Origin of the sequence: Paracoccus spongiarum, assembly GCF_030732095.1 — a bacterium.
In the GTDB taxonomy this organism is placed as follows: domain Bacteria; phylum Pseudomonadota; class Alphaproteobacteria; order Rhodobacterales; family Rhodobacteraceae; genus Paracoccus; species Paracoccus spongiarum.
The window spans coordinates 1-55,170 of record NZ_JAVAMQ010000018.1 but is presented as its reverse complement, the minus strand read 5'-3'; the positions used below and the strand labels follow the sequence as shown (position 1 = coordinate 55,170).

The 55,170-nt window shown below is 68.8% G+C and carries 54 protein-coding genes (1 of these 54 only partly in view); 36 read left to right on the top strand and 18 right to left on the bottom strand.

The features are described 5' to 3' along the window. Positions 1–631, bottom strand: partial view of a flagellar basal-body MS-ring/collar protein FliF gene (fliF, locus tag Q5Y72_RS15930; RefSeq protein WP_305964417.1) — the 5' portion only. Its footprint begins 959 nt before the window's first position; only the first 631 of its 1,590 coding nucleotides appear in the window; its start codon is at positions 629–631; the stop codon falls past the left edge of the window. Between the two features lie 116 nt (positions 632–747). On the opposite strand from fliF, the gene Q5Y72_RS15925 reads away from it, so the two are divergent. The 9 genes from Q5Y72_RS15925 to Q5Y72_RS15885 are packed head-to-tail and all read left to right on the top strand — an operon-like array spanning position 748 to position 7,542. Further along, positions 748–1,233, top strand: coding sequence for a flagellar basal body-associated FliL family protein (locus Q5Y72_RS15925; protein WP_305964416.1), 486 nt, complete (start codon positions 748–750; stop codon positions 1,231–1,233). Beyond that, positions 1,230–1,580, top strand: a complete 351-nt coding sequence (locus Q5Y72_RS15920) for a hypothetical protein (RefSeq protein WP_305964415.1) — start codon at positions 1,230–1,232, stop codon at positions 1,578–1,580. Before Q5Y72_RS15925 ends, Q5Y72_RS15920 begins: the two co-directional genes overlap by 4 nt. After that, positions 1,573–2,115, top strand: a complete 543-nt coding sequence (locus tag Q5Y72_RS15915; RefSeq protein ID WP_305964414.1) for a MotE family protein — start codon at positions 1,573–1,575, stop codon at positions 2,113–2,115. The genes Q5Y72_RS15920 and Q5Y72_RS15915 overlap by 8 nt, the downstream gene beginning before the upstream one ends. Before the next feature lie 11 nt (positions 2,116–2,126). Continuing rightward, positions 2,127–2,993 carry a flagellar motor stator protein MotA gene (gene motA / locus Q5Y72_RS15910; RefSeq protein ID WP_305964413.1) on the top strand — a complete coding sequence of 289 codons (867 nt, stop codon included), beginning with the start codon at positions 2,127–2,129 and terminating at the stop codon, positions 2,991–2,993. Further along, complete coding sequence (locus Q5Y72_RS15905) at positions 2,990–3,271, top strand: hypothetical protein (RefSeq protein WP_305964412.1); 282 nt, start codon at positions 2,990–2,992, stop codon at positions 3,269–3,271. The genes motA and Q5Y72_RS15905 overlap by 4 nt, the downstream gene beginning before the upstream one ends. Next, positions 3,268–5,364, top strand: coding sequence for an FHIPEP family type III secretion protein (locus Q5Y72_RS15900; RefSeq protein WP_305964411.1), 2,097 nt, complete (start codon positions 3,268–3,270; stop codon positions 5,362–5,364). Before Q5Y72_RS15905 ends, Q5Y72_RS15900 begins: the two co-directional genes overlap by 4 nt. Continuing rightward, positions 5,364–6,119, top strand: a complete 756-nt coding sequence (locus Q5Y72_RS15895; RefSeq protein WP_305964410.1) for a flagellar biosynthetic protein FliR — start codon at positions 5,364–5,366, stop codon at positions 6,117–6,119. Before Q5Y72_RS15900 ends, Q5Y72_RS15895 begins: the two co-directional genes overlap by 1 nt. Further along, entirely contained in the window at positions 6,116–7,177 is a 1,062-nt protein-coding gene (gene flhB, locus Q5Y72_RS15890) for a flagellar type III secretion system protein FlhB (protein WP_305964409.1), read from the top strand. The genes Q5Y72_RS15895 and flhB overlap by 4 nt, the downstream gene beginning before the upstream one ends. Further along, positions 7,171–7,542, top strand: coding sequence for a hypothetical protein (locus Q5Y72_RS15885; RefSeq protein ID WP_305964408.1), 372 nt, complete (start codon positions 7,171–7,173; stop codon positions 7,540–7,542). The genes flhB and Q5Y72_RS15885 overlap by 7 nt, the downstream gene beginning before the upstream one ends. A gap of 281 nt (positions 7,543–7,823) precedes the next feature. Here Q5Y72_RS15885 and Q5Y72_RS15880 read toward each other — a convergent pair whose 3' ends face one another. Then, complete coding sequence (locus tag Q5Y72_RS15880) at positions 7,824–8,891, bottom strand: endonuclease/exonuclease/phosphatase family protein (RefSeq protein ID WP_305964407.1); 1,068 nt, start codon at positions 8,889–8,891, stop codon at positions 7,824–7,826. Beyond that, positions 8,882–9,487: a 3-isopropylmalate dehydratase small subunit gene (leuD, locus tag Q5Y72_RS15875; RefSeq protein WP_305964406.1), complete on the bottom strand. Its 606-nt coding sequence runs from the start codon at positions 9,485–9,487 to the stop codon at positions 8,882–8,884. Before leuD ends, Q5Y72_RS15880 begins: the two co-directional genes overlap by 10 nt. A gap of 97 nt (positions 9,488–9,584) precedes the next feature. On the opposite strand from leuD, the gene Q5Y72_RS15870 reads away from it, so the two are divergent. Next, positions 9,585–10,130 (top strand): hypothetical protein, encoded by a 546-nt coding sequence (locus Q5Y72_RS15870; protein WP_305964405.1) that lies wholly within the window; start codon positions 9,585–9,587, stop codon positions 10,128–10,130. Positions 10,131–10,182: 52 nt separating this feature from the next. Here the strand turns inward: Q5Y72_RS15870 and leuC are convergent, their stop codons facing one another. After that, the gene (gene leuC, locus Q5Y72_RS15865; RefSeq protein ID WP_305964404.1) at positions 10,183–11,616 is read right to left on the bottom strand and encodes a 3-isopropylmalate dehydratase large subunit; all 1,434 of its coding nucleotides are present in this window, start codon (positions 11,614–11,616) and stop codon (positions 10,183–10,185) included. A gap of 260 nt (positions 11,617–11,876) precedes the next feature. Here leuC and Q5Y72_RS15860 point away from each other — a divergent pair, with 260 nt between their 5' ends. From Q5Y72_RS15860 to Q5Y72_RS15825, 8 genes are all read left to right on the top strand, one after another. Then, positions 11,877–13,244, top strand: a complete 1,368-nt coding sequence (locus Q5Y72_RS15860; protein ID WP_371930848.1) for a mechanosensitive ion channel family protein — start codon at positions 11,877–11,879, stop codon at positions 13,242–13,244. Between the two features lie 133 nt (positions 13,245–13,377). After that, positions 13,378–13,746, top strand: coding sequence for a ribosome silencing factor (gene rsfS / locus Q5Y72_RS15855; protein ID WP_305964403.1), 369 nt, complete (start codon positions 13,378–13,380; stop codon positions 13,744–13,746). A gap of 19 nt (positions 13,747–13,765) precedes the next feature. Then, a complete protein-coding gene (gene rlmH / locus Q5Y72_RS15850) occupies positions 13,766–14,233 on the top strand; it encodes a 23S rRNA (pseudouridine(1915)-N(3))-methyltransferase RlmH (protein WP_305964402.1) in 468 nt (155 codons plus the stop codon). A gap of 82 nt (positions 14,234–14,315) precedes the next feature. Continuing rightward, the gene (gene gpmI, locus Q5Y72_RS15845; RefSeq protein WP_305964401.1) at positions 14,316–15,833 is read left to right on the top strand and encodes a 2,3-bisphosphoglycerate-independent phosphoglycerate mutase; all 1,518 of its coding nucleotides are present in this window, start codon (positions 14,316–14,318) and stop codon (positions 15,831–15,833) included. Continuing rightward, entirely contained in the window at positions 15,830–17,014 is a 1,185-nt protein-coding gene (locus tag Q5Y72_RS15840) for a murein hydrolase activator EnvC family protein (RefSeq protein ID WP_305964400.1), read from the top strand. The genes gpmI and Q5Y72_RS15840 overlap by 4 nt, the downstream gene beginning before the upstream one ends. A 16-nt stretch (positions 17,015–17,030) precedes the next feature. Next, complete coding sequence (locus Q5Y72_RS15835) at positions 17,031–18,473, top strand: S41 family peptidase (protein ID WP_305964399.1); 1,443 nt, start codon at positions 17,031–17,033, stop codon at positions 18,471–18,473. Then, a complete protein-coding gene (locus tag Q5Y72_RS15830; protein ID WP_305964398.1) occupies positions 18,466–18,969 on the top strand; it encodes an RNA pyrophosphohydrolase in 504 nt (167 codons plus the stop codon). Before Q5Y72_RS15835 ends, Q5Y72_RS15830 begins: the two co-directional genes overlap by 8 nt. Before the next feature lie 115 nt (positions 18,970–19,084). After that, positions 19,085–19,840 (top strand): hypothetical protein, encoded by a 756-nt coding sequence (locus Q5Y72_RS15825; protein ID WP_305964397.1) that lies wholly within the window; start codon positions 19,085–19,087, stop codon positions 19,838–19,840. Between the two features lie 79 nt (positions 19,841–19,919). Here the strand turns inward: Q5Y72_RS15825 and Q5Y72_RS15820 are convergent, their stop codons facing one another. Further along, positions 19,920–21,191, bottom strand: a complete 1,272-nt coding sequence (locus Q5Y72_RS15820; protein ID WP_371930850.1) for a lytic murein transglycosylase — start codon at positions 21,189–21,191, stop codon at positions 19,920–19,922. Between the two features lie 97 nt (positions 21,192–21,288). Next, positions 21,289–21,696: a DUF8846 family protein gene (locus tag Q5Y72_RS15815; protein ID WP_305964395.1), complete on the bottom strand. Its 408-nt coding sequence runs from the start codon at positions 21,694–21,696 to the stop codon at positions 21,289–21,291. Positions 21,697–21,827: 131 nt separating this feature from the next. On the opposite strand from Q5Y72_RS15815, the gene Q5Y72_RS15810 reads away from it, so the two are divergent. Together Q5Y72_RS15810 and Q5Y72_RS15805 are read left to right on the top strand one after the other, a co-directional pair. Further along, positions 21,828–23,072 (top strand): NAD(P)/FAD-dependent oxidoreductase, encoded by a 1,245-nt coding sequence (locus tag Q5Y72_RS15810; RefSeq protein WP_305964394.1) that lies wholly within the window; start codon positions 21,828–21,830, stop codon positions 23,070–23,072. 50 nt (positions 23,073–23,122) lie between these two features. Beyond that, positions 23,123–23,593 carry a YbaK/EbsC family protein gene (locus Q5Y72_RS15805; protein WP_305964393.1) on the top strand — a complete coding sequence of 157 codons (471 nt, stop codon included), beginning with the start codon at positions 23,123–23,125 and terminating at the stop codon, positions 23,591–23,593. Between the two features lie 61 nt (positions 23,594–23,654). Here the strand turns inward: Q5Y72_RS15805 and Q5Y72_RS15800 are convergent, their stop codons facing one another. Then, positions 23,655–24,476: a hormone-sensitive lipase gene (locus Q5Y72_RS15800; RefSeq protein WP_305964392.1), complete on the bottom strand. Its 822-nt coding sequence runs from the start codon at positions 24,474–24,476 to the stop codon at positions 23,655–23,657. A gap of 38 nt (positions 24,477–24,514) precedes the next feature. On the opposite strand from Q5Y72_RS15800, the gene kynU reads away from it, so the two are divergent. The 4 genes from kynU (at position 24,515) to Q5Y72_RS15780 (ending at position 31,010) form a co-directional block, all read left to right on the top strand. Continuing rightward, a complete protein-coding gene (kynU, locus tag Q5Y72_RS15795) occupies positions 24,515–25,702 on the top strand; it encodes a kynureninase (RefSeq protein WP_305964391.1) in 1,188 nt (395 codons plus the stop codon). 63 nt (positions 25,703–25,765) lie between these two features. After that, positions 25,766–26,839: an efflux RND transporter periplasmic adaptor subunit gene (locus Q5Y72_RS15790; RefSeq protein ID WP_305964390.1), complete on the top strand. Its 1,074-nt coding sequence runs from the start codon at positions 25,766–25,768 to the stop codon at positions 26,837–26,839. Beyond that, positions 26,836–27,960 carry an efflux RND transporter periplasmic adaptor subunit gene (locus Q5Y72_RS15785; protein WP_305964389.1) on the top strand — a complete coding sequence of 375 codons (1,125 nt, stop codon included), beginning with the start codon at positions 26,836–26,838 and terminating at the stop codon, positions 27,958–27,960. Before Q5Y72_RS15790 ends, Q5Y72_RS15785 begins: the two co-directional genes overlap by 4 nt. Further along, positions 27,957–31,010, top strand: coding sequence for an efflux RND transporter permease subunit (locus Q5Y72_RS15780; protein ID WP_305964388.1), 3,054 nt, complete (start codon positions 27,957–27,959; stop codon positions 31,008–31,010). Before Q5Y72_RS15785 ends, Q5Y72_RS15780 begins: the two co-directional genes overlap by 4 nt. A 251-nt stretch (positions 31,011–31,261) precedes the next feature. Here Q5Y72_RS15780 and Q5Y72_RS15775 read toward each other — a convergent pair whose 3' ends face one another. The 3 genes from Q5Y72_RS15775 to Q5Y72_RS15765 form a co-directional block, all read right to left on the bottom strand. Then, complete coding sequence (locus Q5Y72_RS15775) at positions 31,262–32,185, bottom strand: lytic transglycosylase domain-containing protein (protein ID WP_305964387.1); 924 nt, start codon at positions 32,183–32,185, stop codon at positions 31,262–31,264. Between the two features lie 51 nt (positions 32,186–32,236). Next, positions 32,237–33,055 (bottom strand): hypothetical protein, encoded by an 819-nt coding sequence (locus Q5Y72_RS15770; RefSeq protein WP_305964386.1) that lies wholly within the window; start codon positions 33,053–33,055, stop codon positions 32,237–32,239. Between the two features lie 142 nt (positions 33,056–33,197). Next, positions 33,198–34,007, bottom strand: coding sequence for a L,D-transpeptidase (locus Q5Y72_RS15765; protein ID WP_305964385.1), 810 nt, complete (start codon positions 34,005–34,007; stop codon positions 33,198–33,200). Positions 34,008–34,288: 281 nt separating this feature from the next. On the opposite strand from Q5Y72_RS15765, the gene Q5Y72_RS15760 reads away from it, so the two are divergent. Beyond that, the gene (locus Q5Y72_RS15760; RefSeq protein ID WP_305964384.1) at positions 34,289–34,540 is read left to right on the top strand and encodes a GlsB/YeaQ/YmgE family stress response membrane protein; all 252 of its coding nucleotides are present in this window, start codon (positions 34,289–34,291) and stop codon (positions 34,538–34,540) included. Between the two features lie 103 nt (positions 34,541–34,643). Next, the gene (locus Q5Y72_RS15755) at positions 34,644–36,284 is read left to right on the top strand and encodes an MFS transporter (RefSeq protein ID WP_305964383.1); all 1,641 of its coding nucleotides are present in this window, start codon (positions 34,644–34,646) and stop codon (positions 36,282–36,284) included. A gap of 12 nt (positions 36,285–36,296) precedes the next feature. Here the strand turns inward: Q5Y72_RS15755 and Q5Y72_RS15750 are convergent, their stop codons facing one another. The 3 genes from Q5Y72_RS15750 to Q5Y72_RS15740 are packed head-to-tail and all read right to left on the bottom strand — an operon-like array spanning position 36,297 to position 39,648. After that, on the bottom strand, positions 36,297–37,901 hold the full coding sequence (locus Q5Y72_RS15750) for a dipeptide ABC transporter ATP-binding protein (protein ID WP_305964382.1): 1,605 nt from the start codon (positions 37,899–37,901) through the stop codon (positions 36,297–36,299). Then, the gene (locus Q5Y72_RS15745; protein WP_305964381.1) at positions 37,898–38,710 is read right to left on the bottom strand and encodes an ABC transporter permease; all 813 of its coding nucleotides are present in this window, start codon (positions 38,708–38,710) and stop codon (positions 37,898–37,900) included. Before Q5Y72_RS15745 ends, Q5Y72_RS15750 begins: the two co-directional genes overlap by 4 nt. Further along, positions 38,707–39,648 carry an ABC transporter permease gene (locus Q5Y72_RS15740; RefSeq protein WP_305964380.1) on the bottom strand — a complete coding sequence of 314 codons (942 nt, stop codon included), beginning with the start codon at positions 39,646–39,648 and terminating at the stop codon, positions 38,707–38,709. The genes Q5Y72_RS15745 and Q5Y72_RS15740 overlap by 4 nt, the downstream gene beginning before the upstream one ends. A 93-nt stretch (positions 39,649–39,741) precedes the next feature. On the opposite strand from Q5Y72_RS15740, the gene Q5Y72_RS15735 reads away from it, so the two are divergent. Both Q5Y72_RS15735 and Q5Y72_RS15730 read left to right on the top strand, forming a co-directional pair. Continuing rightward, positions 39,742–40,482: a glucose 1-dehydrogenase gene (locus Q5Y72_RS15735; protein ID WP_305964379.1), complete on the top strand. Its 741-nt coding sequence runs from the start codon at positions 39,742–39,744 to the stop codon at positions 40,480–40,482. A 262-nt stretch (positions 40,483–40,744) separates the two neighbouring features. After that, positions 40,745–42,274 carry a calcium-binding protein gene (locus Q5Y72_RS15730; RefSeq protein ID WP_305964378.1) on the top strand — a complete coding sequence of 510 codons (1,530 nt, stop codon included), beginning with the start codon at positions 40,745–40,747 and terminating at the stop codon, positions 42,272–42,274. Positions 42,275–42,302: 28 nt separating this feature from the next. Here the strand turns inward: Q5Y72_RS15730 and Q5Y72_RS15725 are convergent, their stop codons facing one another. Continuing rightward, entirely contained in the window at positions 42,303–43,961 is a 1,659-nt protein-coding gene (locus tag Q5Y72_RS15725) for an NAD+ synthase (protein WP_305964377.1), read from the bottom strand. A gap of 136 nt (positions 43,962–44,097) precedes the next feature. Between Q5Y72_RS15725 and Q5Y72_RS15720 the strand changes: the two genes are divergently transcribed. Both Q5Y72_RS15720 and Q5Y72_RS15715 read left to right on the top strand, forming a co-directional pair. After that, positions 44,098–45,687: an MORN repeat-containing protein gene (locus Q5Y72_RS15720; RefSeq protein ID WP_371930847.1), complete on the top strand. Its 1,590-nt coding sequence runs from the start codon at positions 44,098–44,100 to the stop codon at positions 45,685–45,687. A 100-nt stretch (positions 45,688–45,787) separates the two neighbouring features. Beyond that, positions 45,788–46,939, top strand: coding sequence for a GAF domain-containing protein (locus Q5Y72_RS15715; protein WP_305964376.1), 1,152 nt, complete (start codon positions 45,788–45,790; stop codon positions 46,937–46,939). Between the two features lie 12 nt (positions 46,940–46,951). Here the strand turns inward: Q5Y72_RS15715 and Q5Y72_RS15710 are convergent, their stop codons facing one another. Together Q5Y72_RS15710 and mutY are read right to left on the bottom strand one after the other, a co-directional pair. Continuing rightward, positions 46,952–48,091: an alkane 1-monooxygenase gene (locus Q5Y72_RS15710; RefSeq protein WP_305964375.1), complete on the bottom strand. Its 1,140-nt coding sequence runs from the start codon at positions 48,089–48,091 to the stop codon at positions 46,952–46,954. 10 nt (positions 48,092–48,101) lie between these two features. After that, the gene (mutY, locus tag Q5Y72_RS15705) at positions 48,102–49,130 is read right to left on the bottom strand and encodes an A/G-specific adenine glycosylase (RefSeq protein WP_305964374.1); all 1,029 of its coding nucleotides are present in this window, start codon (positions 49,128–49,130) and stop codon (positions 48,102–48,104) included. Between the two features lie 85 nt (positions 49,131–49,215). Here mutY and Q5Y72_RS15700 point away from each other — a divergent pair, with 85 nt between their 5' ends. The 3 genes from Q5Y72_RS15700 to mscL all read left to right on the top strand — a co-directional run bounded on the left by Q5Y72_RS15700 (position 49,216) and on the right by mscL (position 50,983). After that, on the top strand, positions 49,216–49,758 hold the full coding sequence (locus Q5Y72_RS15700) for a DUF721 domain-containing protein (RefSeq protein WP_305964373.1): 543 nt from the start codon (positions 49,216–49,218) through the stop codon (positions 49,756–49,758). After that, positions 49,752–50,387: a DsbA family protein gene (locus Q5Y72_RS15695; RefSeq protein ID WP_305964372.1), complete on the top strand. Its 636-nt coding sequence runs from the start codon at positions 49,752–49,754 to the stop codon at positions 50,385–50,387. The genes Q5Y72_RS15700 and Q5Y72_RS15695 overlap by 7 nt, the downstream gene beginning before the upstream one ends. A 161-nt stretch (positions 50,388–50,548) precedes the next feature. Beyond that, the gene (gene mscL, locus Q5Y72_RS15690; RefSeq protein WP_305964371.1) at positions 50,549–50,983 is read left to right on the top strand and encodes a large conductance mechanosensitive channel protein MscL; all 435 of its coding nucleotides are present in this window, start codon (positions 50,549–50,551) and stop codon (positions 50,981–50,983) included. A gap of 61 nt (positions 50,984–51,044) precedes the next feature. Here the strand turns inward: mscL and ald are convergent, their stop codons facing one another. Next, positions 51,045–52,163, bottom strand: a complete 1,119-nt coding sequence (gene ald / locus Q5Y72_RS15685) for an alanine dehydrogenase (RefSeq protein WP_305964370.1) — start codon at positions 52,161–52,163, stop codon at positions 51,045–51,047. A 148-nt stretch (positions 52,164–52,311) separates the two neighbouring features. Between ald and Q5Y72_RS15680 the strand changes: the two genes are divergently transcribed. Then, on the top strand, positions 52,312–52,773 hold the full coding sequence (locus tag Q5Y72_RS15680; RefSeq protein WP_305964369.1) for an Lrp/AsnC family transcriptional regulator: 462 nt from the start codon (positions 52,312–52,314) through the stop codon (positions 52,771–52,773). Positions 52,774–52,846: 73 nt separating this feature from the next. Here the strand turns inward: Q5Y72_RS15680 and rpsU are convergent, their stop codons facing one another. Next, the gene (rpsU, locus tag Q5Y72_RS15675; protein ID WP_022705914.1) at positions 52,847–53,053 is read right to left on the bottom strand and encodes a 30S ribosomal protein S21; all 207 of its coding nucleotides are present in this window, start codon (positions 53,051–53,053) and stop codon (positions 52,847–52,849) included. A gap of 92 nt (positions 53,054–53,145) precedes the next feature. Between rpsU and Q5Y72_RS15670 the strand changes: the two genes are divergently transcribed. Together Q5Y72_RS15670 and Q5Y72_RS15665 are read left to right on the top strand one after the other, a co-directional pair. Continuing rightward, positions 53,146–53,835 carry a COQ9 family protein gene (locus Q5Y72_RS15670; RefSeq protein WP_305964368.1) on the top strand — a complete coding sequence of 230 codons (690 nt, stop codon included), beginning with the start codon at positions 53,146–53,148 and terminating at the stop codon, positions 53,833–53,835. 9 nt (positions 53,836–53,844) lie between these two features. Beyond that, entirely contained in the window at positions 53,845–54,834 is a 990-nt protein-coding gene (locus Q5Y72_RS15665) for an NAD(P)H-quinone oxidoreductase (RefSeq protein ID WP_305964367.1), read from the top strand. The last annotated feature ends 336 nt before the right edge of the window (positions 54,835–55,170 follow it).

Here is a 55,170-nt window from a genome sequence, read left to right as displayed (position 1 = left end):
TGGCCGAGACGATGCCCCGCTGCGTGTCGATGACCGTAACGCTGTCGGGCTTCATCCCCGGCACCCCCGACGACACCAGATGGCGCAGCGCAGCGGCCTGTTCGCGGCTGATCTGCTGGCCGTTCGTGGTCAGCGTCACCGAGGCGCTGCCGGTCATGTCGCGCCGGTAGCCGCGGCCGTTCTCGACCGCCAGGTGGACGCGCGCCGTCTTGACGTTGGGCAGGGCCAGGATCGTGCGCGCCAGCTCGCCCTCCTTCGCGCGCCAATAAGCCGCGTCGAACATCTGCGAGGTGGTGCCAAAGCCCGACATCCCGTCCAGAAGCTCGTATCCCGCGCTGCCGGTGGCGGGCAGGCCCTGCGCCGCCAGATCCATGCGCAGGCGGTCGCGCTGGCGCGAATCCACCCAGATCGCGTCGCCGCGCACTTCGTAGGCGACGCCCGCCCGCTCGATCCCGGCGATCACCTCTCCGGATTGCGCCGGGTCGAGGCCGCCATAGATCATCGACATGCCGGGCCGGCTGGCCAGCCAGGCGAAGCCCGCGACGGCCAGGAAGGTGGCCATGAAGGCCGCCGCGAGAATGATCTTCTGCTGTGAGCTTCGCTCGTTCCAGTAGTCCTGCAGTTTTTGCAAAACCGGCCCTTTCGAATCATCCAAAGATTGTCTTCATCGCCTTGATTGCACGTCTGCTATTAAGATTTGGTTAGTTGCGACCTGCTATTTCCGTCTTGTCACGACGGAGAATCACCATGTCCGCCACCGCAGTCGAAGCGCCTGTCGAGGCGCCTCCTCCCAGAAAGAAGAAGGCGATCGTCATGCTTGCCCTGGCGCTTGCGCTTGGCGGTGGCGGGTTCGCCTCGACCTATCTCGGCCTGTGGTCGCCGGCCGCGCTGATCGGCGGGTCGGCCAAGCCCGATCAGGGTGCCGCCGCCGCCACGGCCGTCGTCTTCGTCGACGTGCCGAAGATCGAGATGAACATTCCCGGGTCGCGCGGCCGCAGCCTCGTGTTGTCCGCCGCGATCGAGACCGACGAGACGCACCGCGCCGAGGTCGAACACCTGATGCCGCGCGTCCTTGATGCGTTCACCAGCTTTCTCTCGGGGATCGATCCGGGCGCCTATGACAAGCGCGGCGTGCTGGAAATCATCCGGTCCGAACTGGTCACGCGCAGCCGCTATGTGGTTGGCGAAGAACCCGTCAAGGACCTCTTGATCACGGAGTTTCTGATCAGATGACCATCGAATTCATCCTGCAGACCGCGCTGGCGACGGCGTCGGTCGGCCTCGCGGGCTTCTGCCTGCTGCTGGCGCGGCGCCTGCGTCGCCTCAACGACCTGGAAACCGGTCTCGGCGGGGCCATCGCGGTCATGGCCGCCGAGGTGGACCGGCTGGAAAAGGCGATCCGGGCCGCCCGCGCCGAGGCAACCGAGGCCAGCGAGACCCTGGCCGATGAAATCACCCGCGCGCGGAACGAACGGGCGCTGTGGGACCTGCGCCAACGCATCGGCGAGGCGGCGCGCGCCGATCCGGCACCCGCCGTCGCGCGCCGCCTGCGCAAACGCGCCGAGGCCGCCCATGCGTAGTTCCGTCCTTCCGGTCCTGGCTCTCGCCTTCACCCTGCCTGCGGGCCTGGCGCTGTGGCAGTCGCAGGATCTGTCGCGTCTGTTCGCCGCCGTCGCGGGGCCCAGTGATCTGCTGCAGGGCTGCGGCGACGTGCCCGAGGCCGTCGCGCTGGCCGAGGAACTGCGCGACCGCGCCTTGCGGATCGAGCGCTACATGGAAAGCATCGACGCCCGCAAGGCCGAGATCGCCGAGGCCGAGGCCACGCTGCGCGCCCGCCTTGCCGAGTTGAAGGCGAGAAAGGGCAGCATCCAGTCGCGCCGCGACGGGGCCACCGACGCCGTGCGCAGTGACATCGAGCGGCTGGTCGCCGTCTATGACCAGATGAAGCCTGCCGAGGCCGCGGCGGTGCTGACGAATCTGCCGGCCGATTTTGCGGCCGAGATCCTGATCCGCGTCCGCCCGGAAACCGGGGCGCGCATCATCGCCTCGGTCGAGCCGCGTCAGGCGGCCTTGCTGACCGCGCAGATGGGCGCGCGCAGCGTCCGCAAGCAGTAGGAGGTGGCGCGATGTTCGGGATTGTAGGGATTTTCGTGACCGTCGTGATGGTCTTCGGCGGCTATCTGCTGGCGGGCGGCAAGATGGGCGTGATCGCCCATGCCCTGCCGTTCGAGATGATGATGATCGCCGGCGCGGCGATCGGATCCTATCTTCTGTCGAATGACGGCCATGTCCTGAAGGCGACGCCGGGTGGCCTGACCCGCGCCTTCAAGGGGCCGAAATGGACCGCGCAGGACCACCAGGACGTGCTGTGCCTCATGTTCCAGCTGCTGAAGATCGCGCGCGAGAATCCCGTGGCGCTTGAACAGCATATCGAGCAACCGCAGGAATCGCCGATCTTCACGGCCTATCCGCGCCTTTCGGCCGATCACAACATCGTCTCGCTGATCGCCGATACGCTGCGCTCGGCGAGCCTGAACTATGACGATCCCTATCAGGTCGAGGAAATGCTGGCCCGGCGCATCGCCATCCTGCGCGAAGAGGAGATGCACGTCCCCCACGCGCTGCAGAGCGTCGCGGACGCGCTGCCCGCCCTTGGGATCGTCGCTGCGGTCCTCGGTGTCATCAAGACCATGAGTGCCATCGACCAGCCGCCCGAAATCCTCGGCAAGATGATCGGCGGCGCGCTTGTCGGCACGTTCCTTGGTGTGTTCCTGGCCTATGGCTTCGTCGCACCGCTGGCCAACCGGCTGGGCGGTGTCATCAAGCAGGACCTTGGCTTTTACGACGTCATCAAGTCGGTGCTGATCGCGGGGCTGCATCAGCACGCCACCAGCCTCTGCGTCGAGGTCGGACGCCAGGCCGTGCCCGAACATGTGCGGCCCAGTTTCGACACGCTCGAGACCGCGCTGCGGGACCTGAAGAAGGCCGCATGATGCTGGTGCCGGCGCTATTTGCCCTGACCTCGTCGCTGGCCCAGGCGGCCCTGCCGATGCCCGCGGAGCTGTCGGATTTCGCCGGAGAGGCCTCGGGCTGGCTTCTGGCGGGTGAGCGTCTGCCGCCCGACTATCGGGTCCGTCTGCTGCAGATGGAACCGGCCGCGCGGCTGCAGGCCATCGTGTATCTGCGCCGGATCGGCCTGCTGACCGATCCGTCCTGGGGTCTCGACGACGTTCTGAAACCCGTTCCACCAGCGCAGGAGATCCGCGAATGAAGCCTGTGGCTGCAGTCGGCCCCAAATCGGGCCGCTATCTCGACGCGCCGCTGCTGGTCACGGGCGGGCTGGTGCTGATCGTGATCTCGCTGGTGATCCCGCTGCCGGCAGGCCTGCTGGATTTCGGCATCGCGATCTCGATCGCCACGGCCACGCTGGTGCTGGTGATGGCGTCGCTGGTCGAGAAGCCCACCGATTTCCAGGCATTTCCCGTTCTGCTGCTGGTCAGCCTGGTGATCCGGCTGTCGCTGAACGTCTCCTCCACGCGGCTGATCCTGACCGAGGGCCATACCGGCCCCGATGCCGCCGGCCAGGTCATCAACGGCTTTGCGGCCTTCGTCGCGGGCGGCTCTCTGCTGGTGGGGCTGACCGTCTTCGCGGTGATCTCGGTGGTCAACTTCATGGTGATCACCAAGGGCTCGGGCCGGATGGCCGAAGTCGCCGCGCGCTTTGCGCTGGATTCGCTGCCGGGCAAGCAGCTGGCGATCGATGGCGACCTGAACGCCGGCGCCATCGACCACCACGAAGCAAAGCGCCGGCGCATCCAGGAACAGCGCGAGATCAGCTTTTTCGGTTCTCTGGACGGCGCCTCGAAATTCGTCAAGGGCGATGCCATTGCGGGGATCGTCATCACTCTCATCAACCTGCTGATCGGCCTGACTGTCGGGATCGTGGTGCATGGCATGGCCTTCGGCGATGCGGTGGCAACCTATTCGCACCTGACGATCGGCGACGGCCTCGTCAGCCAGATCCCCGCGCTGATCACCTCGATGGCCGCGGCGCTGCTGCTGTCACGTGGCGGCGCCACCGACACGACGGCCGACCTGATCTCGCACCAGTTCACGCGTGGCTGGCAGCCCGCTGCGGTGGTCGCCGCCGCGATGCTTCTTATGTCCTTCGTGCCGGGCATGCCCCGGTTGCTGTTCCTTGCGCTTGCGGCCGCGATGGCTGCGTCGGCGGTGATCCTCGCGCGGCGCAGGGCAGCTGCCGTGGGGGACGATGCGGCGCCGCTGCCCGAACCCGCGGCGCGACCGGCCAGCCGGATCGGCGATGTCCTCGACACGGACGAGATCAGCGTCGAGATCGGCGCGGATCTGATCGTCACGGCGCTGGATCAGGCGCGCGGGCTGGGCAGCCGGATCAGCAACCTGCGGATCCACATCGCACGCAGCTATGGGCTGATCCTGCCCGATGTCCGGATCACCGACACCGACGACCTGCCCCCCGGCGACTACCAGATCCGCATTCACGGTGTGGTGCGGGGGCGGGGCAGCCTGCGGCCCGGCGAGGTGCTGGCGCTTGGCCCCGACCGCCTGCTGGACCAGCTGGGCGGTGCCGCCGTGCGCGAGCCGGTCTATGCCAGCCCCGCCCGCTGGATCCCCCGCGACGATCAGGACGACGCGGCCACCCTGGGCGCGACGGTCGTGTCGCCGATGGAGGTGCTGTCCACGCATCTGATGGAGGTGGTCAAGTCGAACCTGTCAGCGCTGCTGACGCTGGGCGCCCTGCAGCGCCAGCTGGAAGAGTTGAAATCGCTGTCCGATCCGGCGCGGGCCGAGCGCAATCGCCGCTATCTCGACAGCATGATCCCGGAAAAGGTCACGCCCGAACTGCTTCTGGCCGTGCTGCGTGCCTTGCTGGAGGAACGGCTGTCGATCCGCAATCTGCCCCTGATCGTCGATGCCATCCACGAGTTCCGGGCCGTCGAAAGCATCGAGACCGTCTACGAGATGGTGCGCAAGCGGCTGCGTGGCCAGATCACACAGCAATATGCGGATGATGCCGGGCGCATTTCGGCGCTGCAGCTGCACCCTGCCTGGGAGGCCGAATTCGTGCGCGCCGATGCCGAGACCGGGCGCAGCGGTGGCGGGGCGATGACGCCGGCGCTGTCGCAACGCCTGCTGGAATCGACGCGGCGGGCGCTGGCGATCTCGCAGCAGGGGCTGCGGACGGTGATCGTCGCGCCCGACCATCGCCGCAGGGTGATCCGGGCGGTGCTGGGCTCGAACGGGGTGGCCGTGCCGGTGCTGGGCCTCGAGGAGGTCGACCCGCAGGCCGACCTGCAGCTGGTCGGCACGATCGAGGCCGCGTGATGTGGGATCAGCTTGCCGCCTGGGTTCCGGGGCTGGATTGGCGGCTGGTGCTGGTCTATGCGCGGGTCCAGGCCTGCATCCTGATCGTTCCCGGCCTTGGCGAACGTGTCCTGCCCGTGCGGGTCCGCGTCGCCGCGGCGATGGCCATCGCCCCGCTGCTGGCCGGGCTGGTCGCGCCGGTGTCGGCGCCCGCCGACAGCCTCGCCATGCTGGGCCAGCTGTCGGGCGCCATGGTCGCGGGGCTGGCTTCGGGCGGGCTGTTGCGGCTGCTGGCGCTGGCGCTGGACATCGCCACCACCGCGATCGCGGCGACCGCCTCGTTGTCGCAGATCATCGGCGTGCAGAACGAGGCCGCACCCCATCCGATCGGCAACCTGCTGCATCTGGGCGGCATGGCGGTGCTGATGGTGATGGGGCTGCCGGTGATGCTGGTCGAACTGATGGCCGACAGCTTCAGCGTCTGGCCCGTCGCGGGCTGGCCCGATGCGGCGATGCTTGCACCGGCGGCGGTCCGCGTCTTGTCGGACGGTTTCGTGCTGGCCATGCTGATCGCCGCGCCCTTCACCCTTGGCGGGTTCCTGTTCCAGGCGCTGTCGGGCGTCATCAACCGGGTGATGCCCGCGCTGCCCGTTGTGTTCATCGGTGCGCCCGCCTCGATCCTGCTGGCGCTGGTCGCGCTTGCCGTGCTGTCGCCCATGCTGATCGGAATCTGGGTCGAGGCCGTCCTGGACTTTACCCTGCCGAGGCCGCAATGACCGAGGAGAATGACGACAAGCCCTTCGAGGCGACCGAACAGAAGCTGCGCAAGGCGCGCGAACGGGGCGATATCCCGCGCTCGACCGAGCTGAACGTGATGGCGATGTATGTCGGCGCCTGGCTGGCCTTTGCCATCGGCGCCGGCTTTGCGGTGCGCGAATGGCTGTCGATGGCCAGTCGCGCGATGGGCGCCGAGGGTTGGCCGGTCCAGGAGGTGTTCGGCCTCGCCGCGATGCTGGGGCAGTATGCGGGCATTGCGCTGATCGTTCTCGCTCTGGTGCCTGCGCTGGCGATCGGCGTGGCGCTGATCGCGCAGCGCGGGCTGGTCCTCACCCCCGACAAGCTGGCGCTCGACTTCAACCGGATCAACCCGGTGAAGACGGCGGGCCAGAAGTTCGGCGTGTCCGGGCTGATGACCTTTGCCATCTCGTTCGGCAAGGCAGCACTGGTCTGCGCCGGCGGCTGGTACCTGTTCGCGGCGCTTCTGGACCGGCTGGCAGGCAGCGCGATGACCGCCGGTCGCTGGATCGGCGATCTGGGCATGCTGCTGGGGCAGGTCTTCATGCTGGCCATCGCCATCTCGGCGCTGTTTGCGGTGCTGGACATGATATGGAAATGGCATGAGCACCGCCGCAAGAACCGCATGAGCCGCAAGGAAATGCAGGACGAATACAAGGACGCCGAGGGCGACCCGCATCTGAAGGCCGCCCGGCGCCAGCGCGCCGTCGACATCGCGATGAAACAGATGCTGGCCGATGTGGCCAAGGCCGATGTGATCATCGTGAACCCCACCCATTACGCGGTGGCGCTGCAATGGGCGCGCGGCAGCGGGCGCGCGCCGGTGTGCCTGGCAAAGGGCACCGACGACGTCGCGGCGCGCATCCGCGACCGGGCGCGCGAGGCGAAGGTGCCGATCTGGTCCGATCCGCCCTGCGCGCGGGCGATCCATGGAAGCGTTGCGGTGGGCGAGGAGATCCGCCGCGACCATTTCGCGGCTGTTGCCGCCGCCATCCGCTTTGCCGAGACGATGCGCGAAAAGGCCCGGGCGGGATGGTGAAAGCGGCCGACAAGCTGGCCGCGCTGGAACGCCTTGCCCGGCTGAAGGCCGAGCGCGAGTTGCAGAAATTCGCGGCCTTCAGCACCCATATGGCTGCGGCGCGTCAGCGTGTCGACGCAATGCAGGCCGCCCTGTCGCAAAGCTATGCCAGCACGGCGCCGCTGTCGTTGTCCGAAGCGCGCATGGCCAATGCCCAGGCCGGGCGCGCGGCCCGCGAACTGCGCCGCGCCGATGCCGAGTTGGCCCGGCTGACGCCCCGTTTCGAGGCCGCACGGCAAGAGGCCGCCCGCGAATTCGGACGGGCCGAGGTGCTGCTGGAACTGGCCCGCCGCGAAAGCGCCCAGGCGGTGAAGATCCGGTACTGAACCGCCGAGATCCGTGTCCGCAGCGATTGGCATGGTGCGGGCCGCGATGGCCGCCACCGCGCTGCCTGCCGGTCGCGTATCACATGGTTGCCGGTCGCCCGCTCATGCGGCGCGTCCGGCGTCGCCGCATGGCAGGCGCAAGGGTCGCCGAACGGGTCCGGTCAGACCGGCGCGGCCCCTGCCGATCCGGCCACTGGCGATGCACCCCCGACCCGGAAAGGCCAGGCCGGTGCGGGCCGGGTGGGCGCACGGGCAGACCGGGACCGGCCCGCACCGGGCCGTCAGCGAAGGGCCGCGCCGGCGAGTGGCGGTGGCGGGTCGGGCATGACCAGATCGACCCAGACCAGCCGGTGGTCCGAGGCGCGCGCCACGGCCTCGGCAAGGGGGTTGTCGGGGGGCGGCGACAGCACGCCGCTGCCCGCGATTCCCAGCGCCCGCGCCGGCAGGATGTAGTCCACGCGCAAATCGCCGGGTCCGGCCTCGTCGAAATCGCCCGTGTCCAGCGCGGGATCTGCGGCATGGGTGGCGTTGGCGCCGGTCTGCGGCGGCTGCCACGCGCCGCGCGGCATCGGGTCGGTGGCGTGATCCAGCAGGCGTTGCAGGGCCTCGGGCCGGCCCTCTCCGTCGGTCGGGTCGAGATTGACATTGCCGATCAGCGCGAAGGGCGCATGGGGCAGGTTATGCAGCCAGAAAGCAGCCTCGTCATGGTTGCGCCGGCCATTGCGGTCCTCGGGTCCGTCGAAGACCGGCGGCGTCGCCGCCCAGGCCAGCAGGCGCAGGGGCCCCCGCGCCGTCATCACGGGCAGATCCCAATGTGCGGTGGAGGACAGCCGCTGGACCTGCGCCACCTCGGGCCCGACCGCGGGCATCAGGTTGCCGGGCAGGTCGCGCCACAGACGGTCGCTGTAGTCGGTCACCGGGCCAAGGGGCAGGCGCGACAGCACGGCCATGCCGTTCTGGCCGGTGAACTGCCCCCAGCCCTGCGCATCGTCGGCCTCGGCCAGGCGGCCGTCGCCGTCAAGGTCCAGCCCGGTGGGCAAGCCGCTGTTCGGCCGCGCGGAGAAGCGATGCGGAAAATCCAGTCCGGCGTCGGCCATCAGCGCCGAAAAGGCGGCAAGCGCCCTGCCGTCGGCGTCCCAGTCGATTCCGGTCAGCAGGATCACGTCGGGGCGTGCCGCGACGATGACCTGCGCTGCCGCCAGCACCTGCGGGTCGCGGGCGCGGATGTCGCGCAGCAGCAGGCCCGGCCCCTGTCGGGTCAGGCCGGGGTCCCAGGTGGCGATGCGGATCGGCTCGGCCCCAAGCGGGCCGGCCAGCAGGCAGGCAAGGGCGGCGGCCCTCAGACCCAAGGGCGGGCCTGGGCCATCTGCGTCTCGTAGCTGTCGATAGAGGGGGCCTTTTCCATCGTCAGCCCGATGTCGTCCAGCCCGTTCAGCAGGCAGTGCTTGCGGAACGGGTCGATGTCGAAATGGAATTCATGCCCATCGGCACTGCTGACCGTCTGGTTTTCGAGATCCACCGTCATGCGCGCATTGGCGCCCTTGCGCGCATCCTCCATCAGCACGTCCACGGCCTCTTGCGGCAGAACGATGGGCAGGATGCCGTTCTTGAAGCAGTTGTTGAAGAAGATGTCGGCAAAGCTTGTCGAGATGACGCAGCGGATGCCGAAATCCAGGAGCGCCCACGGCGCGTGCTCGCGCGACGAGCCGCAGCCGAAATTGTCGCCGGCGACGAGGATCTGGCTGTCACGCCAGGCGGGCTGGTTCAGGATGAAGTCGGGATTTTCGGTCCCGTCGCGATCATAGCGCATCTCGTCGAACAGGTTCACCCCCAGACCCGACCGCTTGATGGTCTTCAGAAACTGCTTGGGGATGATCATGTCGGTGTCGATATTGACCAGCGGCATGGGCGCCGCGATGCCGGTGAGGGTGGTGAACTTGTCCATGTCGGTCCTCGGGTGATTGTATCTGGTCGGCGGTCGGGCGAGGCTGCTAGGCTGCACGCAACTGCGACGATGTGTTGGTTTCGGTATGGATGGGTTGATGGGCTGCGTGGCGGGCGCATGGCGACCGCGGATCGGCGATCCCGATGTGACGGGCTGGCTTACGGTTCTGGCCTATCTGCTGTGCCTCGTGCTGGCGGTGCAGGTCTGGCGATGCCTTCGCGGCCGCGACGGTCGCGCCTTCTGGGGCCTCGTTGCGGGGCTGATGCTGGTTCTGGCGATCAACAAGCAGCTGGACCTGCAAAGCGCGATGACGGCGCTGGGGCGCTGTCTGGCGCAGGCGCAGGGATGGTACGAATATCGCCGCTTCGTGCAGGCCGGCTTCATCGCGATCCTGGGTATCGCTCTGCTGGCGGGGCTGCTGGTCGGCTTGAAGGCCCTGCGCGGCCGGTTGCGCCAGTCGGGCGTGGCGCTGGTCGGGCTGGCCGTGCTGTGCGCCTTCGTGGCGGTCCGGGCGGTGGGCTTTCACCACATGGACGCGCTGATCGGCCAGCGCCAGTTCGGCGTCAGCACGAACTACCTGTTCGAGAATGCCGGGCTGTTGCTGATCGCCCTGAACGCCATCGCGATCCTGCGGCGCGGCTGAGGCCGCGCCGCGGAACGCGGCAACAGGGTGGACGGTCGTGGGCATGGCGGCCCTAGACCGTCTCGGCCATCAGTTCGCGCACATCGGTCAGCCGGCCCGTGACCGCCGCCGCCGCTGCCATCGCGGGCGACATCAGGTGGGTGCGGCCCTTGTAGCCCTGCCGCCCCTCGAAGTTGCGGTTCGAGGTCGCGGCGCAGCGTTCGCCGGGCGCCAGCTGGTCGGGGTTCATCGCAAGACACATCGAACAGCCCGCCAGCCGCCATTCGAAGCCGGCATTCTTGAACACCACGTCGAGACCCTCTTCCTCGGCCTGGGCCCGCACCAGGCCCGAGCCGGGCACCACCATGCCGCGCACGCCCGGGGCCAGACGGCGGCCCTTCAGCACGGCGGCTGCGGCGCGCAGATCCTCGATCCGGCCATTCGTGCAACTGCCGATGAAGACCGCGTCGATGGCGATGTCGGTCAGCGGCGTGCCGGCGGTCAGGCCCATGTAGTCAAGGCTGCGCCGGGCCGCCTCGACCTTGCCGCCGCCGAAGGATTCAGGCGCGGGAACCGAAGCGGTGATCGGCAGCGCGTCCTCGGGGCTGGTGCCCCAGGTCACGGTGGGCACGATGTCCTCGCCGCGCAGGGTCACGACCTTGTCCCATTGCGCGCCCTCGTCGCTGGAAAGGGTCCGCCACCAGGCCAGCGCGGCCTCCCATTGCGCGCCCTTGGGGGCGTGCGGGCGTCCCCGGACATAGGCGAAGGTGGTTTCGTCCGGGGCGATCAGACCGGCGCGGGCGCCGCCCTCGATGGCCATGTTGCAGATCGTCATGCGGCCTTCCATCGACAGGTTGCGGATGACCTCGCCGCAATATTCGATGACATGGCCGGTCCCGCCCGCAGTGCCGGTGTGGGCGATGATGGCCAGCACCACGTCCTTGGCCGTCACGCCCGGCGACAGCCGGCCGGTGATCTCGACCTTCATGTTCTTCGACTTCTTCTGGATCAGCGTCTGGGTGGCCAGCACATGTTCCACTTCGCTGGTGCCGATGCCGTGGGCCAGCGCGCCGAAGGCGCCATGCGTGGCGGTATGGCTGTCGCCGCAGACCACCGTCATGCCCGGCAGCGTCCAGCCCTGCTCCGGCCCGACGATGTGCACGATCCCCTGCCGGACGTCGTCGACCGGATAGTAGTTCACGCCGAATTCGCGGGCGTTGCGGTCCAGCGCCTCGACCTGGATGCGGCTTTCCTCGTTCTCGATGCCCTTTTCCCGGTCCAGCGTGGTCGGCACGTTGTGGTCTGGGACGGCGATGGTGCGTTCGGGCGCGCGGACCTTGCGCCCGCTCATGCGCAGCCCCTCGAAGGCCTGCGGGCTGGTCACCTCGTGGACCAGGTGGCGGTCGATGTAGAGAAGGCAGGTGCCGTCCTCCTGGCGGTCCACCACATGGGCGTCCCAGATCTTGTCATAGAGAGTCCGCGCGGCGGGGGCGGGGTGTTCGGTCATGGCTGCAACTTTCGGCTGTGAGGCATCGGGAAGGTCGGGATCGGGGCGCGCGGGGGCGACCCCGCGCAGCCCTCAGCCTCGCGCCGTCACGCTCAGCGACTCGCCATAGAACCGCGAGGGCAGGCGTGCGCGATCATGGATGTCGAAATAGATGAACCCGGACATGGGTGATCTTTTACGGGCCTTTCGGCGTTGACGCAATATCGCCGGGGCTTGTCGCGGCCCTCGGCACCGGTCCAGACTGGACGGGGAGGTCGCCAGTGGAGCAGTTCAGCCCGGAGGTCATCGACGCAGCCCAGGGCCTGTGGGATCGGGTCTGGATGTTCCTGCGCACGCTACTGATCCCGTCGCGGCTTTACCAGCTGCCGGCCATCGCCGGTCTGGTGCTGCTGGCCTGGCTGGTCGCGCGGCTCATCTCGCCGAGATTGACGGGCTGGCTGCGCAGCCGCGAGAACTGGCCGAAATGGCGCCTGCGGCTGGGGCTGCTGGTGGACCGGCGGCTGACGCTGATCGTGTTCACGCTGCTGGCCTGGGCGGTGGTGCTGGTCATGCGCGAGGTGACGCTGCCCTTCCGCAGCCAGCTGATCGCCCTGGCCGCCACCATCGCGGCGGCATGGGTCGGGATCTTCTTCCTGGCGCGGGTGATCGCCAACCGCTTCCTGCGACGCATCGTCACCTGGGCCGCCTGGGTCTGGGTGACGCTGCACCTTCTGGCCCTGACCGAGCCCGCCGCCGCCGTCCTCGACACCGTCGCGCTGAGCGTCGGCGATTTCCGGCTGTCGCTGCTGACGGTCATCAAGGCGCTGGCGATCACCGGGCTGATGATCGCGGGGGCGCGGGTGATCTCGCGCGCGATCAGCGGCCGGCTGGCGCAGAACGACGACATCTCGCCCACCATGCGGGTGCTGACGGCCAAGCTGCTGCAGGTGGGGCTGTTCAGCCTTGCGGTGATCGTCGGACTGAAGGCCGTGGGCTTCGACCTGACCGGGCTTGCCGTGTTCTCGGGCGCGGTCGGTGTCGGGCTTGGCTTCGGGCTTCAGAAGGTCGTCTCGAACCTCGTGTCGGGGGTCATCATCCTGCTGGACAAGTCGGTCAAGCCCGGCGACGTGATCTCGCTGGGCGAGACCTTCGGATGGATCGAGGAACTGGGCGCGCGCTATGTCAGCGTGGTGACGCGCGACGGCAAGGAATACCTGATCCCAAACGAGGACCTGGTGACCGGGCAGGTGGTCAACTGGTCGCACACCAACAACTTCGTGCGGCTGGACCTGAATTTCGGCACCTCCTATGATGACGATCCCCACGAGGTCAGCCGCATCGCCATTGCCGCCGCCCTGTCAGTCAAGAGGGTGTTGGCGCAGCGCCGGCCGGTCTGCTGGGTCACGGGTTTTGGCGACAGTTCGGTGGATTACGTCCTGCGCTTCTGGATCGGCGATGCCGAGGCGGGGCTGACGAATGTGCGCGGTCAGGTCTTTCTCGCGCTGTGGGATGCCTTCCGCGAGCACGGCGTCTCGATCCCCTTCCCGCAGCGCGAGGTTCGGCTGCTGGACCGCGCAGCCGGCGCGGATGGGGGCGAAACCCCGCGCGCCGTGGCAACAGCCGGTGCCGAAGTCGTGACCGGTGATTGAGATGGGCCGAAAAGATGCTATCTTCGGACTACCCCTGCGCCGGGGGCTATCGGCGCGCTGACCGGAGGATTGAACCCTGTCACAAGACGTCTCGCCGGCCCAAACGCCGGCAGCGAACGCCGCGGCCGATGCATTGAGCAGCGACCAGCATCTGGCCCTCGTGCTGTCATCGCTGGACGACGACAAGGCCGAGGACATCGTGACGATCGACCTGCGCGGACGCTCGGCCATGGCCGATCACATGGTGATCGCTTCGGGGCGCAGCGCAAGGCAGGTGGGCGCCATCGCCGAAAAGCTGGCCGACCGCTTCAAGCAGGCCACCGGACGCAGCCCGCGCATCGAGGGCAAGGAAACCGGCGACTGGGTGCTGATCGACACGGATGACGTGATCGTGCATGTGTTCCGCCCCGAAGTGCGCGAATTCTACCAGCTGGAGAAGATGTGGATGCCTGCCGACGCGCTGAGCCGGGTGCGCGAGGCCGTGTCCCGGCCCGCGCCCTGACCCGGCCCGCCCGCCGGCCATGCGAATCGACATCGTCGCCGTCGGGCGACTGAAGAAAGGCCCGGAATCGGCGCTTGTCGGCGATTATCTGGACCGCTTCGCCCGCACTGGACGCGGGCTGGGCCTGCCACCCGCCACCCTGCACGAGATCGAGGACCGGCGCGGCGGCGGCATGGCCGCCGAGGCCGAGTTGCTGGTGCGGGCGATTCCCGCCGGCGCGGCACTGGTCGTGCTCGATGAACGCGGCGAGCAGCCGACCTCGCCCGAATTCGCCGCGCGGCTTGCCGGCTATCGCGACGCGGCCCGCGACCTGTGCCTGATGATCGGCGGCGCGGACGGGCTGGACCCGGCGCTGCGGGCGCGGGCCGACTGGCAGATCAGCCTCGGCCGGATGGTCTGGCCACACATGCTGGTGCGCGCGATGCTGGCCGAACAGCTTTACCGCGCCGCCACCATCCTGGCCGGCTCGCCCTATCACCGCACCTAGCCATGCGCCGCGCGGCACGGCTTCGGCGGTTGTCGCAGGGCGCGCGGCGGCGTAACAAGGCGCAAATCCAAGCGAGGTCCCGATGACGAAACCCGTGATCCTGTGCATTCTCGACGGCTGGGGCATCTCGGACCGGCCGGACCAAAGCGCCCCGGACCAGGCCGCGACGCCGCATTTCGACCGGCTGATGCGCGACTGCCCGCATGCGACGCTTGTGACCTACGGCCCCGATGTCGGGCTGCCGCGCGGGCAGATGGGCAATTCCGAAGTCGGGCACACCAATATCGGCGCGGGCCGGGTGGTGGCGATGGATCTGGGCCAGATCGACCTTGCGATCGAGGATGGAAGCTTTTTCCAGAATGACGCACTGGCCGATTTCGTGGCGCGGCTGAAAGAGACCGCGGGCACCGCGCACCTGATGGGCGTGGTCTCGGATGGCGGGGTCCACGGGCATCTGAACCACGTCGTCGCCGCCGCCGAGGCGGTGGCCGGGGCAGGGGTGCCGGTGGTCATCCATGCGATCACCGACGGCCGCGACGTGGCCCCGCAATCGGCCGGCGACTTCATCGCCCGATTGCAGGATCGTCTGCCCGAAGGCGCGCGCATCGGCACGGTGATCGGCCGCTATTTCGCCATGGACCGCGACACCCGCTGGGACCGCGTGGAACGCGCCTATCGCGCCATTGTGGCCGGGGCCGGTGAGGCCGCCTCCAGCGCAGCCGAGGCGATCGCGATCGCCCATGCCCGCGGCGAGACCGACGAGTTCATCCAGCCCTTCGTGATCGACGGCTACAACGGCGCGCTGGATGGCGACGGGGTGTTCTGCCTGAACTTCCGCGCCGACCGCGCCCGCGAGATCCTGTCGGCGCTGGCCGATCCCGATTTCGACGCCTTCGGCGTGGATGATCGCCCGGACTGGGCCGCGATGCTGGGCATGGTCGACTACAGCGAGGCGCACAACGCCTTCATGACCTCGGCCTATCCCAAGACCCAGGTGGTTAACACGCTGGGCGCCTGGGTCGCGGCCTGCGGCCTGCGGCAGTTCCGGCTGGCCGAGACCGAGAAATATCCCCATGTCACCTTCTTCCTCAACGGCGGCAGAGAAACGCCCGAGCCGGGCGAGGACCGGCACATGCCAAAAAGCCCCAAGGTGGCCACCTACGACCTCGCGCCCGAGATGGCGGCCGGCGAGGTCAGCGACAAGCTGGTCGAGGTGATCGGCGCGGGCTATGACCTGATCGTGGTGAACTACGCCAATCCCGACATGGTGGGCCATACCGGCAGCCTGCCCGCCGCGATGCGCGCCTGCGAGGCCGTCGACGAGGGGCTGGGCCGGATGATCGAGGCGCTGGACCGGGCCGGGGGCGCGGCGGTCATCATCGCCGATCACGGCAATTGCGAGACGATGCGCGATCCCGACTCGGGCGGGCCGCATACCGCCCACACGACCAATCCGGTGCCGGTGATCGTCTATGGCGGCCCGGCGGGCGCGCATCTGCGCGACGGGCGGCTGGCGGATGTGGCACCGACGGTGCTGGAACTGATGGGCCTCGAGCAGCCGGCCGAGATGACCGGTCGCAGCCTGATCGTGCCGGCATGAGGCGATATCCGATCCGCGCGCTGGCGCTGGCGCTGGCCCTCTGCGCGCTGCCGCTCGGCGCCGCCGGTGCGGCCACGCCCGCCAACGAGGCGGTCGCCGAGGCCGAGGCGGCGGCGGCGCAGTTGCGCGCGGCGGTGGCCAAGCTGGCAGAGGCGGTCAGCGCCGACGACCAGGTGACCGCCTTGACCGAGGTGATCCGCGGCTACGAGCATGGCCTTGCCGCCCTGCGCGAGGGGCTGCGGCAGGCCAGCGCGCGCGAGGCCGATCTTCACGCCCGCTTCGAGGCCCAGCGGGCGCGCCTGGCCCGCGTGCTGGGCGCGATGACCGCGCTTCAGCAATCGCCCGAATCGACACTGCTGCTGCATCCGGCGGGGGCGTTGGCCAATGCCCGGTCGGGGATGATCCTGTCGGATGTCACGCCCGGCCTGCGCGCCGAGGCCGAGCGCCTCAAGGCCGACCTGGACGAGATCGCCACCGTGCGCGCGCTGCAGTCGGCGGCCAGCGAGATGCTGGCCTCGGGGCTTGCCTCGGTGCAGGAGGCGCGGCGGCTCCTGGCCAGCGCGGTCACGGACCGGTCCACCATGCCGGTGCGGTTCGCCGACGCGCCCGAGGAACTGCAGAAGCTGCGCGAGGCCGCGCAGAGCCTGGACGAGTTCGCGCAGGGCGTGGACCGGATGGAAACCGATATCGGCGCGCCGATGGATGATTTCGAGGCCGCGCAGGGCAGCCTTGCCCTGCCGGTGGTCGGCAGCGTGCTGCGTCCCTATGACGAACCCGACGCCGCCGGCGTGCGCCGGCCCGGCTGGGTGATCGCGACGGCGCCCGCCGCGCTGGTCACCACACCCTGGCCCGCCACCATCCGCTATCGCGGCCCGCTGCTGGATTACGGCAATGTGATGATCGTCGAGCCCGCGCGCGACTATCTTCTGATATTCGCAGGGCTGTCGCAGGTCTTCGGTGAGATCGGCGATGTGCTGAAGGCGGGCGATCCGGTCGGCCTGATGGGCGGATCGGAAGGCCCTGCGCAGGAATTCGGGGCGCAATTTGTCGCCGACGCCGCGCGCGGGATGGATGCAGGCCGCACCGAAAGCCTGTATCTGGAACTGCGCAAGGGCACGGAAACGCTGGATCCGGCGGACTGGTTCATCCTGAATCCGGTCGTCGAGCCGCAACAGAACTGAGGCAGGAAAGGCCGCCATGAGACATTATCTGATCGCAGGGCTGGGCGGTGTCGTGGCCGGCGCGCTGGCCACGACGCAGATCGCCGGCCCGTTGGTCGCGCAGGAGGCGGGCAAGAACGTCTCGGTCTACGAACAGCTTGAACTGTTCGGCAACGTGTTCGAGAGGGTGCGCGCCGACTATGTCGAGGCGCCCGACGACAAGAAGCTGATCGAGGCCGCGATCAACGGCATGCTGACCTCGCTTGATCCGCATTCCAGTTTTCTGTCGGCCAGCGACTACGAGGACATGCAGACCCAGACGCGCGGCAGCTTTGGCGGGCTGGGCATCGAGGTCAGCCAGGAGGATGGGCTGGTCAAGGTCGTCTCGCCCATCGACGAGACCCCGGCCGCGCAGGCCGGCGTCAAGTCGGGCGACTTCATCACCCATGTCAACGGCGACTCGCTGATGGGGCTGACGCTGGACGAGGCGGTGGACATGATGCGCGGCCCGGTCGGCAGCGAGATCACCGTCACCATCCTGCGCGAGGGCGAGACCGAGCCCTTCGACCTGACCATGACCCGCGACACGATCAAGCTGACCGTGGTCAAGACCCGCGTCGAGGGCAGTTCGGTCGTGCTGCGCGTCTCGACCTTCAACGACGAGACCTATGACACGCTGAAATCCGAACTCGACAAGGCCGTGAAGGAAGCCGGCGGCATCGAGAAGGTCACCGGCTTCGTTCTGGACCTGCGCAACAATCCCGGCGGGCTTCTGAACCAGGCGATCAGCGTCAGCGATGCCTTCCTCGATGCCGGCGAGATCGTCAGCACCCGCGGCCGCAAGGCGGAGGAAAGTGAACGCTGGAATGCCGAGCCGGGCGATCTGGCGCAGGGCAAGCCGATGGTGGTGCTGATCAATGGCGGCTCGGCCAGCGCCTCGGAAATCGTCACCGGCGCCCTTCAGGACCACCGCCGCGCGATCGTCGTGGGCGAGAAGTCCTTCGGCAAGGGCAGCGTGCAGACGGTGATGCCGGTCACCTCGGACAGCGCCATCCGGCTGACCACGGCGCGCTATTACACACCCTCGGGGCGCTCGATCCAGGCGCTTGGCATCCAGCCCGACATCCTCGTGGCCCAGCCCCGCGTGCCGGTCGCCGAGGAAGGCGAGGACGAGTCTGACGGTCCGCGCAGCGAATCGAATTTCGGCCGGTCAGAGGCCGACCTGCGCGGCGCGCTGAACAACGATTCCGTCAATGACGACGAGAAGAAGCAGATCGAGCAGGAGGCCGCCGAGGTCGAGGCGACTGCCAGGCTGCGCGACGAGGATTACCAGCTGGCCTATGCCGTGGACATCCTCAAGGGGCTGGCCGCCGTCGATTTCCGCGCCGGCCAGGTGCCGGCCGCGGCCAAGCCCGCGCTGACCGGCGAAGGCTCGGGCGACGGTTCGGGCGGCGGCGAGGCGGCCAGCGGCAATGGCTGAGTCGACGGGGCCGGGCGGGCTGCCCTATCGACCCTGCGCGGGCGTCGTGCTGATCAATGCCGAGGGCTTGGTCTTTGCGGGCCAGCGCATCGACATGCCCGGCGCCTGGCAGATGCCGCAGGGGGGCATCGACGCGGGCGAGGCGCCCCGCGAGGCCGCGCTTCGCGAACTGGTCGAGGAAACCGGTGTCGGGGCCGAGAAGGTCGAGGTGCTGGCCGAGACGCCGGGCTGGATCCGCTATGACCTGCCGCCCGAACTGTTGGGCAAGGTCTGGAAGGGCCGCTATGGCGGACAGACGCAGAAATGGGTGTTGATGCGGTTCCTGGGGGACGACGCGGACATTCGGATCGACACCGCGCATCCGGAATTCGATCGCTGGTGCTGGATGCCTGCGGATGCACTGCTGGACAATATCGTGCCCTTCAAGCGCGCGGTCTACGCGGACGTCCTGGGGCAGTTCAGGGAGTGGGTCGCTGGGGAGGCGACGTCCGGTTGAACAACGGCGTCTGGATCGGAACCGACTGTCCCGGGCCGTGAACTGATGCGAACGTGACCGTTGATTCGTCGAGGTCTGTGCTACCCTGCGGCAAGATCCAGGCCGGAGGTCAATGATGGGCGCCATTCCCTTCTCTGCCGCCAGCATTGCGATGCTGGGCCTTGCAACGTCAGGCGTGGCCCAATCGCTTCCCGACACCGTTCTCGGATCATGGGATGTTTCCGCAGAGGAATGCCGGACAGCGGGAACGTCCGTCACGCAGATAGACATCACGCCCGGCACCATCGTCACCTTCGGCGGCGATGCCATCATCGTCGACATTGACCGGTCCGGCCCCGTGACATTCGTTGCGGCCGCATACCTGCAAACCGAAGGAGCGATCGAGGTCGGCGCGCGCGAGCCGGCCTATTTCCGTTTGACGCAGAGTGAAGGCCGGGACCGCTTGAGCCTGGTCTGGAAGGATGTCCAGGCCGTGGATCTTGTCCGCTGCGGCGCTGACGCGCGGGCGGGGATACCGCGTGGACGCGACGCCGACGGATCCCGTGATCGCCGCGACTCCCTGTTGCCGATTCCGACCGGCGTCCGGGTCATCGCCGGGGACGACTGCCAGTCTCCTGCCAACGCCTCCTGGCACATCTTCGACGGGCGCGGTCTTTACGGCGCGCAAAGCCGGCGCTGCACGATCGACACCGTCTTCCCCGAGGGTCCGCGCCTCACCGTCGATCAGACCTGCACTGCCGCGCGTGACGGCCACAGGTCAACGCGCCGCGACCACCTGACCATGGAGGCGCCGAGGCGGTTCAGTCTTGTCGCGGAGGGCGAGGCAGCGGGGCAGGACTTCAATTGCTGCGGCCCGGACCTGAGGCGATGAGCCTCGGGCTGATCGAACCGGTAGATCAGGGCGGCACGGGATCGGCCGCCCCGGTCAGTCAGGAACGGCCTCTCAGGCCTCACCGCCGCAACTGGCCCAGCAGGATCGAGGTCGGATAGCCGTCGGGCGTCGCGCCGATCGACCGTTGGAAGGCTGCGACGGCCTCCATCGTGCCCGATCCGAACAGCCCGTCGATCTCGCCGTCATAGAAGCCCTTGGCGCGCAGGCGCTGCTGGATCTCCTGCCGCTCGGCGGTGGACAGGGGGCGATCCTGGCGCGGCCAGGCACCCTGCACACCGGCGCGTCCGGCGATGCGTTCGCCCAGGAAGGCCACCCCAAGCGCATAGTTGTCGGAATTGTTGTAGCGCAGCAGCGACCGGAAATTGTCGAGGATCAGGAAGGCCGGGCCGCGCGCGCCCGCCGGCATGATGATCGAGCCGCTGCCGCCGGGCAGCGCGCCGCCGCCGATGCGGCGCACGCCCTGCGCCGCCCAGTCCGAACGGCGCGTGCCCTTGCCGACGAGGCCCATGTTGAAATTCGCGGGCAGCTGCACCTCGGCGCCCCAGGGCTGGCCGCGCTGCCAGCCGTTCCGCGCCAGATAGGCCGCCGTCGAGGCCAGCGCGTCGGTCGGGTTCTCGGACCAGATGTCGCGGCGGCCGTCGCCGGTGAAATCGACCGCGTATTCCAGATACGAGGTCGGCATGAACTGCGTGTGGCCCATCGCGCCGGCCCAGCTGCCCAGCATCTGCTCGGGCGCGATGTCGCCGGCCTGCAGGATGCGCAGCGCGGCGATCAGCTGGTTCTGGAACATCTCGCCCCGGCGCCCGTCATAGGCCAGCGTCGCCAGCGAGGGGATGATCTGCATCTTGCCGCGGTTGGCGCCGAAATTCGATTCCATCCCCCAGACGGCCAGCACGATCTCGCGCGGGACGCCATAGCGCGCCTCGATCGCCGACATGATGCCGGAAAGCTGGCCGGCCTTCTCTCGGCCGGTGCCGATCCGGGCATCCGACACGGCGCTGTCCAGATACAGCCAGACCGGGCGCGAGAATTCGGCCTGCTTGCGATCCAGCCGGATCACGTCGGGGTTGTAGCGGGCGATGCTCATGGCCCGGTCATAGGTGCCGGCCGAGACGCCGGCGGCCAGCGCGCGGGGCCGGAAGGACTGCACGAAGCGCTGCAGACCGGCCTCGTCGCCCGGTGCGGCGGCGGGGATCGCGGCCGGCGTGACCGGACCTGCCGGCGCGGCCGCGCCATACGAGCCGGGGGCGCGGTTCATCGAGCCCGCGCAGGATGCCAGCACGCCGATCAGCGCGGTGGAGAGAAGAAATCGGGAAAAGCTCATCTGCATCGCCTGTCTGTGGACTGCCATCGTTCTTGTTGTTGCCGGGCAGTCTAGCAGGCGGGATTCGGCTTGAACAGGGTTGCGCGCGCCCGGCCCGCCGCAATCAGCGGTCGCGGCGCCGGTCGCCGAGATCGTCCCCCTCGTCGCCGCCCCGGCCGTTGCCGCTGGCGTCGTCCGGGGTGTCGAAATAGGGCTGCATCTGGGCGATGATGACGGCGTTCTCGTCATGGGCGCGCTGCATCAGCGCGCGTTCCTCGGCCTCGATCACCTGGCCCTCGGCCTCGCGGTCTCGCAGGCTGCCATAGCCGGTCACGTCCAGCGGCGCCATGTCCGCCTGCTTCAGGATCGTCACCGTCTCGCGCACGGCCTCGGCCTCGGTCTTGCCCGCGGCATAGCAGACCAGACCCGCCCCGGTTGCGCCCTCGGGCAGCCCGTCGCCGGGCTTGCGGCCCAGTTCCACCACCAGCGTATAGACATGCATCGGCCTTCCCTCCTGCGCTTGCTTCGCCATGCCGGCGCGGATCGCCACATCATGCCCCGCCACGGGATGCAAGGGCCGGCAGGTCGGCGCCGCGCGGAACCGGCCGCTCGGGGGCGGGTTGAGGGGCGCGGCGGATCGGCCGTCAGGCAGGAGGGTTTCCGATGGCGCAGGGTGCTGGCACGGCAAGGACGGTCAAGGACGACCTTCGCACGGGAACGCCGTTCTGGCTGAAGACGCCCAACATCGCCGTCGCGCATTGCCGGCTGGACCGGCGGCAGGGCTGGGACGCGATCATCGTCGGCAGCGGCGTCAGTGGCGCGCTGCTGGCCGAGGCGCTGACCCGCCAGGGCCTCGGCGTGCTGATCGTCGATCGCCGCCCGCCTGCCCGCGGGTCGACCCCGGCCTCGACGGCGATGATCCAGCACGAGATCGACATCCCGCTGATCCACCACATCCGCGACATGGGCCGTCCCCGGGCCGAGGCGGTCTGGCGCCGTTCGGTGCGGGCGGTGGGGGATCTGCTGCGGCTGGTGGACGAGACCGGGATCGATTGCCGGATGCAGGCAAAGCGGGCGATCTACCTGTCGGGCAATGTATTGGGTGCCCGTGCGCTGAAGGCCGAGGCCGAGGCCCGCGACCGCGCCGGCATCGCCGCCGAATACCTGAACGCCGCCGCACTGCGCGACCGGTTCGGGATGCAGCGCAGCGCCGCGATCCTGTCCGAGGCCTCGGCCAGCGCCAATCCGGCGCAACTGACTGCGGGGCTGCTGGCGGTGGCGCAGGCGCGCGGCGCGGTGGTCGCCTCGCCGGTCGAGATCACCGATCTGGCGGAATTGCCGGGCGGGGTGGCGCTGGCCACGGACGAAGGCCGGGTGCTGGCCTGCCGGAACGCCATCTTCTGCACCGGCTACGAATTTCTGCCGCAGATGCAAAGCCCGCGGCACCGGATCACCTCGACCTGGGCACTGGCCTCGCGGACCGGCATTGCGCGGCCGGACTGGCTGGACGACATGCTGGTCTGGGAGGCCGCCGAGCCCTATCTGTATTTCCGCACCGATCTTGACGGCCGGATCATCGCGGGCGGCGAGGACGAGGACAACCCGGTCCGCAACGACGATCCCGCCCTGCTGGCGCGCAAGGGCCGCACCATCGTCGCGAAGTTGCAGGATCTGACCGGTATCCGCATCGGCAGGCCCGCCTATGTCTGGTCGGCGCCCTTCGGCAATACGACGGACGGCCTGCCGATCATCGACCTCGTGCCCGGCCATGACCGCGTCCACGCGGTGATGGGGTTCGGGGGCAACGGCATCACCTTTTCGATGATCGCCGCACAGGTTGTGGCCGCAGCGATCGCCGGCAAGCCCGACCCCGATGCGGGTCTTTTCGCCTTCGACCGCGACGGCTAGCATCCCGGCCGGCAGCCATTGGCCGGCAGGGCCGGATCGCGGAGCAGGACATGAGCAAGAGCCTTTCACGGGTCAGGGCAGCGCTTGCGGCCGCCGGCGAGGTGGTCGAGGTGCTGGAGATGGCCGAGGCCACGCGCACGGCCGCCGAGGCCGCCGCGGCCGCGGGCTGCGAGATCGACCAGATCGCCAAGTCGATCATCTTCCGCGGCGAGGCCAGCGGCCATGTGGTGCTGTTCCTGACCGCCGGCGGCAACCGCGTCGATCCGGCCCGCGCGGCCGAGGTCGCGGGCCAGCCGCTTGGCAAGGCCGATGCGGCGCTGGTCCGGGCCGAGACCGGCTTTGCCATCGGAGGGGTCGCGCCCGTCGGGCATCTTCGGCCGGTCACCGGCTTTTTCGATCCGCGGCTTTTGCGGTTCGACCGGGTCTGGGCCGCCGCGGGCACGCCGCGCCACATCTTTGCCATCGCGCCGCAACGGCTGTTGCAGATCACCGGCGCCCGGCTGGCCGAGTTCGCCGGCTGAGTTCCCGGCCCGTGCCGTTTCCGGCGCTCTCGGTGGCGTCAGGTCGTCGGGCGGGGTCGGCTCAGGCGAGGCGGGTCAGCCGCCGCGTCAACGCGCTGTCACGTTGCGCCAGCGCGTCGATCACGTCGAAATGGTGCCGGCCCGGATCGACCACGCAGTCGGTCGGCGCACCCAGCCCCGCCCAGATATCGGCCAGCAGCCGCGACTGGCGCAGGAATTCGGGCCGTTCGGCCCCTCCGACCCAGCAGGTGACCGGGATGCCGGTCCGGGGCCGCAGCAGGGCGGGGCTTTCCGACGCGGCCTCGCCTGCATCGATCCGCAGGGTCGCGTTCATCGCGGTCTGCATCAACGGGCGCAGGTCGCACAGCCCCGAGATCGGCACGCAGGCCGTGATCCGCCCGGCCAGGGCGTCGGGCAGGGTGCCGTCGTCGCAGATCATGCGCGCGGCCAGATGCCCGCCCGCCGAATGGCCGCTGATCGCCAGCGGCCCCTCGACCCGGGCGGCCGCGGTCGCTATGGCGTCGGCTATCCCGGCGGTGATGTCGCCGATCCGGGCCTGCGGGGCGAGGCGATAGCCGGGCATGGCGACCGCCCAGCCACGGGCCAGCGGCCCCGCCGCCAGATGCGACCATACAGAGGGATCGAAGCGCATCCAGTAGCCGCCGTGGATGAAGACGACCAGCCCGCGCGCCGGGCCTTGGGGGCGGAACAGATGCCCGGTGCCGAGGGCCTCGGGCGGATGCGCGGCGCGAAAGGTGGCCGCCGCCTCGGTCCAGCGGTCGGGCCATGCCTCGGCACCCGGAATATGCGCGGCATTGGCATAGGCGTCGTCCCAGTCGGTGACCTGATACAGCATCGCGCGCTCCTCTTTCGCGCAGAACATCGCGCTGCTAGCCTGCGGTCAAGACAGAGGGGCCGATCATGACCGATTTCGCCGCGACACGCCGCGCCTTCCACCTGCCCGAGGGCATCACCTATCTGGACGGAAACTCGCTGGGTCCGATGCCGCTTGCAGCGCGCGACCGTGCCGCCAGCATGATCCGCGACGAATGGGGCGAGATGCTGATCACCGGCTGGAACCGGGCCGGATGGTATGCCCAGCCCCGCCGGGTCGGCGACCGCATCGCCCGGCTGATCGGCGCGGGGCCGGGCGAGGTGGTCATGGGCGACACCCTGTCGATCAAGGTCTTCCAAGCCCTCAGCGCCGCCCGCGCGCTGCGCCCCGACCGCCGGGTGATCCTGTCCGACAGCGGCAATTTCCCCTCGGATCTTTATGTGGCGCAGGGGCTGGCGCGCGCGGTCGATGCCGAATTGCGCGTCGTCGCGCCCGAGGATGTCACCGCCGCCATCGACGGCGACCTGGCCGTGCTGATGCTGACCGAGGTCGATTACCGGACCGGGCGGCGCCACGACATGGCCGCCCTGACCGAACGGGCCCATGCGGCCGGCGCGCTGACGCTGTGGGACCTTGCCCATTCCGCCGGTGCGGTCGATCTGGACCTGACCGGCGCGGACGCCGATTTCGCGGTCGGCTGCACCTACAAGTATCTCAATGGCGGGCCGGGCGCGCCGGCCTTCATCTGGACCCATCCCCGGCATGCCGACGCCGTGCAGCCGATCCTGCAGGGCTGGATGGGCCACCGCGCGCCCTTCGCCTTCGATCAGGACTATGCCGCCGCGCCGGGTATCGAGAGAATGCGGGTCGGCACGCCCCCGGTGATCGCGCTCGCCGTGCTGGACGCCGCGATGGATGTCTGGGAGGGTGTGGCCCCCGCCGATCTTCGCGCCCGCTCGATCGATCTGACCGAGGCGTTCATCGCCGGGGTCGAGGCCGCCTGCCCGGACCTGGTCCTGAACTCGCCGCGCGATTCCGCGCGGCGCGGCTCGCAGGTCGGCTTTCGCCATCCGCAGGGCTATGCGGTGATGCAGGCCCTGATCGCCGAGGGAATCATCGGCGATTTCCGGGCGCCCGACGTGCTGCGCTTCGGCTTTGCGCCGCTTTACAACGATCTCGAGGATGTCGGCCGCGCGGTCGAGGTCCTGGCACGGCTGCTTCGCGATGGCAGCTGGGATCGGGCGAAATTTCATCAACTTGCCGATGTGACGTAGGGACAGGCATCTTCCCAAGCGGGCATTTCTGCATCATGAGTTGTCCATATTGGTGGTGTTGAGATGAGTATCCTGCGCGTGTCCCGCCTGTTGCTTGCCCTGATCGCCGCGCAGGCGACGGCCGCCGCTGCCGCCGATCTGCGCGTCGAGGTCGTGACCGCCGCCGAGCGGCCGGTACCGACCGAGGTGCAGTTGTCAGGCACGCTCGAGGCGGTCGACAGCGTCGTGCTGGGCTTCCGGCAGGGCGGGCGCGTGGTCACGGTGCTGGTCGAGGAAGGCGACGAGGTGCGCGCCGACCAGGCGCTGGCCCGGCTGGACCCGGTGCAGCAGAACGAGGCGCTGAAGGTGGCCGAGGCCAGCCTGTCTGCTGCCGAGGCTGCGCAGGCGCAGGCGCGCCAGGCCAGCGACCGGGCCGCGGCGATGCTCGAGCGGGGCGTGGGCACCCGCGCCGCGCGTGACGCGGCCGCCCAGCAGCTGTCGGAAACCGAGGGCGCGGTCGAACGCGCGCAGAGCGCCGTCGAACAGGCCCGCCGGGCGGTCGAGGACATGGTGCTGCGGGCGGGCGGGCCGGGCATCGTCACCGGCCGCCACATCACGCCGGGTCAGGTCATCGCCGCCGCGCAGCCGGCCCTGACCCTGGCCGATACGGACGGCCTCGAGGCGGTGTTCCGTGCCGCCGATCACCCGGATCTGGACAAGGCGATGGGCCGGACCCTGCGCCTCAGGACCATCGACATCGATCGACCCGAGATGACCGGCGAAGTGATCGAGATCGCGCCGCTGGTCGATCCGCAGACCGGCACGGTCAATCTGCGCGCCCGGGTCGATGCGGTCGAGGGCAGCACCGCCCTGCTGGGCGCGGCGGTGCGCGGCTATCTGGAGATGCCGGGCCCCCGCGGCGTCGCGCTGCCCTGGACGGTGCTGATGCGCGAGGGCGATCATCCCGCGGTCTGGATCGTGGGCGCCGATGACCGGGTCAGCCTGGCCGCGGTCAGCATCAGCCATTTCACCGACGGGCTGGTCTATCTGGACGAGGGTGTGGCGCCGGGCACGCGGGTGGTCGGCGCCGGGTCGCAGCTGCTGTATCCCGGCCGCCGGATCGAGCCTGCGACGGTCGCCCCCGAGGCGGCCCGATGATTCCGGCGCGCCTTTTGCCCGCTGCTGCCGCCCTTGCGATGCTGGTCTCGGCGCTGCCGGCCGCCTGCCTGACATTGCCCGACTGGCTGAGCCTGACCAGCCGCGCCGAGGAAACGCCCGCCCCGCGGCCCGTCGTCACCGAGATCCTCGCCGACCGCGACGCCCTGGCCCGCTGGGTCCCCGGCGTGGTCGCCTCGCGCAAGCAGGTCGCGATGGCGTTCCAGACCCTCGGCCGGATCGAGGCGCGCCACGTCGAACTGGGCGACCGGGTCGAGCAGGGCGACGTGCTGGCCGAACTTGCGACCGAAGACCTCGAGGCCAACACCCGCGCCGCCCGTGCCGCGCTGGGCGCCGCCGAGGTGCAGCTGAGCACCGCGCGCAGCACGCTGGACCGGACCACCGCGCTGGCGGCACGGAACGTCGCGTCGGACGCGCAACTCGAACAGGCACAACGCGCTGCGGCAGCGGCCGAGGCCGAGGCCGCACAGGCGGCGTCCGAACTGGCCCGCGCCGAGGATGCGCGGAACTTCGCCGTCATGTCGGCGCCCTTCGCCGGTGTCGTCAGTGCCATTTTCGAGGCGCCCGGAGCCGTCGTGGACGCCGGGGCGCCGGTGCTGCAACTGTCGGCCGAGAATCGGCGCGAGGCGGTCATCGACCTGCCCGAGGCCGCGCTGGCCAGCCTGCCGAAGGATGCGGCCTTCACCGTCTGGCAGCGCAGCCGGCCCGCATTGCAGGTCCCCGCCCTGCTGGACCGCATCGACCCGCTGGCAGATGCCGCCACGCGCACACGCCGCCTGTATCTGAGCCTGCCCGCCGACGCGCCCTTCCGGCTGGGTGCGCTGGTCCGTGCCCGGCTGGGCCTGCCCGACGCGCCGATGCCGTCCGTTCCCGCCGAGGCGATCTTCCGCCGCGACGGGCAGGCGCTGGTCTGGCGCGTGCTCCGCCGCGGCAGCGGCCCGTCGGCCACAGCGTCGGTCGAGGCAGTAGCCATCGACACCGGCACCGAGCTTCTGGGCCGGGTCGTGGTGACGGGCGGGCTCGATCGGGGCGACGAGATCGTGATCCGGGGCGTGAATTCGCTGGTCGAGGGCCAGGCGGTCGGCAGAAGGGTGGACCCGTGAGCCGCTTCAACCTGTCCGACTGGGCACTGAATCACCGCAGCTTCGTGTGGTTCCTGCTGGTCGTCTCGATGATCGCCGGAACGATCAGCTATCTGAACCTCGGCCGCGAGGAAGACCCGAACTTCACCATCAAGGTCATGGTGATCGGCGCCAGCCTGCCCGGCGCAAGCATCGACGAGACGCTGAAGCAGGTCACCACGCGCATCGAGACCAAGCTTGAGGAACTGGACGAGCTGTATTTCACCCGCTCCGTCACGACGCCCGGGCAGGCGGTCGTCTATGTCGAACTGCTGCCGACCACGCGCGGCCCCGCAGTCCCAGAGATCTGGAAGCGCGTGCGTCAGATGATGTCCGATATCCGCCCCGACTTTCCGCAGGAATTCGCGGGCTTCCAGTTCGACGACGATTTCGGCGATGTCTACGGCAACATCTATGCCTTCACCGCCGACGGCTTCTCGCCGCGCGAGCTGCGCGACCGCGTCGACGCCATCCGGCGGCAGGTCTCGGCGCTGGATGCGGCCGGCAAGGCCGAGTTGCTGGGCGAGCAGCGCGAACAGATCCATCTGGAATTCTCGGCCGCGCGGCTGGCAGCGCTCGGCCTTGACCAGCAGCGCGTCCTTGCGACACTGGCGATGCAGAACGCCATCGCGCCCTCGGGGGTGATCGAAGCCGGGCCCGAACGCGTGCTGGTCCGCATCGGCGGGCAGTTCGACGACGCCTCGGCCATCGCTGCGGTCAACCTGCGGGTGGGCGAACGTTTCTTCAATCTCAGCGACGTCGCCACGATCAGCCGCGGCTACGAGGACCCGCCGCAATCGCTGTTCCGCTATCGCGGCCAGCCGGCCATCGGGCTGCAGGTGGGCATGCGCGAGGGCGAGAACATCCTTGATTTCGGGGTGGAACTGGATGCGTTGATGGCGCGTGTCGAGGCCGATCTGCCCATCGGCATCGAGATGGCCAAGATCGCCGATCAGCCGCAGGTCGTCGAGGATGCGGTGGGCCATTTCGTCACCGCGCTGGCCGAGGCGGTGATCATCGTGCTGGTGGTCAGCTTCATCAGCCTCGGCTTTCGCGCCGGCTTCGTGGTGACGCTGACGATCCCCCTGGTGCTGGCCATCACCTTCGTCATCCTGGACCTATGGGGGATCACCCTGCAGCGCATCTCGCTGGGTGCGCTGATCATTGCGCTGGGGCTGCTGGTCGACGACGCGATGATTGCCATCGAGACGATGATCTCGCGGCTGGAACTGGGAGAGTCGCTGACCTCGGCGGCCAGCTATGCCTGGACCTCGATCGCCTTTCCGATGCTGACCGGCACGCTGGTGACGGTGGCGGGCTTCATCCCGATCGGGCTGAACAGTTCGGCCGCGGGCGAGTTCACCTTCTCGCTGTTCGTGGTGATCGCGGTGTCGCTGCTGATATCCTGGGTGGTGGCGGTGCTGTTCGCGCCGCTTCTGGGGGTGAGCCTTCTCAGCACCTCGATGGCGCGGCACGATGCGCAGCCGGGCTGGCTGCGGCGCCGGTTCCACCGGCTTTTGCGTGCGGCAATGCGGTTCCGCTGGACGACCATCGCGATCACGCTGGCGATCTTTGCCGTCTCGGTCTGGGGGATGCGCTTCGTCGAGCAGCAGTTCTTCCCGACCTCGGACCGGACCGAGGTGCTCGTCGACATCGCCGAGCGCCAGAACGCCTCGATCGCGCGCACCCGCGCGGACATGGACCGGCTTGAGGAGACGCTGGCAGACGATCCCGACGTGCTGTTCTGGTCGTCCTATGTCGGGCGGGGCGCACCGCGCTTCGTGCTGTCGATGGACGTGCCGACGCCGGGCCCGCAGATGGGCCAGATCGTCATCCAGACGCCCGATCTGGCCGCGCGTGACCGTCTGAAGGCGCGGCTGAATGCGCTTGCGGCGCGCGAGTTCGCCGGTGTCGACATTTATGTGAAGAACCTCGAGATCGGGCCGCCGGTCGGCAAGCCCGTGCAGTATCGGGTCACCGCGCCCGATGCCGACGCGGCCCGCGACGCCGCCCGCGGGCTGGCCACCGTGCTGGCCGGGGAGCCGCGGCTGCGCGACATCGCGCTGGACTGGAACGAGCCGGCGCGGGTGATGCGCCTTGAGGTCGACCAGGACCAGATGCGGCAGCTGGGCGTCACCAGCCAGGGCATCGCCGAGTCGCTGTCGGCGCTGTTCACCGGGCGCGTGGTGACACAGCTGCGCGACGACATCTACCTGATCGACGTGCTGGCGCGTGGGGAAGCCGAGGACCGCCAGTCGCTGGAATCGATCCGCAACCTGCAATTGCCGACCGCGACCGGGCCGACGATCCCGCTCTCGGTGCTGGTCGGGCTGGACTACACGACCGAGCAGCCGATGATCATGCAGCGCGACGGCCTGCCGACGGTAACGGTCAAGGCGGCGATCGCCAGTGCCGACCAGCCCGCCACGCTGGTTGCGGCCCTGGCTGCGGACGTGGCCGATTATGCGGCAGGCCTGCCGCCATCGGTGGCCATCGAGGTCGGCGGCAGCGTCGAAAGCTCGCAGGACAGCCAGGCGCCGATCGCGGCGGTCGTTCCTGTGATGCTGCTGGTCATGGCCGTGCTGGTGATGGCACAGATGCAGGGCTTCCGCCTGTCGCTGATCGTCTTTGCGGCTGCACCGCTAGGGTTGATCGGCGTCGTTGCGGTGCTGGTGCCGTTCGGCGTTCCGATGGGCTTCGTGGCGATCCTCGGGATTCTTGCACTGGTCGGCATCCTGATCCGGAACTCGGTGATCCTCGTCCACGAGATCCAGGTGCTGCTGGCCAAGGGAATGGCGGCCTGGGACGCGGTGTTCGAGGCGTCCGACAGCCGGGCACGGCCGATCCTGCTGACCGCGGCGGCGGCGTCGCTGGCGCTGATCCCGATCTCGCGCCAGGTGTTCTGGGGGCCGATGGCTTTCGCGATGATGGGCGGCATCATCGCGGGAACGCTGGTGACGCTGGTCTTCGTGCCCGCCCTTTACTGCGCGGTGTTCCGCGTGAGGCCGCCGGAAGACCACCTCGCGGCATAGCGTGACGCCCTGCGGCGGGGGCTGGTCACCGCCATTCGTCTGCTGCGCCGCCTGACGCCTGGGCCGCCGCCCCTTCCAATCGCCGGCCGCGGCGCCATCGCGGGACGCAATCCTGCGCGCGGCCCTGCAGGGTGATCCCACGGAAACGGCGCCGGGCCTTGCGTCCCGGCGCCGTTGCGCCTTTCGGGTCGCGCCGCCGGTGCGGCGGCGCTTCGTTCCGGCGCGTGCGGCACTCTGTCGGGTGGACAGGATCAGTTCTTCAGGACGATGCAGCGGCCGCCCACGCGTTTCAGCTTGAGGCAGAAGGCGGTCGCCTCGGACTTGCTGTCATAGCCGACCTGCGCGGTATAGACGGCGCGCGGCATCCCGGTCAGCTTCTTGCGGACATATCCGACGCGCTTGCCGCCAAGGACCGGCCGCAGGGTGCGGTTCAGCCGCGCCACCTGCTGGGCCGCAACCGACTGGCTGGGGTGGCTGGCGACGATGACGCCCCAGGGGTAGACGCGCTGCTGGGCGATGAACTCGCGCAGGCTGCGATTGCCTGCCATCTCCTCGCAGGCCGGACGGAATTCAGTGTCCGGCTTCAGAGAGATCCTGAGATCGTCGAGGCCAGGCGGGTTGTCGCGCCAGCGATAGGCGTTGAATCCGGTGATCGCCTCGACATAATCCAGTGTCTCGTAGGGCAGCCCGCCTTGCCCGGCAAGAAAGCGCGCGGCGCGGTTCTCGCCGCCGTTATAGGCGATCGCGGCCATGCCGATATTGCCGAACATGTCGCGCAGATGGGCGAGATACCAGGCCGATTTGTGGATCGCGAGCGCCGGGTTGAACGGGTCGTCCAGATCGTAGAGGTCGGCCGTGCCGGGCATGAATTGCGCGATCCCCTGCGCGCCAGCCGGGCTGATCGCACCCGGCTCGAAGCGGCTTTCCTTCCACAGCAGCCTCGCCACGAAATTCGGGTCAAGCCCGCGCTCGCCGGCATTGCGCTCGATCAGCTTGCAGACATCGGCGACATAGGACCCAAGCCCGATGCAGTCACGCCCGTCATCGGTACAGCGCAGGGCCTCGCTTCGAGCGGGCGGCGGGCGACCCAGATGCGCATCGACGGCGGGGCGCGACATCGCGGGCTGCGCCAGCATTGTCGCGATCAGCGCGGCCATCGCAAGAAGGCGTTGCACATCTGCTCCTTTCGTCACGCTCGATCGGGTGCGGGAAACGGGCCCCGCCGGTCAGGCCTTCTTCGCCTTGGCCTTCGCCTTGCCCTTGGCCTTGCCGGATTTCGCCTTCGTGTCCTTGTCCTTCGCGGGCTTGTCCTTGCCGGCCTTGGCCTTCTTCTTGCCGCCGGCCTCGCCCGCCTTCGCCCCGCTCTTGCGCAGGGCGCGTTCGGCATCCTTCAGCGCCTTGCGGGCCGCCTTGCGCGCGGCCTTCTCGCTGGCGCGCAGGTCCTCCTTGACGGCTTTCCGCGCGGCCTTCCGCGCCTCCTTGTCGGCGGGTGCAGTGTTCGGCGCCTCCTCGGTCCCCGAGAGATGCGGGACAGGCTGGACCGGCGCGGGGGCGACCGCCTCGGGTGCGGCGGAGGTCGACACTGGCGCGGGCTTTCCGGGCGCCTTCTTCACGCGCCGAAGGCCGGTGCGCAGATCGGGCTTGCGCGCCTCGGCGGATTTCCGGTCCGGCGGCGTGCGCCGGCTGGCGGCCGCGACGCGCTTGGCCGGCTTCGTGGAGGTGGTCTTGGCAGCCGCGGTCTTTGCAGGGGCCGGGCTGCCCGGCTTGAACGGCTTTTCCCCGGTCAACGCCGCAGAGGCCGGCAGCTTGCGCTTGCGGCGTTCGGCATGGGCGCGTCGCAGCGCGGCGGCCAGCAGTGCCTGGGGCGACAAGCCGTCCTCGGCCAAGGCGGTCGCGGCCGCCGCATGCGCGGCGTCCAGTTCGGCGATCAGACGCGACAGCCCGGCATCGTCCTGCGCGGCCAGAGCGGGATTGCGGCTTGCGCGGGCCAGCGTCAATTGGGCTTCGGACAGAAGGTCCTGTTCGCGCTTGAGATAGTTCGGCATCCTGCCCTCTTGCTGGTGGCTTGCACCCGATCGCCGCGCAGATTGCGTGAGAAACGGCCGATTTGCAATTGCAAAGCCCCCGATCGACGATCGGGGGCCTGCGGGTGGTCAGGGCTGACGGCAAGCCGGCGGGCAGGCGCCTTCAACGCGAGGGAACGGCGCTTTCGACCGGCGAGACGAAGCCCGGCTCGGCGGCCACAAGCGTGGCGGCCGCAGCCTGGGGCGCCAGCGCGCCCGCCTCGGAGGCCGGCACGACATAGCCTTCCGGGGTCTCGATCATCGGACCTTCCAGCCGCACGCTCTCGGCCTGGCTGCGGACCTTCACGCGGGTGCCAAGCTCGGTCTTGTCGAACAGGTCCATGACGTCCTGGTTGAACAGCCGGATGCAGCCGGCCGACGTGGCCTTGCCGATCGACGAGGGGTCCATCGTGCCATGGATGCGGTAATAGGTGTCGCGGCCATTGCGGTAGAGATACAGGGCGCGCGACCCCAGCGGGTTGTCGACTCCGCCCGACAGCCCGCCGGCGAACTGGCCGTAGAGATCGGGTTCGGTGCGGATCATGTTCTGGGTCGGCGTCCAGCTGGGCCATTGCTTCTTCAGGCTGATGACCGCGTCGCCGCTGAAGCCCTTGCCGGCGCGGCCGACCGCCACGCCAAAGCGCATCGCCTCGCCGTTTTCCATCACGTCGTAAAGCACGCGGGCATAGGGATCGACGACGATGGTGCCCGGGGCCTCGGGGCCGTTATAGGCGACCCGCTGGCGCTGGTTGCGTTCGGTCAGATAGGCGGCGCGGATGGCAGGAATGTTGATCGGGGCTCCGTTCGGGCCGGTATCCGTGCGGGCCTGATAGACGGCGGGAACCGAGGGCGAGGCGAGGTTGACGGTCTGCGGGGCCGGCCCGCAGGCGGCCAGTCCAAGGCCAAGCACAGCAAACAGGGAGACGAGGCGCATCTTGCGTGTTCCTTCGTGGCGGGATGCATCGGCAAGGAGGCATCCGGGGCAGCATTCAAGGTCATAACTCACGCGAGACCGAGGCGCCGCGCATGATTCGAGCAGAGTTTCATCAGCCTGCCACATCCGGCGCTCGTCAACCCCAAGGGTCGGTCCCGACGCATGCAGTCGCGGGGTTGTGGCCCATGTGCGGCACCGCGATCAAGATTTCGCGGTGAGGGAACAACTTGCCGTGTTTTCCGGTTTCGTGGACATCGGATCGCAGCAGAGGAATTGAACCCATGGAACTTGTCGTCGCACTCATCATCGGGGCGATTGCCGGCTGGCTGGCGGGTCTGGTCGTGAAGGGGCACGGGCAGGGCCTTGTGGTCAACATCGTCGTCGGCATCCTCGGCGCGGTGATCGCGTCCTTCCTGTTTCCGGCCATCGGCCTCGGCATCGGCACCGAGGGATCGCTGATCGGCTCGATCGTCTACGCCACCCTCGGCGCGGTCGTGCTGCTGGTCATCCTGCGGCTTGTCAGCCGGGCGTGACCTGCGGGGTCCGGCCGCAAAGGCGGTGCCGCGCGGGCGGGCCGCGATTGCGGTGACCCGCGCCACGCCCTAACATGCCCGCGATGCCAGCAAGGCCCCGGATGTGAAAGCCCCCGCCCCGCACCGCCGCACGGCCTTCGCGCCGTTTCGCCATCGCGATTTCCGCATGTTGTGGAGCGCGACGCTGGTCTCGAATTTCGGGGGACTGGTGCAGGCTGTCGGCGCGGCATGGCTGATGACGCAACTGACCGACAGCGCGACGCTGATCGCGCTGGTGCAGGCCTCGAATACCCTGCCGATCATGCTGCTGGCGATCGCATCGGGGGCGTTGGCCGACATCTTCGATCGCAAGACGCTGTTGCTGGCGGCACTGGCCTTCATGGCGACCGCCTCGGCGGGCCTGGCGCTGGCCGCGTGGCAGGGATGGCTCAGCCCGTGGCTGCTGCTGGCGCTGACCTTCCTGATCGGGGCCGGGCAGGCGCTTTACAACCCGCCCTGGCAGGCCAGTATGGGGGACCTGGTGCCGCGCGAGGACCTGCCCGCGGCGGTCACGATGAATTCGGTCGGCTTCAACCTGATGCGCAGCGTCGGCCCGGCGGCGGGGGGCCTGATCGTCGCGGCCTTCGGGGCCGCCGCGGCCTTCATGGTGAACGCGGTCAGCTATCTGCCGCTGCTGGCGACGCTGCTGCGCTGGCGGCCGCAGATGGCCCCCCGCACCACCTCGCCCGAGGCTTTCCTGCCGGCCATGGGGGCGGGGCTGCGCTATGTCGCCCTGTCGCCCAACCTGATGCGGGTCATCCTGCGCGGGGCGCTGTTCGGCTTTGCGGCGATCTCGGTGCTGTCGCTGCTGCCGCTGGTGGCGAAAAGCCATCCCGAGGGCGGGTCGATGCTGTTCGGGGGGCTGCTGGGCTGCTTCGGCCTTGGTGCGATCATCGGCGCGATCCTGAACCCCCGCATCCGCGCGCGGCATGACAACGAGAATGTGGTGCGGCTGGCCTTCGGAGGCTTCGCCGCCGCGGTCGTGGTGCTGGGGCTGGCCGACAGCGTCTGGGTGCAGGGGCTGGCCATGCTGCCCGCCGGCGCGTCCTGGGTGATGGCGCTGTCACTGTTCAACGTGACGGTGCAACTGTCCACCCCGCGATGGGTCGTGGCCCGGGCGCTGGCGATGTATCAGACCGCGACTTTCGGCGGCATGGCGGCGGGTTCCTGGGCCTGGGGGGCGATGGCGGGCGCGCATGGGCTGCCGGTGGCGCTGGTCTCGGCCGGCGCGGTGCTGGCGCTGGGCGCGGTGGTGGGGGTGTGGTTCAAGGCGCCCGAATTCGGGACTCTGGACCTGGATCCGGTGAACCGGTTTCGCGAACCGGCGCTGCGTCTGGACCTGCGCGGCCGGTCGGGGCCGATCATGGTGATGGTCGATTACCGTATCGCCCAGCAGGACGTGCCGGAATTCCTGCGGCTGATGAAGCTGCGCCGCAACATCCGGCGCCGCGACGGGGCGCGGAACTGGGCCCTGCTGCGCGATCTGGAACATCCCGAATCCTGGTCCGAAAGCTATCACATCGCGACCTGGGACGAATATGTGCGGCACAATCTGCGCCGCACCAAATCCGATGCCGAGGTGACGGTCGAACTGCGCGCCCTGCATCGCGGGGAAGGCGATCCCGTCGTCCACCGCATGATCGAGCGTCACACTATCGGTTCGCAGGACGATGTGCCGCTGGTCGGCAAGATCGAGGTCCCGTAAGCCGGCGGCGGCTCAGCCGCTTGCGGCCTCCCCCTGCTCGGGGCCGATCCAGCCCTCGGGGATGCGCGGCATGGCGGCGACAAGGCGGCGCGTGGCCTCGGCCTGCGGCGCGTCGATGACCTGTGCGGCAGGCCCGTCCTCGACGATCCGGCCCCTCTCCATCACCAGCACCCGGTCGGCGATGCCCCGGACCACAGAGAGGTCGTGGCTGATGAACAGGTAGGCAAGCCCGTGATCGCGGCGCAGCCGCACCAGCAGGTCCAGCACCTGCGCCCGCACGCGCACATCCAGCGCGCTGACCGCCTCGTCCAGCACGATCAGCGCGGGGCGGATGATCAGCGCGCGCGCGATGGCAAGGCGCTGGCGCTGCCCGCCCGAGAATTCGTGGATGTATTTGCCGGCATCCTCGGGCGACAGCCCGACCTCGGACAGCGCCGCGTCCAGCCTTGCGCGCCAGTCGGGCGGCCGTCCGGTCAGGTGGAAGGGCTCGCACAGCAGCCGCGCGACCCGCCAGCGCGGATCGAAGCTGCCGAACGGGTCCTGGAACACCACCTGCATCTGCGCCCGCAAGGCATGCGGCATCCGGTTGCCGGCGCTGACCTGCATGCCGTTCAGACGGATGCTGCCCGCCTGCAACGGATCAAGGCCCAGGATCGCGCGCGTCAGCGTCGATTTTCCGCAGCCCGATTCCCCGACCAGCCCGACGCTTTCGCCATGCGCGATGGTCAGGCTGACGCCGTCCACCGCGCGCAGGCTGCGGCCGCCGGGCAGGCGAAAGACCCGGGCGGCATCCTCGATCCGCAACAGCGGCGGGCGGCTGTCGAGGCCGGGGCCTGGGCCGGCGGCGATGCGTGCCGGAACGTGCCGCGAGGCGGCGAAAAGCTGGCGTGTGTAGGGATGGCCGCGGCGGCGGAACAGCGCCTCGGTTGGGCCGGCCTCGACGATCTCGCCGGATCGCATCACCGCGACATCATCCGCCAACCCGGCCACCACCGCGAGATCATGGGTGATGAGCAGAAGCCCCATTTCCTCGTCGCGCACCAGACCGCGCAGCAGCGTCAGGATCTGCGCCTGCGTGGTGACGTCAAGCGCGGTCGTGGGCTCATCGGCGATCAGCAGTTCGGGGCGTTCCGCGATGGCCAGCGCGATGGCCACGCGCTGGCGCTGGCCGCCCGACAGCTCGTGCGGATACAGCGTCAGCGGAAAGCGTGGCTCGGCCAGCCCGACGCGGTCCAGCCGTTCGCGCGCCCGCGCCAGCGCGGCCTGACGGTCCATGCGATGGTGGATGCGCAGCACCTCGGCCACCTGATCGCCGATCCGCATCAGCGGGTTCAGCGCGGTCATCGGTTCCTGGAAGATCATGCCGATCCGCCGGCCCCGGACGGCGCACATCGCGCGTTCTGGCAGGGCCAGCAGGTTCAGGCCGTCCAGCAGAACCTGGCCAGACACCCGCGCGTGGGGCGGCAAGAGGCCCATGATTGCCAGCGCCGTCATGGATTTTCCCGATCCGCTTTCGCCCACCAGCCCGGTGATCCGGCCCTGCGCAAGCCGCAGGTCCACATGGTCCAGCAGCCGCGAGGCGCCGATGGTGACGGCCAGATCGCGGGTCTCGATCATCGCAGGGTCTTCAGTCGCGGGTCCAGCGCGTCGCGCAGCCCGTCACCCAGGAGGTTCAGCCCCAGGACCGTCAGCACGATGCAGAGGCCGGGAATGATCGCGACATGCGGCGCCAGCGTCACCAGCGTCTGCGCCTCGGCCAGCATCCGCCCCCAGCTGGGCGTGGGCGGCTGCGCGCCAAGCCCGACATAGGACAGGCCCGCCTCGGCCAGAATGCCGAGGCTGAACTGGATGGTGCCCTGCACGATCAGCAGGTTGGCGATGTTGGGCAGGATGTGCTGCAGGCTGATCAGGGCGCGCCCCTTGCCGGCCACCTCGGCTGCGCGGACATAATCCAGCGTCCAGATCGGCAGCGCGCCGCCCCGCGTCACGCGCGCAAAGACCGGGATGTTGAAGATGCCGATGGCGATGATCGCGTTGATCGCCGAGGGCCCGAACACTGCGGTGATGAGGATCGCGATGACCAGCGAGGGAAAGGCAAAGACCAGATCGTTGCCCCGCATCACCAGCTCGTCGATCCAGCCGCCGCGATGCGCCGCCGCGATCAGCCCCAGAGGCACGCCCGCGCCCATTCCGATGCCGACCGCGACCAATGCCACCGCGATCGAGACACGGGCGCCCAGCATCGCCATCGACAGGATGTCGCGGCCGAACTGATCCGTGCCGAAGGGATGCACGGCCGAGGGCGGCTGCAGCCGCTGCGCAATCGCCATCTGGGTGATGTCGTGCGGCGTCCAGACCAGCGACAGCGCCGCCGCCAGCAGCGCCAGCCCGGCCAGCCCCGCGCCGAGGATCATGCCGGCTCTCATCGGCGCCTCAGCCGCGGATCGACCGCCGCATAGGCCAGATCGACAAGGAAGGTCACCGCGATCACCGCGGCGACCAGCACCAGCACCGCCGACTGCACGACGATCAGGTCGCGCTGGCTGATCGCCTGAAAGATCAGCCGCCCCAGGCCGGGCAGGTAGAAGACGTTCTCGATGATGATTGCCCCGGCCAGAAGAAAGCTGAACTGCATGCCCATAATGGTCAGCACCGGCACCATCGCGTTGCGCAGCGCGTGGCGGCGCAGGGTCTGGGCCGCGCTGAGGCCCTTGGCACGGGCGGTGCGGATATAGTCCTGCCCCTGCGTCTCGATCAACGCCGAGCGCAGCACCCGGGCGAGGATCGCGGCCTGCGGCAGCGCCAGCGCCACCGCAGGCAGCAGCAGCGCGGTCAGCGCCGCAACGGGCTGGCCCCAGCCGGGAAATCCGCCCGCCGGCAGCAGCCGAAGCCGCACCGAGAAGAGCAGCACCAGAAGCATCGCGAACCAGAAATTCGGCAGTGCGATGCCCAGCTGCGTGCCGCCCATGACCGCGGCATCGCCGATCCGCCCCCGCCGCGCCGCCGCGAAGAGGCCGACCGGGAATGCGATCACGGCCGCCAGCAGCAGCGCCATCACCGCCAGCGGCAGCGAGACCGTCATCCGCTCGGCGATCATGCCGGCGATCGGGGTCTTGTAGGTGAAGCTCTGGCCGAAATCTCCCTGCAGGATCGCGGCCAGCCAGCGCGCATAGCGCAGCGGCAGCGGCTGATCCAGACCCATCTGGCTGCGCAGCGCGGCCAGCGTCTCGGGCTGGGCGCCGGTGCCCAGCATGAAGCTGGCCGGATCACCCGGAACCAGTTCGACCACCGAAAAGATCAAGGCCGAGGCGACCAGCAGGCTCAGCCCCAACGAGATCATCCGGCGCAGAAGGTATCCCAGCATGCAGGGACGCTAGCCCCGCCCGGCCTGCGGGTAAAGCGGCTTGCGGCCGCCGCGCCAGCCTCCATCATGGCACCAGCAGCGAAGGGGATGCGGATGAGACTTCAGGACAGGATCGCGATCGTTACCGGAGGGGGCAGCGGCTTTGGTGCCGGCATCGTGCGCAAGTTCGCGGCCGAGGGCGCGCAGGTCGTCGTCGCCGACATCAACGGCGAGGCCGCCCGCATCGTTGCGGACGAGACCGGCGGCCATGCGGTCCGGGCCGATGTCGCCGACGCCGAGGGCGTCCGGGCGATGGTGGCCGAAACGCTTGGGCGCTTCGGGCGCATCGACATCATGGTGAACAACGCGGGCGTCACCCATCTGCCCGCCCCGATGGAAGAGATCGACGAGGCCGATTTCGACCGCGTGCTGGCGGTGAACTGCAAGTCCGTCTATCTCATCGCCCGCGAGATCGTGCCGCTGATGAAGCAGGCGGGACGCGGCAGCATCGTCAACATCGCCTCGACAGCGGGGGTGTCTCCGCGGCCCCGGCTGAACTGGTACAACGCCTCGAAGGGCTGGCTGATCACCGCGACCCGGGCGATGGCGGTGGAACTGGCGCCCTTCGGCATCCGTGTCAACGCGCTGAACCCGGTGGCGGGCGAAACGCCGCTGCTGAAAAGCTTCATGGGCGAGGATACGCCCGAAATGCGGGCAAAGTTTCTGGCCACCATTCCGATCGGCCGGTTCTCGACCCCCGAGGACCTGGGAAATGCCGCCTGTTTTCTGGCGTCCGACGAAGCCTCGATGATTACTGGCGTCGCATTGGAGGTCGATGGGGGGCGGTGCATCTAGGAAACTGATTCTCTCGACAATGCAGGCTGCCCCGCCATACCGTCGCACATGCCGGTCATTCCAGGGATTTTCTCTGGATTATAATTGTTTGCGCTTGATCCGGCGGTGTCAGGAATGGTCCTTCTCAGTTGCGTCTTGCGCGAGAATGCTAGAATTCGACCTGCGGGTTCGCAGAGTCTGGCCCGCATGAGGAAATGAATAGGGTTTGGCGATCTGGTCCTGTGGTGGCACGATATTTCTCCTCTGGAGGGGAGAAAAAACCATGCCAACCATCAACGGAAATACAACCATCGCATTGGACGGGGTCACGCCCATTTCGGTGGGCGGAGTTCAGTATTATGAGTGGTTCGATCAGTTTCTTGATGGAGCCTTTTTCTTCGCGCCGAACCCCGGCCCGGTCCTGACCGTGAACCTGTCGGGCGAATGGAACGCCTCGACGCTGCGCGTTTCGGGGCAATTGGCGGCAAGGATCAACGACGCGGCCAGCGGCGAGCGGCGGCTTGAGGCGATCCTGTGCAGGAACGAGGCAGACGATGTGATCACCCTGACCCGGACGGCTGTCGACGTCATCCGGACGGGCAATGGCAACGATACCGTCAGCCTCGGCGGCAGTTTCTGGGTCGCGTTGCTGGAAACCGGTGAAGGCAATGATCGGGTCACCCTGAACAACGGCCGCTGGCTGGGCGCGATCGATCTTGGCAACGGCGCCAACCGGCTGGTGGCCGATGATCGTGGCGCCGGGATCGAGTCGATCAGGGCCTTCGACGGCAGCGACAGCATCACCGTCCGCGGCGGGGCGGGTGCAATCGCCACTGGCGGTGGTGCAGATGTAATCCTGACCGGTCTGCGATATGTCGGCACGATCAACGGCGGCAGCGGCAATGACCGGATCACCACCGGAGGTGACGCGCAATTCGTGCATGGTCAGGACGGCAACGACATCATCGCGACGGCCGCCGGCGGCTGGTCGCAGGTGGTCGCCGGCGAGGGCGGCAATGACCGCCTGTCCGTGCGCGGCGAGGCGACGCTGATCGATGGGGGTGACGGGCGGGATGTCATTTCCACAGGCGCAGGCTGGGTCGGCACGATCGATTCCGGCAGCGGCGCTGACCGCGTTGTGCTGAACAGGGGCGGGACGAACTATGTCAATCTTGGGCGCGACGCCGACACCCTGATCGTAAAGGCACAGGCCGACCCCGACCATCGGGTGATTGTGGCAGGGTCCAGCAGCGTATCGACCCCGCGCGACCGCGACAGCGATACGGTCAACCTTGCGGCCTTCCGCACCGCCATCCAGGCCGATCTGGACAGCGGATATGTGAATTCCAACAGCGGCGGGATGCTGTTGAGGGAGATCGAGCATCTGGTCGGCGGCCGCCAGAACGACCTGCTGTCAGGCAACCACGAGGACAACCGGCTGTCGGGCGGCGCGGGGCGCGATACGCTGGTCGGCGGCGCAGGGGCGGACAGCCTGATCGGCGGTGCGGCGGCGGACAGTTTCCGGTTCACGTCGGATGTGGACAGCCGCGCCGATGGGATCCTGGATTTCAGCCGGACGCAGGGCGACCGCATCGATCTGCGCGGCATCGATGCCGACGAAAGCCGCGGCGGCGATCAGAATTTCGCGTTCCTCGGCGCGCGGCGGTTCAGCGGAGACGAAGGTGAATTGCGCGCCGTCAGGTCGGCCGGGCAGACAACGATCACCGGCGATACCGATGGCGACCGCCGGGCGGATTTCATCGTCATCCTCGATGACCCGCTGACCATGCTGGAGCGGGATTTCGTTCTCTGACCGCGCGCGCGCAATCGGCGCGGCCGGCCTACAACTCGTCGCGCCAGCGGTTCACCAGCGGATAGCGCCGGTCCAGCCAGAAGGCCCGGGTCGAGATGCGCGGCCCGGGCGCGGCCTGATAGCGTTTCCATTCGCTTTGATACAGCAGCTTCTCGACCTTGCGGACGGTGTCGGGATCGAAGCCCTGCGCGACCAGATCGCCGAGCGCCAGATCCTTCTCGACCAGACCCTCCAGGATCGCGTCCAGAACGTCGTAGGGCGGCAGCGAGTCCTCGTCCTTCTGGTCGGGGCGCAATTCGGCCGAGGGCGGCTTGTCGATGATCCGCTGCGGGATCACCTCGCCAGCGGGGCCCATCATCCAGTCGCGATGATTGGCATTGCGCCAGCGGCAGGTCTGGAACACGCGGGTCTTGTAGAGATCCTTGATCGGGTTGTAGCCGCCGGCCATGTCGCCATAGATGGTGGCGTAGCCGACCGCGACCTCTGACTTGTTGCCCGTGGTCAGCAGCATCTCGTTGAACTTGTTGGAAATCGCCATCAGCATCAGGCCGCGCAGGCGCGACTGGATGTTTTCCTCGGTCGTGTCGGGCGCGGTGCCCGCCATCAGATGCGCCAGCGCATCGCCCACAGCGTCGCGGGCGCCGTCGATGGGGACGGTGTCCAGCCGCGCCCCCAGCCGAGCCGCGCAATCGGCGGCATCGTCCAGGCTGGCCTGAGAGGTGTATTCCGAGGGCAGCATCACGCAGCGCACATTCGCGGGCCCGATCGCGTCCGCGGCGATTGTCGCCACCAGGGCCGAGTCGATGCCGCCGGACATGCCCAGCAGCACCTTGCGAAAGCCGGACTTGCGCAGATATTCGCGCAGGCCCAGCATCATCGCGTGGTAATCCTGTTCCCAGGCATCGGGCTGCGGCGCCATCAGGCCGGGCGCGGCGGTCCAGCCCTCGGACTCGCGGGTGAAATCCACATGGGCCAGCATCTCGGCGAAGGGCGGCAGCTGCACGGCCTTGCGGCCGCCGGGGTTCAGCACGAAGCTGGCGCCGTCATAGAGCTGATCGTCCTGCCCGCCGACCATGTTGACATAGACCAGCGGCAGGCCGGTCTCGACCACGCGCCCGACCATGTGGCCCATCCGCAGGTCCAGCTTGTCGCGGTGATAGGGGCTGCCATTCGGCACGATCAGGATCTCGGCCCCGGTCTCGGCCAGCGTCTCGGCCACGTCGGGATACCAGCTGTCCTCGCAGATCGGGCTGCCGATGCGTGCCGCGCCGACCGGATAGGGGCCGCTGATCGGGCCGCTGTCGAACAGCCGCAATTCGTCGAACAGCTGCTTGTAGGGCAGGTGGTGTTTCAGGACCCGCGCGACCAGCCTGCCGTCGCGGAAGATCCAGTAGGCGTTGTAAAGCCGGTCGCCGTCGCGCCAAGGCCCGCCGATGCCGAGGGTCGGCCCGCCGGTGCAGGCCTCGGCCAGCCGCAGGATCGCGGCCTCGGCCTGCCGGGTGAAGGCGGGTTTCAGCACCAGGTCCTGCGTCTGGTAGCCGGTGATGAACATCTCGGGCAGGGCCAGCATGTCCGCGCCCGCCTCTCGCGCGGCCTGCCACGCCTCCTGCGCCTTCTGCGCGTTGGCGGTCAGATCGCCGACAGTGGCGTTCAGCTGTCCGATGGTCAGCCGGAAGCGGTCGGTCATGGCGCAGCCCCTGTTGCCTGTGGCCCGTTGTCTCTCGCGCCCGTGATAGGCGATGGCGGAGGAAAGGAAAAGTCGGGCTTTGCGCGGGCCGGCCGCATGGGGTAGACCAAGGGGCAAAACGCGAAGGGCATGGGCGATGAGGCGGGCAGCGATAAGGGCGGGTGCGTTGGCGATGACGCTGATGGCGGCGACGGTCGCGGCCGAGGCGCAGGTCATCACCAAGCAGTATGACGATGGCGGCGTCTACGAGGGCACGTTCCGCAACGGCCGCCAGCATGGCCAGGGCAGCTATACCCTCCCAAGCGGCTATCGCTACGAGGGCGACTGGGTCGAGGGCGAGATCCTTGGCCAGGGCCGCGCGAATTTTCCGAACGGATCGGTCTATGAGGGCCAGTTTGCCAAGGGCAAGCCGGATGGCCGCGGCAAGATCACCTATGCGGATGGCGGCACCTATGACGGCGACTGGATCGGCGGCGAGATTACCGGAAAGGGCGAGGCGCGCTATGCCAACGGCTCGGTCTATGTGGGCGATTTCGTCAAGGGGCTGCACCAGGGCAAGGGGGTGCTGACCCAGCCGAACGGCTATCGCTACGAGGGCGACTGGAATGCCGGGGTCAAGGAAGGCCAGGGCCGCATCACCTATCCCGACGGGGCCATCTACGAGGGCGGGATGCTGGCCGGCCAGCGGGCCGGCAAGGGCAAGCTGACGATGGCCGACGGGCTGGTCTATGACGGCATCTGGTCGGCTGGCCAGATGTCGGGAACGGGCCTTCTGGTGCAGGCAACCGGCGACCGCTACGAGGGGCAGATGCTGAACGGCAAGCGCGAGGGGGCGGGCATCGCGACCTATGCCAATGGCGATGTCTATGACGGCCAGTTCAGGGCCGACCGCCGGCACGGGCAGGGCACCTTCACGGGCACCGACGGCTATGTCTATGCCGGCGACTGGGCCGAGGGCCGCATGGAGGGGCGCGGCCGGATCACCTATCCCGATGGCTCGGTCTATGAAGGGCAGATGAAGGACGACCGCCCCGATGGCCGCGGCAAGATCACTTATCCCGACGGCTCGACCTATGAGGGCGCCTGGGTCACCGGCGTGATCGAGGGCGAAGGCAAGGCCAGCTATGCCAATGGCATGGTCTACGAGGGCGGCTTCCGCGAGGCGCGAAACGACGGCCAGGGCCGGATGTCCTATCCCGACGGCTATGTGTATTCGGGCGCATGGAAGGACGGCCAGCGCCACGGCGAGGGGCAGGCCACCTATCCCGACGGCACCGTCTACACCGGCGGCTTCGTCAACGGGCTGCGCGAGGGGGCGGGCAAGCTGACGACGCCGGACGGCTTCGTCTACGAGGGCGGCTGGGCGGCGGGCGAGATCGACGGGCAGGGTGCCGCGACCTACGCCAATGGCGACCGCTACGAGGGCAATTTCGAGGCCGGCAAGCGTCAGGGTCAGGGCGTGATGCGCTATGCCACCGGGCAGGTTGCCTCGGGCGAGTGGCGCGACAACCGGCTGATCGAGGCCGACGCCCCGGCGGCCGGTGGCGCCGCGCCCGCGGCAGGCGCGGGCGGCGATGCGTCGGCATCCCCCTCGGGCGAGGCGCCCGCGCTGCCCGACGATGCCGCGCCCGGCGCTGATCCCGCTCCCGCCACGGCGACCACCGGCACGGCGACCACAGGCGCGGCAGGCACGCAAACCCCGGACAGCGGGGCCGACGGCGGCTGATCGCCGCGCGCTGCGGGCAGGGCGCGGGGGGGAATGCGGTTGCGTCCGGCGCCCGGCATCGCCTAACCTGCAGTCTTTGCCCAGTCACCGAGGCCCCTGATTGCTGCCCCCCCGCCCGTTTCCCGATACCGCCCCCACTCATCACGCCGATCTTCTGGCCGCTCCGTCACGCCTGCGGGCCCTCACCTCGTCGCAACTTCTGGACAGCCTTCCCGAAGCATCCTTCGACCGCATCCTGCGCGTCGCGACGCATCTTCTGGGCGTGCCGGTCGGGCTTTTCTCGCTGGTCACCGACCGGCGGCAGTTCTTCAAGGCCCAGCAAGGCCTTGACGGCCCCGTTGCCGAGGCCCGCGAGACGCCCCTGACCCATTCCTTCTGCCAGTATGTGGTCAGCCTTGACCAGCCGCTGGCGGTCGCGGATGCGCGCCAAAGCCCGCTTCTGCGCGAGAATGGTGCGGTCAGCGACCTTGGCGTGATCGCCTATCTGGGCGCACCGGTGCACGGTCCCGGCGGCGAGGCGCTGGGGTCGCTCTGCGCGATCGACAGCGTGCCGCGCGACTGGACCGCCGAAGAAACGGCGGTGCTGGCCGATCTTGCGGCCATGCTGGAATCCGAGATCGCCCTGCGCCACGCGGCCCGCGAACGCCAGATGATCCTGGCGGAGATGGCGCATCGGTCCAAGAACCTGTTCGGCATCGTCGGCGCCATCGTGCGGATGAGCCGGCGCGACCATGACGACACCGGGGCGATGGGTGCCGAGATTGAAGGCCGCATCGAGGCGCTGTCGGCGGCGCAGGCGCTGAGCCTGCCGACCCCGGATGGCCGGTCGCTGGCCGGGGTCGCGGTTCCGCTGGGCGATCTGCTGGACCGGCTTCTGGCGCCCTATGTCGGCCTTGGCTCCCGGATCGAGACCGACGGCCCGCAGGTGGTGCTGGGTCGCGGCGGCCTGGCCAGCCTGTCCCTCGCGTTGCACGAGATGGCCACGAATTCGGTCAAGTATGGCGCGCTGGGCCGGTCGGGGCGGTTGCGGATCGACTGGCGGCGGCGCGATGGCGAGGTCGAGATCGACTGGATCGACGAGGTTCCGGGCATGGCTGCGGCCGCCGCCGGCGCCGCGAATCCGGCGGGTTTCGGCTCGCAGCTGTTCGAGCTGACCCTGGCCGGGCAGTTGGACGGGCGTTATGCCCCGCTTGCCGATGCGCCGGGCTGGGCGATGCGCATGGTCCTGCCGCTGCGGATGCTGGCGGCCTGAGGCGCCGCGCCGTCAGGGCGCGTTGCGCGGCATCGGCAGGGTGCCGCGGTCGTAATCCGACCAGTCCGTGATGTCGGGATAGAACTGCCGCCGCCACGCGCGCACACGGGGGTTCATCCGCGCCCGCCACCAGCGCGGCACCATCGCCACGAAGGTCATCGCAGGATAGCCAAGCGGCAGTTGCGGCGCCTCCGCCGTGCCATAGCTTTGCAGCAGCGGAAAGCGCCGGTCGGGCTTGTAGTGGTGATCCGAATGGCGCTGAAGGTTGATCAGCAGCCAGTTCGAGGCGGTATGGCTGGCGTTCCAGCTGTGGCGCGGCAGGATGTGTTCGTATCGCCCGTCGCCCAGATGGCGGCGGGTCAGGCCGTAATGCTCGACATAGTTCACAAGCTCCAGCTGCCAGACCGCGATGAAGGCCTGGAACAGGAACAGCAGCAGCCCCTGCGCGCCGCCCAGCGCCAGCGCCAGCCCGATCATCGTGATCTGCAGCGCGGCGTAGCGCCAGAAGGGGTTGCCGCGATGAAGGGGGCCGCGACCCGCGCGGGCCAGCCGCCGTGTCTCGGCCCGCCAGGCGCTGACCGGGGCTTCGCGCAGCACCCGCCCGAAAAAGCGATAGAACCCCTCGCCATAGCGGGCCGAGACCGCATCGCGCGGGGTGCCGACCCAGGAATGATGGACCAGCAGATGTTCGGTGCGGAAATGCGAATACAGCACGCTGGCCAGCAGCAGGTCGCCCAGCCAGCGTTCCAGCGGCGATTTCTGGTGCAGCAGCTCATGGGCATAGACGATGCCGATGCTGCCTGACAGCACGCCGATGCCGAAGAACAGCCCCAGCTTTTCCAGCCCCGACAGATGGCCGGACTGGGCGGCATACCAGATCGACCCGAAGATCGCGGCGGCCTGCAGCGGAAACCAGATGATCGTGACCGCCCGGTGCCAGACCAGCCGGCCGTCCCCGCCGTCGATGGCCGGGTTCTGCGGGTTCAGCCCCAGCACGCCGTCCAGCACGGTTGTCAGATACCAGGCATAACCGGGCAGCAGCATCCACCACAGACCGCCCCGCATCGCCGCCAGCACCACCAGCGGCAGCATCACGAGCGACATCCAGAAGGGCAGGGCAGGGGGCAGCCCGTTGCGTTGATCGGCGTTCATGGGGGTGATGTTACGTCGCGAAATCGGCCCGCGCCATATCCCAGACCTTGCGCATCAGCCCCGGCAGGGCGTTGCGGTCGATGTGACGCAGCGGCACCAGATGGCCGCGCCCCGGCGTGCCGTCCAGATCGCCCGCCAGCACCCGCAGGCTGAGGTTGAAATGGGTGAAGACATGCCGGACCTCGCCCAGGTCCCGCCAGTCTGCCGCGCCCGGCGGCGGCAGGTCGCGGCCGTCCCACAGCGCCGAGGGAAACGCCAGCGTGCCCCCCAGCAGACCCTTGGCCGGGCGTTCCTCCAGCAGCACCGCATCGCCCTGGAGGGCGACCCAGGCCAAGCCGCTGCGGTCGGGCTTTGCCGGCTTCGGGGACTTGCGGGGCAACGCGGTCGCGATGCCCTGCGCGCGGGCCTCGCACGCTTCGTTCAGCGGGCAGAAGCCGCAGGCGGGGTTGCGCGGGGTGCAGATCGTCGCGCCCAGATCCATCATCGCCTGCGCGAAATCGCCCGGCCGCGTTGAGGGCGTCAGTCGGGTGGCCAGCGCCGTCAGCTCGGGCTTGGCGGCCGGCAGCGGCGTGGCGACCGCGAAGAGCCGCGCGACCACGCGTTCGACATTGCCATCGACGACGGTCTCGGGCTGGTCATAGGCGATCGCGGAAATCGCGGCCGAGGTATAGGCGCCGATGCCGGGCAGGGCGCGCAGCCCCTCGCGCGTGACGGGGAATTCGCCGGCGGTCGCAACCGCGCGGGCGCAGGCCAGCAGGTTGCGCGCCCGGGCGTAATAGCCGAGCCCGGCCCATTCGGCCATCACCTGCGCGTCATCGGCGCGGGCGAGGTCCTGAACGGTGGGCCACAGCGCGGTAAAGCGCAGGAAGTAGTCGCGCACGGCGGCGACGGTGGTCTGTTGCAGCATCACTTCGGACAGCCAGACGCGGTAGGGATCGGCGCGGACCGAGGCGCCGGGCGGCACCCGCCAGGGCAGCACGCGGGCGTGGCGGTCATACCAGGCCAGCAAGGCCGGTGCGATCACCCTGTCGTCACGCAATTTTCAGCCCTCCCGCGATGTTGTGCGCTTTCATCCCTGCCGCCCGCTGACTAATGATGAGCGCGTGATAACCGATCAGGCGGGAATGGCACAGAGGCCAGACAGCACCAAGACCGCGCCCCGGCGCCGCAGGCGCGGCTTCGAGGCCGCCGCGTCCCTGCTGGGCGAGCGGGTCCAGAAGGCCGCCGAGGGGCGCGGCTTCGCCGTCAGCCGTCTGCTGACCCACTGGCCCGAGATCGCCGGCGAATCGCTGGCCCGCATGACCCGCCCGGTGCGCATCAGCCACGGCCGGGGCGGTTTTGGCGCCACGCTGACGCTGCTGACGACCGGGCCCTCCGCGCCGCTGGTCGAGATGCAGATGCCCCTGCTGCGCGAGCGTGTGAACGCCTGCTATGGCTACAACGCGATCCAGAAGATCGCCTTGACCCAGACCGCCGCCAGCGGCTTTGCCGAAGGCCAGGCGCAGTTCGCCCCGGCTCCGCGCCGCGAGGCGGCACCCGACCCTGCCGCCCGGGAACGGGCGCGCGATGTTGCCGCGCAATTCGACGATCCGGCGCTGGCCGAGGCGATGGCCTTGCTGGCGCTCAACCTCACTTCCCGAAGGAACCGAAAGGACATTCCATGCTGATCCGCTCTGTCGCCACCGCGCTGGCCCTTGTGCTGGCCTCGCCAGCGCTGGCCCAGGACGCCGCCGCCCCCGAGGCGGCGCAGGTCGAGACCTTGCCCGACATCGCCATGGGCGCCGAGGACGCGCCGCTGACGGTGATCGAATATGCCAGCTTCACCTGCGGGCATTGCGCGAATTTCCACGACCAGAACTGGCCGAAGCTGAAGGCCGAGTATGTCGATACCGGCAAGGTCCGCTTCATCCAGCGCGACGTGTATTTCGATCAGGTCGGCCTCTGGGCCGGGATCCTTGCGCGCTGCGGCGGCGACGACAAGTATTTTGCCGTCTCGGACATGCTGTTCGACGACCAGAAGAAATGGCTGGCGGGCGGGTCGGGCGACGAGATCGCGGCCAATCTGCGCAAGATCGGCCTGAAGGCCGGCATGACCGAAGAGCAGATGACCGCCTGCTGGGATGACGGCACCAAGGCCCAGCAGCTGATCGCGACCTTCCAGCAGAACGCGACCGCCGACAAGATCGAAGCGACGCCGACCTTCGTGATCGGCGGCGAGACCGTCCAGAACCAGCCCTGGGACGACATGAAGGCGATCATCGACGCCAAGCTGGCCGAGGCCGAGGCCGCGAACTGACCCTGCCTTGCCCGCGCGTCCGCCCCTGTCGGGCGGCGCATAGGCGAAGCTGCCCTCTGTGAGCGGCTGACCAAAGCTGCAACTTGGTCCGAGAGCGAGGCCGGGCTAGACTGGGCCCGGCTTTTTCAGCCAGTCAGAGTCACAGGGGACAGCACAGAATCATGATCAAGGAATTCAGGGAATTCATTGCGCGCGGCAATGTCATGGACATGGCCGTCGGCATCATCATCGGTGCCGCGTTCACGGCGATCGTCAGTTCGATGGTCGACGATCTCATCAACCCGATCATCGGTCTTCTGACCGGCGGCATCGACTTCTCGGACCAGTATCTGGTGATGTCGGGCAATGTTCCCGATGGCGCCAGCCTTGCCACCGCACGATCCTCGGGCGCTGCGATCTTTGCCTATGGGTCGTTCCTGATGGCGGTGCTGAACTTCCTCATCGTCGCCTGGGTGGTGTTCCTGCTGGTCAAGGCCGTGAACCGCGCCCGCGACATGGCGATTCCGAAAAAGCAGGAAGAGGTCGCCCCGGCCGGCCCCACGCAGGAGGAACTGCTGGCCCAGATCCGCGATCTTCTGGCGGCCCGCGCGGCCTGAGCATGACGGGGCGCCCGACGGCGCCGCCTGACCGCGGCGCCGTCGATCGTCGCGCGTGCCCTTACCCGGCCAGCAGCTGGTCGGGGGTGACCGCCTCGATCCCCAGGGCCTCGCCCACCGGCGGCGAGGTCAGCCGGCCCTGATGGGTGGACAGCCCGGCCCGCAGATGCGCGTCATCGCGGATCGCCTGCCGCCAGCCCTTGCCGGCCAAGGCCAGCAGGAAGGGCAGGGTGGCGTTGCCCAGCGCCTGGGTCGATGTCCGCGCGACCGCTCCGGGCATGTTGGCGACGCAGTAATGCACGATCCCGTCGACCTCGTAGACCGGGTCCTGATGGGTTGTGGCCCGCGAGGTCTCGAAGCAGCCGCCCTGGTCGATGGCCACATCGACCAGCACGGCGCCCTGCGGCATGGTCGAAAGCTGCGCGCGACTGACCAGCTTCGGCGCCGCGGCGCCGGGGATCAGCACCGCCCCGATCACCATGTCGGCCGTCTGGACCAGCTCGGCCGTCGCAGCGGCGCTGGCATATTGGGTGGTCAGCTTGCCCATGAAGATGTCGTCCAGATAGCTGAGGCGCGGAACGGACCGGTCCATGACCGTGACATTCGCGCCCATGCCGACCGCCACCCGCGCCGCCGCCGCGCCGACCACGCCACCGCCGATGATGACCACGTTCGCCGGACGCACGCCGGGCACGCCGCCCATCAGCACCCCGCGCCCGCCATTGGCCTTCTGCAGCGCCCAGGAACCCACCTGCGGCGCCAGCCGCCCCGCCACCTCGGACATCGGCGCCAGCAGCGGCAGGCCGCCGCGCGCGTCGGTCACCGTCTCGTAGGCGATCGAGGTGACGCCCGAGGCCAGCAGGTCCCGCGTCTGCGCTGCATCGGGCGCCAGGTGCAGATAGGTAAACAGCACCTGCCCCTCGCGCAACATCGCGCGCTCGGGCGCCTGCGGCTCCTTGACCTTGATGACCAGTTCCGCGACGTCAAAGACCGATTTCGCGTCCGGGGCGATCTGGGCGCCGATGGCTGTATAGTCATCGTCGGTGAATCCCGCGCCAAGCCCGGCGCCGGTCTCGATCAGCACGTCATGGCCGCGCAGGATCGCCTCGGCTGCCGCGAAGGGCGTCAGCCCGACCCGGAATTCCTGCGGCTTCACCTCTTTCGGGCATCCGATCCTCATCGCTGTCTCCTCCCCTCGTCATGGCGTTGCAACCGATCTCCATTCTGCCATCCCCGCCGCGAAAGGTGCTGCGAAGCTGGCCCGATCCTGCGGGACAGGCTGGAAGAATCCGGTGGAAATTTAGGCGATTGTCGAAGAACATGCGGCGATGTCTGATCTTGACGCAACAGACCGCCGGATTCTGGCCCTGCTTCAGAAAGAGGGTCGAATCAGCAATGCCGAGCTGGCCCTGCGGGTGCATCTGTCGCCCTCGGCCTGCCATCGCCGGGTGCAGCGACTGGAAGAGGCCGGCGTCATCTCGGGATATGTGGCGCTGCTGGACGCGCGGGCGCTGCGCCGCCAGACCACCGTCTTCGTCGAGATCACCCTGTCGGGCCAGGCCGACGAGGTGCTGGACGCCTTCGAGCGCGGCGTGCGGGCGATCCCGGATGTGCTGGAATGTCACCTGATGGCGGGAACGGCCGATTACCTGCTGAAGATCGTGGTCGAGGACACCGACGACTTTGCCCGCATCCATCGCCAGCACCTGTCGCGGCTTCCCGGCGTCGCGCAGATGCATTCCAGCTTTGCGCTGCGCACGGTGTTCCGCACCACCGCCATCCCGGTCTAGGGACCGCCCGACATGGAAAACCCCCGCATGGCCTGGCCAGCGGGGGTTTTCGGATTGCGCTGATCGCGTCGCCTTACAGCGCGCCTTCGCGCTGTGCCTTCTTACGGGCCAGCTTGCGGGCGCGGCGAACGGCCTCGGCCTTTTCACGGGCTTTCTTGACCGACGGTTTCTCGAAATGCTGCCGAAGCTTCATCTCGCGGAACACACCCTCGCGCTGAAGCTTTTTCTTCAGGGCACGAAGCGCCTGTTCGACGTTGTTGTCGCGAACATTGACCTGCATGTGGTTGTCACCACCTTCCTAGGTTAGAGTTGATAGATTGCAGGAAGCGCCCCCTTAACAGCGGCGGGCGCCTTTGTCCAGATGAGGCCGACATGACCGAACACGACCGCGACGCGCTGCTGGATGCGGCACTGCTGCATGTGCCCTTCGACGGGATGAACGATCGCGCCCTGATGGCGGGCGCACGCGATCTGGGACTGTCCGAGGCCGATGCCCGGGTCATGTTCCCGCAGGGCGGGGCGGGGCTGGCGGCGGCCTATCATCGCCGCCACGACGCCGAATTGCGCGACTGGCTGGCGGCATATCCGCCGCAAGGCAGGTTCAGGGACCGGGTCGCGGATGCGGTCTGGCATCGGCTGTCCGTCGTCGACCCCGAGATCGTGCGCGCCGGCGCGGCGATCCTGGCGCTGCCCAACCACGCGGCGCTTGCGGCGCGGCTGGTCTGGGAGACCGCAGACATCATCTGGACCGGTCTGGGCGACCGGTCCGACGATGCGACCTGGTATACAAAACGCGCCACCCTGTCGGGGGTGATCAGCGCCACCACGCTGTTCTGGATGGGCGACGAGTCCGAGGCGCAGGGGCAGACGCGCGAATTCCTGGATCGGCGGATCGAAGGCGTGATGCGCATCGAAACGCTCAAGTCGCGCTTGAGCAAGCTGCCGGGTGCGGCCATGCTGGGCCGCGCCGCCTTTGGCTGGGTCCGCGCGCCGCACGCACGCGACCTGCCCGGGCACATGGCGGGACAGAGGGCGGCCCGGACCACGACCACGACCGACTGAGGAGACCGCATGTTCCCCGACGCGATGAATGCCGTCGAGATCGCCGCCCCCGGCGATGCCGACGCGCTGCAGATGACACGCCGCCCGGTGCCGGTGCCGCGCCATGACGAGATCCTGATCAGGATCGCCTATGCCGGGGTGAACCGGCCCGACGTGTTGCAGCGCAAGGGCTCCTACGCGCCGCCGCCCTCGGCCTCGGACCTGCCCGGTCTCGAAGCGTCGGGCGAGATCGTGGGGCTGGGCGCCGGCGTCACGCGCTGGCGCAAGGGGCAGATGGTCTGCGCCCTGCTGCCCGGCGGGGGATATGCCGAATACGCCGTGTGCCACGCCGATCACGCGCTGCGCATTCCGCGCGGCATGAACCTGCGCGAAGGCGCCTGCCTGCCCGAGACGGCCTTCACCGTCTGGTCGAATGTCGTGCAGCGGGGCGGCCTGAAGGGCGGCGAACGGTTCCTGGTGCATGGCGGCACCTCGGGCATCGGCATGATGGCGATCCAGATCGCCCATGCGCTTGGCGCGCGGGTCTTCGCCACGGCGGGCAGCGATGCCAAATGCGCGGCAATCGCCGGGCTTGGCGCCACGGCGATCAACTACCGCAGCGAGGACTTCACCAAGCGGCTGGCCTCGGAAGGCGGCGCCGACCTGATCCTCGACATGGTCGGCGGCAGCTACATCCCGCGAAACGTGAGGACGCTGGCGCCGGACGGCCGGCTCGTGATGATCGCCTTCCTCGAGGGCCCCAAGGTCGAGTTGAACTTCGCCCAGATCATGGCGCGGCGGTTGACCCTCACCGGCTCGACCCTGCGTCCGCAGTCCGACACGGCCAAGGCCGAGATCGCGGATGCCCTGCGCAAGAAGCTGTGGCCGCTGATCGCCAGCGGCGCCGTCGGGGTCACCATCGACAGCCAGTTCGACCTCGCGGAGGCGTCCGACGCCCATCGGCGCATGGAGTCAAGCGAGCATGTCGGCAAGATCGTCCTGAAGGTTGCCGGCGACTGACCATCCGGCTGCGGCGGGCGCCTCCGGCGGGGATATTTGGGCACAGAAGATGAGGTGAGGCGCACACCCCGTTCCGGCGCACGTCCGGAAGGGGTGTGGCATCTCCTGTGACGGTCATCGGCGTCCCCGCCTGTACCGCATGGTCCTGATCGCATGAAATCGTTCAGAAAGACTGAATCCCGGACATCCTCTGTGCGAAAATATCCACGGGGAGTGCGGGGGCAGTCATGTTATATCCCAAAACTCCTGATACCTCTGTCCCAAAAGGTTTGATCTGCGAAGACCCACTAACTTCTCGGGCTTATCAGATATCGTCTCTGTCCTTCTCAGGGCAGG

Excerpts from the sequence above, each read along its gene's own strand:
- Q5Y72_RS15920 (WP_305964415.1), top strand. The coding sequence starts at position 1,230 with ATGACCATCGAATTCATCCTGCAGACCGCGCTGGCGACGGCGTCGGTC.
- Q5Y72_RS15760 (WP_305964384.1), top strand. The coding sequence starts at position 34,289 with ATGGAACTTGTCGTCGCACTCATCATCGGGGCGATTGCCGGCTGGCTG.
- Q5Y72_RS15725 (WP_305964377.1), bottom strand. The coding sequence starts at position 43,961 with ATGACCGACCGCTTCCGGCTGACCATCGGACAGCTGAACGCCACTGTC.
- Q5Y72_RS15670 (WP_305964368.1), top strand. The coding sequence starts at position 53,146 with ATGACCGAACACGACCGCGACGCGCTGCTGGATGCGGCACTGCTGCAT.
- rlmH (WP_305964402.1), top strand. The coding sequence starts at position 13,766 with ATGCGAATCGACATCGTCGCCGTCGGGCGACTGAAGAAAGGCCCGGAA.
- Q5Y72_RS15790 (WP_305964390.1), top strand. The coding sequence starts at position 25,766 with ATGAGTATCCTGCGCGTGTCCCGCCTGTTGCTTGCCCTGATCGCCGCG.
- Q5Y72_RS15810 (WP_305964394.1), top strand. The coding sequence starts at position 21,828 with ATGGCGCAGGGTGCTGGCACGGCAAGGACGGTCAAGGACGACCTTCGC.
- Q5Y72_RS15730 (WP_305964378.1), top strand. The coding sequence starts at position 40,745 with ATGCCAACCATCAACGGAAATACAACCATCGCATTGGACGGGGTCACG.
- kynU (WP_305964391.1), top strand. The coding sequence starts at position 24,515 with ATGACCGATTTCGCCGCGACACGCCGCGCCTTCCACCTGCCCGAGGGC.
- Q5Y72_RS15840 (WP_305964400.1), top strand. The coding sequence starts at position 15,830 with ATGAGGCGATATCCGATCCGCGCGCTGGCGCTGGCGCTGGCCCTCTGC.
- Q5Y72_RS15915 (WP_305964414.1), top strand. The coding sequence starts at position 1,573 with ATGCGTAGTTCCGTCCTTCCGGTCCTGGCTCTCGCCTTCACCCTGCCT.
- Q5Y72_RS15695 (WP_305964372.1), top strand. The coding sequence starts at position 49,752 with ATGCTGATCCGCTCTGTCGCCACCGCGCTGGCCCTTGTGCTGGCCTCG.
- Q5Y72_RS15895 (WP_305964410.1), top strand. The coding sequence starts at position 5,364 with ATGTGGGATCAGCTTGCCGCCTGGGTTCCGGGGCTGGATTGGCGGCTG.
- Q5Y72_RS15885 (WP_305964408.1), top strand. The coding sequence starts at position 7,171 with ATGGTGAAAGCGGCCGACAAGCTGGCCGCGCTGGAACGCCTTGCCCGG.
- Q5Y72_RS15665 (WP_305964367.1), top strand. The coding sequence starts at position 53,845 with ATGTTCCCCGACGCGATGAATGCCGTCGAGATCGCCGCCCCCGGCGAT.
- Q5Y72_RS15815 (WP_305964395.1), bottom strand. The coding sequence starts at position 21,696 with ATGGCGAAGCAAGCGCAGGAGGGAAGGCCGATGCATGTCTATACGCTG.
- Q5Y72_RS15905 (WP_305964412.1), top strand. The coding sequence starts at position 2,990 with ATGATGCTGGTGCCGGCGCTATTTGCCCTGACCTCGTCGCTGGCCCAG.
- Q5Y72_RS15765 (WP_305964385.1), bottom strand. The coding sequence starts at position 34,007 with ATGCGCCTCGTCTCCCTGTTTGCTGTGCTTGGCCTTGGACTGGCCGCC.
- Q5Y72_RS15720 (WP_371930847.1), top strand. The coding sequence starts at position 44,098 with ATGAGGCGGGCAGCGATAAGGGCGGGTGCGTTGGCGATGACGCTGATG.
- Q5Y72_RS15870 (WP_305964405.1), top strand. The coding sequence starts at position 9,585 with ATGGGCTGCGTGGCGGGCGCATGGCGACCGCGGATCGGCGATCCCGAT.
- rpsU (WP_022705914.1), bottom strand. The coding sequence starts at position 53,053 with ATGCAGGTCAATGTTCGCGACAACAACGTCGAACAGGCGCTTCGTGCC.
- gpmI (WP_305964401.1), top strand. The coding sequence starts at position 14,316 with ATGACGAAACCCGTGATCCTGTGCATTCTCGACGGCTGGGGCATCTCG.
- Q5Y72_RS15770 (WP_305964386.1), bottom strand. The coding sequence starts at position 33,055 with ATGCCGAACTATCTCAAGCGCGAACAGGACCTTCTGTCCGAAGCCCAA.
- Q5Y72_RS15900 (WP_305964411.1), top strand. The coding sequence starts at position 3,268 with ATGAAGCCTGTGGCTGCAGTCGGCCCCAAATCGGGCCGCTATCTCGAC.
- Q5Y72_RS15680 (WP_305964369.1), top strand. The coding sequence starts at position 52,312 with ATGTCTGATCTTGACGCAACAGACCGCCGGATTCTGGCCCTGCTTCAG.
- Q5Y72_RS15785 (WP_305964389.1), top strand. The coding sequence starts at position 26,836 with ATGATTCCGGCGCGCCTTTTGCCCGCTGCTGCCGCCCTTGCGATGCTG.
- Q5Y72_RS15735 (WP_305964379.1), top strand. The coding sequence starts at position 39,742 with ATGAGACTTCAGGACAGGATCGCGATCGTTACCGGAGGGGGCAGCGGC.
- mscL (WP_305964371.1), top strand. The coding sequence starts at position 50,549 with ATGATCAAGGAATTCAGGGAATTCATTGCGCGCGGCAATGTCATGGAC.
- motA (WP_305964413.1), top strand. The coding sequence starts at position 2,127 with ATGTTCGGGATTGTAGGGATTTTCGTGACCGTCGTGATGGTCTTCGGC.
- Q5Y72_RS15830 (WP_305964398.1), top strand. The coding sequence starts at position 18,466 with ATGGCTGAGTCGACGGGGCCGGGCGGGCTGCCCTATCGACCCTGCGCG.
- leuD (WP_305964406.1), bottom strand. The coding sequence starts at position 9,487 with ATGGACAAGTTCACCACCCTCACCGGCATCGCGGCGCCCATGCCGCTG.
- Q5Y72_RS15820 (WP_371930850.1), bottom strand. The coding sequence starts at position 21,191 with ATGCAGATGAGCTTTTCCCGATTTCTTCTCTCCACCGCGCTGATCGGC.
- Q5Y72_RS15835 (WP_305964399.1), top strand. The coding sequence starts at position 17,031 with ATGAGACATTATCTGATCGCAGGGCTGGGCGGTGTCGTGGCCGGCGCG.
- Q5Y72_RS15750 (WP_305964382.1), bottom strand. The coding sequence starts at position 37,901 with ATGATCGAGACCCGCGATCTGGCCGTCACCATCGGCGCCTCGCGGCTG.
- ald (WP_305964370.1), bottom strand. The coding sequence starts at position 52,163 with ATGAGGATCGGATGCCCGAAAGAGGTGAAGCCGCAGGAATTCCGGGTC.
- Q5Y72_RS15740 (WP_305964380.1), bottom strand. The coding sequence starts at position 39,648 with ATGCTGGGATACCTTCTGCGCCGGATGATCTCGTTGGGGCTGAGCCTG.
- Q5Y72_RS15825 (WP_305964397.1), top strand. The coding sequence starts at position 19,085 with ATGGGCGCCATTCCCTTCTCTGCCGCCAGCATTGCGATGCTGGGCCTT.
- Q5Y72_RS15925 (WP_305964416.1), top strand. The coding sequence starts at position 748 with ATGTCCGCCACCGCAGTCGAAGCGCCTGTCGAGGCGCCTCCTCCCAGA.
- leuC (WP_305964404.1), bottom strand. The coding sequence starts at position 11,616 with ATGACCGAACACCCCGCCCCCGCCGCGCGGACTCTCTATGACAAGATC.
- Q5Y72_RS15700 (WP_305964373.1), top strand. The coding sequence starts at position 49,216 with ATGGCACAGAGGCCAGACAGCACCAAGACCGCGCCCCGGCGCCGCAGG.
- Q5Y72_RS15710 (WP_305964375.1), bottom strand. The coding sequence starts at position 48,091 with ATGAACGCCGATCAACGCAACGGGCTGCCCCCTGCCCTGCCCTTCTGG.
- flhB (WP_305964409.1), top strand. The coding sequence starts at position 6,116 with ATGACCGAGGAGAATGACGACAAGCCCTTCGAGGCGACCGAACAGAAG.
- Q5Y72_RS15745 (WP_305964381.1), bottom strand. The coding sequence starts at position 38,710 with ATGAGAGCCGGCATGATCCTCGGCGCGGGGCTGGCCGGGCTGGCGCTG.
- Q5Y72_RS15800 (WP_305964392.1), bottom strand. The coding sequence starts at position 24,476 with ATGTTCTGCGCGAAAGAGGAGCGCGCGATGCTGTATCAGGTCACCGAC.
- Q5Y72_RS15805 (WP_305964393.1), top strand. The coding sequence starts at position 23,123 with ATGAGCAAGAGCCTTTCACGGGTCAGGGCAGCGCTTGCGGCCGCCGGC.